This is a genomic window from Bradyrhizobium sp. Kon69, from assembly GCF_055807515.1.
This window is the reverse complement of the sequence record NZ_JBVVOS010000017.1, coordinates 1-56,004: the sequence shown is the minus strand read 5'-3', so window position 1 is coordinate 56,004 and position 56,004 is coordinate 1. Positions and strand designations below refer to the sequence as shown.

Here is a 56,004-nt window from a genome sequence, read left to right as displayed (position 1 = left end):
GAGAGACCCCTCACCCGTCTCGCCGCTGTTGCGGCGAGCCACCCTCTCCCACAAGGGGAGAGGGTAAGAGAGAGCTACCACATCGTCGCGGCGGCGCGCTCCGGCCAGGCGCGGTCGTATTCCGCACCGCCGACCTTGTTCTCGCTCATCTCGGCGAGGATCTGGCCGGGCGTCGGCAGCGTCTTGGGGTCGATGCGCTTGTCGGGATTCCAGAGATCGGAGCGGACGATGGCGCGGGCGCACTGGAAGTAGATCTCGTCGACATTCATCACCATGACGCTGCGCGGCGCCTTGCCGTCGACCTTGAACGAGGCCAGCAGTTCGGGATCGATGGAAAGATGCGCCCGGCCATTGGCGCGGACCGCATTGCCCGAGCCGGGGATCAGGAACATCAGCGATACCCTGGGATCGCGCACGATGTTACGCAAGGAATCGACCCGGTTGTTGCCGCGGCGGTCCGGCAGCATCAGCGTCTTCGGGTCATGAATGCGGACGAAGCCGGAGAGATCGCCGCGCGGCGAGCAGTCGATCCCCTCGGGTCCGATGGTGGCGAGCGCGGCGAACGGGGCCTTTTCGATGAAGACGCGATAGAGCGGGGTGACGTGGTCGGCGACTTTCACGGTCGAGGCGTCGTTGGTGACGCCGTAGATGGCCTCCAGCTGCTCGACCGTTTCGATCACCGACATTCCAGTCTCCTTCTTGCGCCGGCTATTCGTGCCAGCCCTGATTCTTGATCACGCGCAGAAGCTGGCGGCCGTGATACTCCGCACTGCCCGCGTTGAGGATGGTGACATCGGCCTGCGCCGATGCGTCTTCGACGCTACGCGCCAGCCGTTCGACGATATTGCCGTCACTGTGCCGGGCGCGGGCGGCGATCCGCTGCGCCAGCACATCCGGCGGCGCAGTGATCACGACCACCACGACGTTTGCATAGGTCTGGCGTAGCGCGCCGATCACCGTGCGCGAAACGTTGGCCACGACGGCGCGTCCGGCACGAATATCGTCGTTGAGGTCGAGCGGCAGCGCGTAGCAATGCCCATGCGCCTCCCAATGCACGGCGAATTCGCCATGCTCGCGCGCGCGACGGAATTCGTCAGGGCTCACCGCGACATTGTCTTCGTCGGCGGAGGATTCGCGGGTCACGACACGGCGCGGAAAGACGATGTCGTGGTCCTCGATGCATGCTGCCCGCGCCAGCCGCAGCAGCGTGTCCTTGCCGGCACCGCTGGGACCGACCACGAGCACGAGCCGCCCGGGCCCGATCGCGCCCGCCGTCTGTCCCGCCGAGGTGACGGTCTCGCTCATGCGACACGGCTCCCTTCGCGCCAGACGCTGCGGACCGCAGGGACGCTGCCCGCAACATGCACGCGGATCAGATCGGCACGCTTGCCGACCGCGATTTCGCCGCGGTCGGACAGGCCGACGGCCTCCGCAGGCGCCTTCGTCACCGTGCGGATCGCCGCCGCAAGACTGATGGCGGGCACATGCTCGGGCAAATGCAGCGCAGCCATCAAAAGGCTCGAGGGAATGTAATCCGACGACAGGATATCCAGCAGGCCTTCGCGGGCGAGATCGACGGCGGCGATGTTGCCTGAATGCGAGCCGCCGCGCACGACGTTCGGCGCGCCCATCAGGATGTCGATGCCGGCCTCGTGCAGGCCGCGCGCGGCCTCCAGCGTCGTCGGGAACTCCGCCACCGAAACGCCATCGCGCACGGCGTCCACGACGTTCTCCTCGGTGGTATCGTCATGGCTCGCCAGCGGGATCTTGTACTGATGTGCCAGCGCCACGATCTCGCGCATGTTGGTCGCGGCGTAGGCCTTCTGATATTCGAAGCGCTTCGCGAACAGCTGGTCGAGCTCGGCGTCGGTCTTGCCGCCGCCCTTGCCGCGGTAATAGTCGCGCAGCTTGCCTTCGTCGCGGAACTGGCGCTGGCCGGGGGTGTGGTCCATCAGCGACATCAGCCGCACGTCGGGACGGTCGATCAGCTCCCTGGCCTCCTCGACCACGCTCGGCATCGGGATTTCACAGCGCAGATGCAGGAAGTGATCGGCGCGCAGCAGGTCGGCGTCGCGCGCGGTCGTGATCGCGGCGGCGAGCGTGCCGGCGCGGCCGTCGACTTCCTCGGCGCCGTCCTCGCGCCAGACCCGGAGCGAGTCGAACACCGTGGTGATGCCTGAGGTCGCGAGCTGGCCGTCGTAGGAGACGACGGCGGCGACCGGATTCCAGAACACTTTTGGCCGCGGCACGTAATGCGCCTCGAGGTGATCGGTGTGGAGCTCGATCAAGCCGGGCATGATCAGATCGCCGCCGGCATCCTCTGCCCCCGTGGGCGCCCTGCCCTCGCCGATCTCGGCAATGCGCCCATCGGCGAGGGCAATCCAGCCCTGCTCGATCACGCGCTCCGCCAGCACGATCCTGGCGTTGGCGATCACGATGTCCTTCTTGGCGTTCATGTCCATTTCCTTCAGGCCGCGGCGGCGAAGCTGGTGACGTCGACGATGCGGTCGGCAATCTGATGACGGATTTCGTCGTCATGGACAATGGCGACCATGGCGACGCCCTGGCGCTTCTTTTCGGCGACCAGCTCGACCACGACGGCGCGGTTGGCGGCGTCGAGCGAGGCGGTGGGCTCGTCGAGCAGCAGGATCGGCAGATCCGAGATGAAGCCGCGCGCGATGTTGACGCGCTGCTGCTCGCCGCCGGAGAAGGTCGCGGGCGGCAGCTGCCAGAGTCGCTGGGGGATATTGAGCCGATGCAGCAATTCGCCGGCACGGGCTTGCGCCTCCGCGCGCGCCAGGCCGTTGACGATCAGCGGCTCGGCGACCACGTCGACGGTGGCGACGCGCGGCACCGCGCGAAGGAACTGGCTAACATAGCCGATGGTCGCGCGGCGGATGTTGAGGACCTGCCGCGGCTCGGCGGTGGCAAGATCGACCAGCGCGCCGCGATGGCGGATGCCGATGCGGCCGGAATCGCAGCGGTAGTTGCCGAAGATCATCTTCAGGATCGAGGATTTTCCGGCGCCGGATGGCCCCGACAGCACGACGCATTCGCCGGGATCGACGTGAAAGGTCACGCCGCTGACGACTGGCAATTCGATGCCGCCCTGCAGGTGCATCGTAAAGGTCTTGTTGGCGTTGGCGACGTCAATCATGGCGGTCATTGAAAAACTCTTCCTGGAAGGCTCATGGCGGCAGAATCGAGGAGACGAGGAGCTGGGTGTAGGGCTCGCGGGGATCGTCGAGCACCTGGTCGGTGAGGCCGGTCTCGATGACGCGGCCGCCTTTCATCACCATCACGCGGTGCGACAGCAGGCGCGCGACCGCGAGATCATGGGTGACGATGACGACCGCGAGGTGCAGCTCGGCGACCAGGCTGCGCACGAGGTCGAGCAGACGGGCCTGAACGGAAACATCGAGGCCGCCGGTCGGCTCGTCCATGAACACCAGCCGCGGCTCGGTGACGAGATTGCGGGCGATCTGGAGACGCTGGCGCATGCCGCCGGAATAGGTCCGCGGCGCATCGTCGATGCGTGCGATGTCGATCTCGACGCGGGTCAGCCAGTCCGACGCGGTATCGCGGATGCGGCCGTAATGATTCCACCCCACCGCCATCAGCCGCTCGCCGACATTGGCGCCGGCTGAGACCGCCATGCGCAACCCTTGCGCGGGGTCCTGGTGGACAAAGCCCCAATCGGTGCGGAACAGGAATCGCCGCTCGGCCTCGCCCAGCGTAGCGAGATCGCGGATGACGCCGTCGCGCATCCGATAGGAGACGTGCCCGCCGCTGGCGGCGAGCTGACCGGACAGGAGCTGCAACAGCGTCGATTTGCCCGAGCCGGATTCCCCCACGATCGCCAGCACCTCGCCGGGATAGAGCGAGAACGAGACATCGCGGCACGCGGCGATGCGGCCATAGGATTTGCTGAGCGACTCGGCAACGAGCAGCGGCTGGTCGTTCTCGAGCATGTCTTGATCAGCCATTCGATGCCTCCTGCGCCTTGTCCTTGTACGGCGCGGCGCTGAGGCTGCCGTGATGGCCGGCGGCTTGGCGGCCCTCGCAATAATCGGTGTCGGAGCAGACGAACATGCGTCCGCCCTTGTCGTCGGTGACGATCTCGTCGAGATAGGAATTTTCCGCGGCGCATAGCGCGCAGGGCGCGTTGAAGCGATACGGCTCGAAGGGATGGTCCTCGAAGTCGAGCGACACGACTTGCGTATAGGGCGGGATCGCGTAGATGCGCTTTTCGCGGCCGGCGCCGAACAATTGCAGCGCCGGGCAATTGTCCATCTTGGGATTATCGAATTTCGGCGTCGGCGATGGGTCCATCACGTAGCGCGCATTGACCTTCACCGGGTAGGCGTAAGCCGTCGCGATGTGGCCGAAGCGGGCGATGTCCTCGTAGAGCTTGACGTGCATCAGGCCATATTCGGCGAGCGCATGCATGCGCCGTGTCTCGGTCTCGCGCGGCTCGAGGAAGCGCAAAGGCTCGGGGATCGGCACCTGATAGACCAGCACCTGATTTTCGTGCAGCGACGTCTCGGGAATGCGGTGACGGGTCTGGATCACGGTCGCATCTTCAGTCGCGGTCGTCGTGGCGACGCCGGCGGTCTTGGCGAAGAATTTGCGGATCGAGATCGCGTTGGTGGTGTCGTCGGAGCCCTGGTCGATCACCTTCAGCACGTCCTCGGGCCCGAGGATCGCGGCGGTGACCTGGACGCCGCCGGTGCCCCAGCCATAGGGCATCGGCATTTCACGGCTGGCGAACGGCACCTGATAGCCGGGAATCGCAATCGCCTTGAGGATCGCGCGGCGGATCATCCGTTTGGTCTGTTCGTCGAGATAGGCGAAATTGTAGGCGGGCGCGTTCATTCCGCGGCCTCCTTCATGGCGTCAGGCGCATTGGCTTCAGTGAATTCCTTGCGCAGCTTGCGCAACAGGCCGAGCTCGGACTGGAAGTCGACATAATGCGGCAGCTTCAGATGCTCGACGAAGCCGGTCGCCTGGACGTTGTCCGAATGCGACATCACGAATTCTTCGTCTTGCGCAGGGGCGAGTGTCTCTTCGCCGAGCTCGCGCGCACGCAACGCGCGGTCGACCAGCGCCATCGACATGGTCTTGCGCTCGCTCTGGCCGAAGGCGAGGCCATAACCGCGCGTGAAGCACGGCGCTTCGGTCGCGGAGCCCTTGAACTGGTTGACCATCTGACACTCGGTGAGCTCGATCGAGCCGAGCGGCACGGCGAAGCCGACGTCTTCCGCCGAAAATTCGACATCGACCTCGCCGAAGCGGATCTCGCCGGCGAAGGGATGGTTGCGTCCGTAGCCGCGCTGGGTGGAATAGCCCATCGCCAGCAGAAAACCTTCGTCGCCACGCGCGAGGTTCTGCAGACGCAGATCGCGGTCCGCGGGAAAATTCAGCGGCTCGCGGGTGAGATCGCCGACGCTCGCGCCCTCTTCCGCTTGCGGCGAGGGCTCGATCAGGCCGTCGCGGCCGAGGATATCCGTCACCCGCGGCGTTGGCACCGTGGATGCTTCGGCCGTCGCAGGCTGCTCCGGCACAAAGCCTTCGGCGAGCGAGGGATCGAGCAGGCGGTGGGTATAGTCGAAGGTCGGGCCGAGAATCTGGCCGCCGGGAATGTCCTTGAAGGTCGAGGACACCCGCCGCTGCACCCGCATCGCTCCGGTCTCGACCGGCTCGCTGGCGCCGAAGCGCGGCAGCGTGGCACGGAAGGCACGGACCAGGAAGATCGCCTCGATCAGATCGCCGCGCGCCTGCTTGATGGCGAGCGCCGCGAGCTCGCGGTCATAGAGCGAGCCTTCGCTCATGACGCGGTCCACGGCGAGGCCGAGCTGCTCCGAGATCTGGTCGAGGGAAATTTCCGGCACGCTTTGGTCGCCGCGCCGCGCACTGGCGAGCAGGCGGTGGGCGTTCTCGATGGCGCGTTCGCCGCCTTTGACTGCGACATACATGCTTAGCTTCCCTTGCTCACGACACGCGTGGTGCGCGGGATCGCAACCACGGCATCGTCGGCGACCAGCACCACATCGACGCCGCGCGGAAACAGCGCTTCGTTGACGCGCAGGCGATCGAACAGGTCGTACGGCTTGATCGACGCCTGGAGCGTGGCGACGCCGTCGATGCCGGGACCGCGCAGCTCGAAGCCGCGTCCTCCGTCCAGGCTCTCGACCTGAAGGATCAATGTGGTCGACCGATCCGGATATTCGCTGGTGCCGAGCGCGAAACGCTCGAGCGAAGGCAGCGCCCCGCCGTCGCTGATCAGCGCGAAGCTTGCGATGGAAGAATCCGGCACCACCGGCGCGCCGGTATGGAATTTCAGCCATTTCACGACGTCGGACCTCTCAGACATGCGCGCATCGAGCCAGAGCGGCGTGTCGTGGTCGAACAGCGTCAACGCGATCGCGGCCGTGCCGCGCATCATCGTGTGAGGCGCCCCTGATGTCGGCACGATGCGCCGGACCGAGCCCGGCCGCGCCATCGCGTCCATCACCGAGCGAAAGGTCGATTGCGCCGACAGCACCTTGTCGGCGAACCCCGGCGGCAGTTCCGCAATCGTGGTCATGATCTCACCCCTCACCGCGCACCATGGTGTAGAAATCAACCTTCGTCGCGGCGGTCTCGGCCGCCGCCTGCTTGCGCCTGACCATCAGTTGCTCACGCAACGGCGCGATAATGTCCCGCTCCACCGCGGCGCCGAAATCGCTGGACTGCACCAGCGCATCGCACAGCGCGATCAGCCGCGCCTTCTCGCCGTCGCGACCGAGCGTGTAACCGAAACCGACCTCGCCGCTCGCAAGCCGCACCGCGGCGCGCGACACCGTCGCTTCGCCGAGATTGAACGGCGCGCCGTCGCCGCCGACCCGGCCGCGCAGCATGACGAGGCCGTTTTCCGGTGCGCGCAGATCCTGATGCGCCGGCAAAGCGAGTGCGCGGAGGCGAGCGGCGATCTCGCCCGCCTCCGCGTGCGCCAGCACGGCCATTGCGGCCTTGCGCTGGGCTTGCTGATTGTTGTGCTGGGTCACCAGATCCACCGACTTTTCTGCAGAACTTGCCGAATCCAAGTTGTCTATGATACTAGACAACTTGATACCGGAGCGCCATGACTGTTTCGTGACAAAGGCGTGATTTCTGGAGTAGCTTCCAAGCCACATGAGCATGCAGGACACAGCCTCCTCCGGCGTCGCGTTGTGGCGCCTCGTTGCCGACGGCATCGAGCGCGGCATCGCCGACGGCCGCTTTGCGGCCGGCGACAAGCTGCCGGGCGAGGTGGAGATCGCCGAAACCTATCGCGTGAACCGCCACACCGTGCGACGCGCGCTGGCCGCCCTTGCCGAGCGCGGCATCGTGCGGGCCGAGCGCGGCAGCGGAACCTATGTCGAGGCGCAGAAGCTCGCTTATCCACTGCGCTCGCGGACCCGCTTCTCCGAGATCGTCGGCGCCGACGGCCGCGAACCGCATGGCCGGTTGATCGAGGCGTCCGATGATGTCGCGACCCGCGAACTCGCGCGGGAACTTGGATTGAAGACCGGCGCACCATTGGTCCGCATCGAGGCGATGCGCCTCGCCGACCGCACGCCGATCTGCGTCTCCACGACCTGGCTGTCGGCGCAGCTGTTCCCGGGTGCGGGCGACGTCTTTGCCGCGACCCGCTCGATGACGAAATTGCTCGAGCATTACGGCGTCCGCGATTATCGCCGCGGCGCGACGCGGATCACCGCCGGCATCGTCGACGCAACCGACGCCGCACGGCTCGATCTGGCGCTGGGACGGCCGATCCTGGTGGTCGACGCCACCGACCACGATCTCGACGGCAAGCCGCTGGTCACCAAGCATTCGCGATTTGCCGCAGAGCGGGTGGAATTTCTGGTGGAGAACGGGTGAGCGGGTTGTTCTCCCCCTCTCCCCTTGCGGGAGAGGGTGGCTCGCCGCGATAGCGGCGAGACGGGTGAGGGGTATGTCTCCGCACGCAGTGATCTGAATCTGCAGATGCAGACCCCTCATCCGGCGCTTCGCGCCACCTTCTCCCACAAGGGGAGAAGGAAGAAAGTTACGCCACTGCCCTTCGGCCGATGATCGCAAAACGCAATTTGCCCGAGACGAAATCGATCGCGGCGACCGCGACCAGGATCATCAGGATCAGGAACGAGACCTTCTGCCATTCCAGCACGCGGATCTGCTCGGCAAGCTGGAGGCCGATGCCGCCGGCGCCGACGATGCCGATGATGGTGGCCGAGCGCGTATTCGACTCGATGAAATAGAGCACCTGCCCGGCGATCACGGGCAGGACCTGCGGCAGCAGGCCGAAGCGAATCTCGTGCAGCGCACTGCCGCCGGAGGCGCGGATGCCTTCGACTTGCTTCTGGTCGGCGCCCTCGATCGCCTCCGAGAACAGTTTTCCAAACGCGCCGAAATCGGACACGGCAATGGCGAGCACGCCGGCAAACGGGCCAAGCCCGACCACGTTGATCCACACCAGCGCCCAGATCAGCGTGTCGACGCCGCGGATCGAATCCAGAAAGCGGCGGATCGGAAAGCGCAGGAGCTTCGACGGCACGACGTTACGCGCGGCAAGAAGACTGACCGGCAGCGCGAACAGTGCGGCCAGCGTCGTGCCGAGTAGCGCGATCGACAGCGTCTCGCCCAGCGCCTTCAGATAGATCGGCAGTGACGAGCCGGGATCCGGCGGGATCATCATCAGGCTGATCCAGCCGAGCTGGCTGAGGCCGGCGACGAAGCGCGAGGGCGAGAAATCGAGATCGACCAGGCCATAAATCAGGATCGCGAGCGCCGCGACGATCATCGCCGGCATGGCGAGCCGGGCCGAGGCCGGCCGGTCGAACACATCAGGGTAGCGCGCGCGAAGCGCCGCGGTGTCGGTCTCCTCCGGTCCCGTCACGTCCGCGCCTCCTTGCCGAACAGACGGCCGCGCAGCCAGCCGGTGCTGATGTCGATGATGAAGACCGTGACGATGATGGTGAGCAGGATCGCGCTGACGTCGGAGTAATAGAACTTGCGGATGGCGACGACGAGCTCCTGGCCGATGCCGCCGGCGCCGACGAAGCCCATCACGGAGGCCTCCCGGACATTGATCTCGAAGCGCAGCAGCGCGTAGCTGGCATAACCCGCGGTGACCTGCGGCAGGATAGCGAAGCGCATGCAAGCGAGCCAGCTCGCGCCGGTCGAGCGGACACCTTCGACCGGCTTCATGTCGGCATTCTCGACGATCTCGGAGAACAGCTTGCCGAGCGCGCCGGTGGAGTGAATCGCAATCGCCAGCACACCCGCCATCGGTCCGAGCCCGAGGCGATCACGAAGATCAGCGCAAACACGATGCCGGGCACCGTGCGGGCGAATTCAAGCAGGCGCCGCACCCCGAACCGCAGCCAGGGCGCGGGCGAGGTGTTTTCGGCCGCGAAGAAGTTCAGGCAGAACGCAAAAGTCGCGCCGATCAGCGTGCCGACATAGGAGATCAGCAGCGTCTCGCCCAGCATCTTCAGCCATTTCTGCCAGCCCCAGAGCCATTCGCCGATATCGGTCCAGACCCGCTGTCCGCTGTCGAGTGTGAGGATGCGGTCGAAATAGCTGATGAAGTTGCCGTAGTGGGTGAACAGCGTGCGCAGATTCACTTCGGCGCCGATCGCCGCCAGAAGCAGCGCAGCGACGAAGATCACGGCTCCAAACAGGAGTCGGAGCCGCTTGCGCGCGACCGCCTGGCGATAGGCGGCGTTGAGCACGGCGAGCTGCTGCTCCGGGAGGATCGAAACCGCGACGGTCATCTGATCAGGAAAGGTGGTCGATTAAAGAGAAAGAGCCGGGTCCATCGACCCGGCTCCAGTGGCATCGTCCCGAAACTCAGGACGCCTTCTTCTTACGCAGCGCATCGACGAACTTGATCAGCTCGATCGTGCCATCCCAATCCTTGGTGGTCGCGGGATGAAAACCCTTCTTCTGGCCGTCCTGGAGGCGATCGAACGCAGCCTTGTCCTTGGCCGGCGCGTCGAAGAACGCCTTCGCGATCGCGGCCTTGGCCTCTTCCGGCAGGTCGGAATTGTAGGCATAGGGACCATTGATGATCGGCGCCGACTTGTGGATGATGCGGAAATCGTCCTTCTTCATCGCGGAGCCGTCGGCATTCTTCAGCATGCCCTTGGTCAGCATCTGCGCCAATGTCGAATCGTCGTCGCTGGTCCACTGGTTGGCGGCGACGTCGACCGTGCCTTGCGCCAGCGCCAGGATTGCGTTCTCATGGCTGCCGGTGAAGACAACCTTGCTGAAATAGGTGTCGGCGTCCGCGATGCCCATCTTGTCGAGCTCGAACCGCGGCACGTTGTTGCCGGAGGTCGAGTTCGGGTCGACCAAGCCGAGGTTCTTGCCCTTGAGCTGATCGATGCTCTTGTAGGCGCTGTTCGCCTTGACGAAGAACACCGAGTAGTAGCCGGTAGAGCCGTCGGAATTGATGTCGTTGGCGAAGGCGTCGGTCTTGACACCGGTCAGGCGGGCGCGGGCGAACGAGGCAGAACCATAGCTCGCGATATGAATGTTGCCGGCACGCTGGCCTTCGATCACGGCCGCGTAGTCGTTGGCGATGCGCAGCGTGACCTTCACGCCCAATTCCTTGGAGAGATAGTTCATGAACGGCGCCCAGCGCTCGGTGACGCCCGAGGCGTTTTCCGCCGGAATGACCGCGAAGGTCAGTTCGGGATATTTGGCTTTCCAGTCCTCGGCGGAAGCTGAAGCCGTGAACGCGAGCGCGGCGGCGCCGGCAAGAATCAATCTGCGAGTGATCATGATAGCCTCTTCATGGGTTGAGGTCGGTTGACGCAAAACTGGTGAGTCCTGATGCGGCGCCGCTCAGGCGGCGGCCGCCGTTCCAAGCGCCGGAATGCCTTGTCGCACCGGTGCAGGCGTGCCGCCCATGACATCGGCGGCTTCGAGATCGTAGAGCTCGCGCGCAACGTGCTCGGTCAACTCGGCCGGCGCGCCGTCGAACACCACGCGCCCCTGCGCCATACCGATCAGGCGGTCGCAATAGCTGCGCGCCAGGTCGAGCGAATGCAGATTGCAGAGCACGGTGATGCCGAAATGCTTGTTGATGCGCAAAAGCGCATCCATCACGATCTTGGTGTTGCGGGGATCGAGCGAGGCGATCGGCTCGTCGGCGAGGATGATGTCGGGTTGCTGCACCAGCGCGCGGGCGATCGCGACACGCTGCTGCTGGCCGCCGGAGAGCTGGTCGGCGCGCTGGGCTGCGAGCGGGGCGATGTCGAACTGCTCAAGCGCGGACATCGCCAGCGCCTTGTCCTGCTCGGGCCAGGTCTGCGACAGCGAGCGCCAGGCCGGCATCGTCGCGAGCCGGCCCATCAGGACATTGGTGAGAACATCGAGCCGGCCGACCAGGTTGAACTGCTGGAAGATCATCGCCGAGCGCGCCCGCCACTGCCGCAGCTCCTTGCCGCGCAGCGCCGTGACGTCGAGGCCGTCGAACAGGATGCGACCCTGTGAAGGGATCGCGAGACGGTTGATGGTCCGCAGCAGGGTCGACTTGCCGGCGCCGGACCGTCCGATCACGCCGACGAAGCCGCCGGGAGAGACTTGAAACGAAGCGTCGTCCACCGCGGCTTTCACGCCGAAGCGACACGTCAGACCTTCAACCACCAGCATGCAGGGCTCCAGAGTAGCTGGGACCCACCGCTAACGCCGGCGCTTGACACTTGTGTGACACGGACGTTGCGGTGCGGCGATCCTACACACCTCATCCCCTGTCATCACATCGTCATGACATTGTCATCAAGCCGCTCGAAGAGAAACGCCAGCCCTCTCGTTCGGATGCAACATGGCCGCCAAAGCTCTTTCGGTCCAGCCGACCATCGATCCCTCGGCGAAGCTGCACGACACCAGGCTTGGGGCCTATACGGAGGTCGGCGCCCGCACGATGCTGCACGAAGTAACGATGGGCGATTACTCCTATGTCGTGAACGACGCCCAGATCACCTACACCACCATCGGAAAATTCTGCTCGATCGCGGCGATGACACGGATCAATCCGGGCAATCACCCGATGCACCGCGCCACGCAGGCGCACTTCACCTATCGGTCGAGCGCCTATTTCGATGGCGAGAGCGACGACACGGAATTCTTCGACTGGCGGCGCCAGCATCACGTCCATATCGGCCACGACGTCTGGATCGGCCATGGCGCGATCGTGCTACCGGGTCGCAACATCGGCACCGGTGCGGTGATCGCGGCCGGCGCCATCGTCACCAAGGACGTTCCGGCCTACACCATCGTCGCCGGCAATCCGGCGCGCATCGTACGCCGGCGGTTCTCGGAAGAGGTTGCGGGACGGCTTGCGAGGCTCGCCTGGTGGGACTGGGATCACGACAAATTGCGTGCAGCAATGCCCGATTTCCGCAAGCTCGGGATTGAAGATTTTCTCTCGACATATGAAGCACGAGGAAGTTCTCTCAACAGTCCTGTTGGCAGCAAACCAAGCGCGGTCGCGTGACAGACATTCTTCTTGAGGGCGGCCGGACCCTGATCGGCTCCGAGTTCGTCGAGACGTCCCTTGCCCTGTCCGGACAAGACATCGTCGAGGTCGACGCGTCTCGCGGCCGGACGCGGCTTGCGATCGATGCGCGCGATCTGCTGGTCCTGCCGGGCATCGTCGATCTGCATGGCGATGCCTTCGAGCGGCAGATGATGCCGCGCGCCGGGGTCGACTTTCCGATTGACGTGGCGCTCGCCGACAGCGACCGCCAGGCCATCAGCAACGGTATCACCACGGTGTTTCACGCCACGACCTGTTCGTGGGAACCGGGCCTGCGCAGCGCCGACAATGCGCGCGGTCTGATGGAGGCGATCGAACGGCAGCGCCCGCAGTTTGCCGCCGACACGCGCTTTCACCTGCGCCATGAGACTTACAATCTCGACGCCGAAACCGAGATCAGCCAGTGGCTCAGCGAGGGCCGTGTCGACCTGTTCGCCTTCAACGACCACATGGACGGCACGGTTGGAGACATGGCCAAGCCGCGCAAGCGCAACCGCATGGTGGAGCGCACCGGCCTGTCGAGCGAGGAATTCGACCGGCTGGTCGGGCGTGTGCTCTCCCGCGCCGGAGAAGTGCCGGCTTCGGTGTCGCGGCTCGCCGCGGCGGCGCGCGCCGCCGACGTGCGGATGCTCTCGCACGACGATGCGACGCCGGTGATGCGCGAGGGCTTTCGCGCCATGGGCGTGGCGATCGCAGAGTTTCCGATCAACGAGGAGACGGCGCGGGCGGCGGCAAGCCACGGTGACGCCATCGTTTACGGCGCGCCGAACGTCGTGCGCGGCGGCAGCCACACCGGCTGGACCAAGGCATCCGACATGATCGCCAAGGGGCTCTGCTCGGTGCTGGCCTCGGATTACTACTATCCCGCGCAGCTGCTCGCTGCGTTCCGCCTCGCCGCCGATGGCGTGCTGCCGCTGACCGAAGCCTGGAACCTGGTCTCCGCCGCGCCGGCGCGCGCGACCGGCCTGGCCGATCGCGGCGTGCTCGCGGAAGGCCGGCGCGCGGACATTCTGCTGGTCGACGACAACGTGCCGCTGCGGCCGCGGCTGATCGCCGTGATATCGGGCGGCAAGCTCGTGCATCTCACCGACGCGACGCGGTTGCTTGGCATGGCAGCTACCCCGCGCGAAGCTGTCGTCGCGGCATAAACCCGCTATGCTCGGACGATGACAAGTTTCCCCCGCTACGCGATCTATTTTTCCGCAGGCCGCGACAGCGCCCTCTCCCGCTTCGGCGCGGAGTTGCTCGGTTACGATGCCTATATCGGCAACGAGCTGCCCTTTCCCGCCGACGCATCGCATCTCGCGCCGGACTGGCGCGACATCACCGCCGATCCCCGCAAATACGGTTTTCACGGCACACTGAAGGCGCCGATGGCGCTTGCGCCGGGCAGGACGGAGGCGGAGCTCTTGGCCGCCTGCGCGGCCTTCGCCGGCGAGGCGCGGACGATCCCGGTGATCCGCCCGGTCGTCGATGCCATCAGCGGCTTCATCGCGGTCATTCCGGCTGAGCCGGTCGATGCGCTCCAGGAGCTCGCCGCCGATTGCGTCCGCGCGTTCGACGGCTTTCGCACCGCCCTGACGGCCGAAGATCGCGCGCGACGCAGGCCCGAGAAGCTCAGCGAGCGGCAGCGCGACTATCTCGATCGCTGGGGCTACCCTTACGTGATGGAGGAATTCCGCTTCCACATGACGCTGACGGGTCGGCTGGACGCGGAGCGTCGCGGGCCGATTCTGGAGATGCTGCGCGCGCGGTTTGCTGCGCTCGGGCTTGAGACGCTGGCGATCGATCGCATTGCGTTGTTCAAGCAGGACGATGCGGGAGCAAGGTTTCGCATTGTGGGCGAGTGGGCGCTGGCGAGGTAGGCGACACCGCTGCACCATTCCCGGTGTCGTCCTGGCGAAAGCCAGGACCCATTACCCCAGGGAGCCGTCGTGGTACGAGCCCGTAGCCCGGAGTATCCGCCAAACGACATCCTGGGGTAATGGGTCCTGGATCTGCGCTCCGCTTCGCTGCGCTTGTCCAGGACGACGGCGGAGTTAAATAGCAACCGCCGAGCAGCGTTGCCCTACTTCCCCCACCGCAACGCCAGCGCATCGCGCTCCTTCGCCAACTCCAGCAGCCCTGCCCGCGTCGCCGGATGCAACGGTTGCAACGGATGCCGCACCGTGTCCGACTTGATCACGCCGCCGGCCTGCATCATCGCCTTGCAGGCGATCAAGCCGCATTGGCGGTTTTCGTAATTGATCAGCGGCAGCCAGCGTTCGTAGGCGGCTTTGGCCTCTTCACGCTTGCCCGCGAAATAGGGATCGACGATCTGGCGGATGCCGTCGGGATAGCCGCCGCCGGTCATCGCGCCGGTGGCGCCTGCATCGAGATCGGCGAGCAGCGTGATCGCTTCCTCGCCGTCCCAGGGACCCTCGATATCGCTGCCGCCGGCCTCGATCAGGCTGCGCAGCTTTGCAGCCGCGCCCGGCACCTCGATCTTGAAATAGCGGATGTTGGAGAAGTCGCGCGCCAGCCGCGCGAGCAGCTCGACCGACAGCGGCGTGCCGGCGACAGGCGCGTCCTGGATCATGATCGGAATCTTGATTGCGCCCGACAGCACCTTGAAGAATTCGACGACGCCTTTCTCGGGCACGCGGAAGGTTGCGCCGTGATAGGGCGGCATGACCATGACCATGGCGGCACCGGCCGCCTCGGCCTGCTGGCTGCGCGCGGCGCAGACGGCCGAGCTGAAATGCGTGGTCGTGACGATCACGGGAACGCGGCCCGCGACATGCTCCAGCACCGCATGCATCACGGTCTCGCGCTCGGCATCGGTGAGCACGAACTGCTCGGAAAAATTGGCGAGAATGCACAGGCCGTTCGAGCCTGCGTCGATCATGAAATCGATGCAGCGGCGCTGGCCGTCGAGGTCGAGCTCGCCGCGCTCGTCGAAGATGGTGGGCGCGACCGGGAACACGCCGCGATAAGGGCGCTGGGCCTTGTGTTGGGGCGTGACCGACATCGAACTCTCCATCCCTGATATCTCTTACACCTGCCGCGACGCTCGCGCAGCGTCACAGATGTACCCGCCGCGTGCATCGGCGGCAATGCCGATCGCGCGACGGTGGGACGGAAGATTGTCGAAGTTATGCGGTCCTCACCGCGCCCAAAAAGCCCTCGACCGCGACGCGGAGACGATCGGCATCGGCCGACATTTTCGTCACGGATACCGACAGGACCGAACCGGCATTGCCCGTCTCCTGGTTGAGCCTGGCGACGCTGCCGATGGTGTCGGTGACCTCGCGGGTTCCCTGCGCGGCCTGCTGGAAGTTGCGGGATATCTCGGTGGTGGCCGCGCGTTGCTGTTCGACCGCGGCCGCAATCGCCGTCATCTTCTCGTCGATGCCGCTGATCGCGCCGCCGATCGCGCGGATGGCAGTGACCGCCTGGCCGGTCGCGCCCTGGATCTCCGCGACCTGGCGGGAGATCTCTTCCGTCGCCGTCGCCGTCTGCGAGGCGAGGCTCTTGACCTCGCCGGCGACCACGGCGAAGCCGCGGCCGGCCTCGCCCGCGCGCGCAGCTTCGATGGTGGCGTTCAACGCCAGCAGATTGGTCTGTCCTGCGATGGCGTTGATCATCTTCACGACCTCACCGATGCGGCCAGCGGTCTGATCGAGGATCTCGACCGTCGCATTGGTCTGCGCTGCCTGCGACACGGCTTCACGGGCCTCGCGGGCGCTGGCTTGCACCTGCGCGGAGATCTCGCCGACGGACGCGGAGAGTTCTTCGGTCGCGGCTGCGATGGTCTCGAGATTGTTGGTGGCCTGCTCGGCGGAGGACGAGACCGCCGCGGTCTGGCTGCTCGATTCCGACACCAGCGAGCGCACGTCGGTCGCGGTGGCATCGAGCTCCTTCGTCGACGCCGCAACGCTGTGAATGACGGCTTGCACGGTGTCGTCGAAACTGCGGCAGGCCGCATCGACGGTGCCGGAGCGGGCGAGCTGCAGCGCCTGCTGCGATTCGCGTTCCCGGCCCAGGCGTTCCGCGGTCGCCGCGCTCTCGCGCAGGCTTTCGAGCGCGGCCGCCATGGTGCCGAACTCGTCGGGATATCTGGATTGCGGGACCGGCGTCGCGTAGTCGCGGGCGCTGATCTTGGCGATGGCATCCAGAATGGCGCGCACCGGGCGCATCAGGCGGTTGCGCACCACGTACACGCCGGCCAGGGTCACGGCCAGCGCGAGCAGGAACGCGAGCGACTGTACGACGAGATTGGTGAGCGCCTTAGCCTGCACCGTTTCGGCCCGGACGATCGACTGGTCGAGCGCCTTGTTCGCTACGGCGACAATGGACGCGAACGGTGCCTGACACAGCGTATTCCATTCCGAGGCGGGCATCGCGGGCTTGCCGCTGCCGTCGAAATTCTTCGTGAGGTCCCCGATCTGCTTGAGGGCCCCGTCGGTCTTGGCCTTCGCGTCCGTCGCTGCCGTCACCAGCTCCGCCGCCACGTCCGGCGCAGCCAGCAAGTCGGCCATGCCCGCCCAGCCGGAGGTGATCGTGCCATCCCATTGCGCCACTGACCGCTTCTGAGCGTCGTCGAGCGGCTTGCTGCCGTTGACGTTGGAGCGAAGGGACGAACAATGGATTCCATAACGGTCGCGCACCTGCCAGGCGAAGCGCCGGACCTGGATCATGCGGGCGATGAAGGGGTCGTTCATCCAGGCACGGTTCGACACCGCGGTGGAGGCGAGATTGGCCGTTTCGATCACCTTGGTGACGGCATCATACCAGGAATTGGTCCGCTCGATCTTGCGCTCGGCGCGGGGGCGCTTGGCTTCGTCGTAGAACAGCTGGAATTGCGGCGTGGCGGCGCTCCAGCCCTGCTTCAATGTGCCAGCGAGTTCGTCGCGGCGGGCGAAGTCAACGGTGGCAAGCGCGGCGCCGATGGCGTCATAGCCGCCCTGCTCGGCCTTCTCCGCCGCCTCTAGTTTTGCTCGCGGATCATCCTCGCCGAGGATCGCGCTCTGCGCATCGCCGCGGTTGTTGCGCAGCGCCAGCACGCCATGGAAGATCGCCTTGTCGGCGGCGGCAAGCCGCGCGGTCTCGAGGCTGTCGCTATAGCGGCCGAACGCTCCGACCATCTGGATCGCCGTGGAGGCCAGCGCACCCGCGGCCAGCAGGGCCATCAAGGTCAGGAGGAGCGAACTTACCGATTTCTTAAACATTGCCATGGTGTCGGGGGCCTGGGTCGGGGGCCTATTCTTTCGAGCGCCACCTTGCCCGCGACATGCCAATGTTCCGTTAAGGTTTTAATCGAATTGCCGTGAGTTGCCCGGCTCGACAAGCCTTCCTGCAGCCCGGATCTCACGCAACCTTGGTGAAATCCGGCGGGCGGCGCTCCGCAAACGCCGTGAAGGCCTCGCGCGCCTCGGCGGTGCGCAGGCGCAGTCCGAACTGCTCGCCTTCGGCATTCATCTGCGCGACCAGCGCCTCGCCATTGCGCATCAGCTTCTTGGTGGCGGTGAGCGCGCCGGCCGGCTGACGGGCAAGACGCTGCGCCAGCGCGAGCGCTTCGGCATCGAGCTTGTCGAGCGGCACTACGCGGTTGGCGAGCCCCCATTCCAGGGCGGACTTGGCCGGCACCGTCTCGCCCAGCGCGAACATCTCGTAGGCCCGCGCGTAGCCGATGCGCGCCGGCATCAGCAGGCTGGAGGCGGCTTCCGGCACCAGCGCCAGGCTGACGAAGGGCGTCGACAATTGCGCGTTGTCGGCAAGTACGACGAGGTCGCAATGCAGCAGCATCGTGGTGCCGACGCCGACGGCGCGGCCCTGCACCGCGGCAACCAAGGGCCGAGTGCAGCGCGCCAGCGACTGGATGAAGCGCACGACGTTGCGGCTTCCTTCCGACTTGCCCGCTGCGACCGCGGCGAATTCGCCGACGTCGTTGCCGGCTGTGAACATATCGCCTTCACCGCGGATCAGGATCACACGGGCCGACGCATCCGACTCGGCGGATTCGATGGCATCGGCGAGCTTGCCGTACATCGCATCCGTCAGCGCGTTCTTCTTGTCGGGGCGCGCCAGCGTGAGCGTGAGAATTCCGCCGTTGTTCTCGATCCGGACTTGGTCAGTCATTCGTTCGCTCCTCTTGGGAATTTGTCCTGAATGCTCATCAGCCAGCGCGCGACGATGTCGATCTCCGCGCTGGTGAATCCCTCCGTCAATGCCGCATTGACCTTTGCTGCGCTGGCCTTCGCCTGCGCCAGCGCCGTTCGCCCCTTCGGCGTCAGCCAGACGCGCCAGGCGCGACCATCCTCGTGATCCGCGCGCCGCTCGACCAGTTTAGCCGCCGCCGTACGGTCGACCAGCCCCGAGATGCCGGCCGGCCCCAGATCGAGCGCCGCGCCCGCCTCACCCATCAGCACGCCGTCCTGCTTGCCGAGGATAAACAGGAGTCCTGCCTGCGCCGGCGTCACCTCGTTCGAAGGCTGCGCCGCCATCCAGCGCTGCAAGCGCCGCTGTGCAACGCTCAACAGGTAGATCAGCCGATGATGCCCCGCGCCGGCTTTTTTATTTCGCATACGAAATAGATAATTGAAGCGGATCAGATTGTCAAAGGACGGCGGCGAGGCCGATGACCCTGCCCGTCGATCGCAATTTATCGCGTCCGTCCCGCTTGACGGCCGTTCCTTTTTATGTTCCCTATTCGTTCTATTCAATCATAGATTGTCCCGGAGACCTTTCGTGATGAACAGTATGCGTGGCGAGAACCAGCCGACCCAGCTCGTAATTCATAATGACGATGATACGCCGGACCAATTCGTGATGGATTTGCTTCGGCAGGTTTTCGGCAAATCAGACCGTGAAGCGACCGCGCTCATCACCCAGATCGAGCAGAAGGAAAAAGCGGTTTGCGGACCTTACCCGCAATCGGTCGCCGAAGCCCTTTTCAAATCTGCGCAACAATCCATCAGCTTGGCCGGCCACCAACTGCAGGTCACGCTAGAGGCGGTCAAGACTCCCTGTGAACTCTGTGGCAAGCCGGAGGGACAGACGGACGTGCGTATCGGCGACCGAACGGTCTGGCTGTGCAGCGACTGCATGCGTGCGGCGGATGAACCCTCGAACGAACAAGAGGAAGATTTCGACTTTGCTTGCGACGTTCTCGATTGGCACCTTGCCAGCACCGCGCGCAGCAAACTCGTGACCACGATCCGCCAATTTCCCGGCCACATGCGGGTCGATCTTCAAGCCGCGGTCGACCGGCTCTTCGGCAAGGCCATCCGGCTGGTGGGACTGAACGAGGAGCAGCGCTACGAAACGCTGTCGATTCCACGGCTGCTCAAGGAGGGCCGCTATGCGATTGCGATCGCCCCGCTGCAATATTCCGACGTCGACGTAGGCGAGAAGAGCCCGGTCAAGTGTCTGGATAACGGACTATGGCTGTGTGAGCAGGATCATCTCCGCTATGCGGTTTTGCTCTGCGCACACCGCGAATACAGTCGCGAGCCCGGAATTCGGATCGAGATCCTGGTGCCTTCAGGTTCCGCAGGCGCGGCTCTCGTCCAGCAATGCTTCAATGAATTGGAAGAAGCCGTACAGGCTGCGCGGACCTATCGCGGCAAGATCCTGTCGCTCGATGCCGACTCTGACTATCGCGGTCGCTCGCGCGGCATCACGGTGCATCGCTTGCCGCAGGTCGCGCGCGACGAGGTGATTCTGCCGGAGCAGACCCTGCGGCTGCTCGATCGCAACGTTCTGACCTTCGTCAACACCCGAGACCAATTGCGCCGGCTGGGTCAATCGACACGCAAAGGCATCTTGCTGTACGGGCCGCCGGGCACCGGCAAGACCCACACGATCCGCTATCTCGCAACGCATTTGCCCGGGCATACGACGCTGATCATCACGGCCGAGCAGATCGGTCTGCTCGGCGCCTATATGAGCCTGGCACGGCTGCTCCAGCCGTCGATGGTGGTGATCGAGGATGTCGATCTCATCGCCCGCGACCGCGATGACATGGGGCCGTGTGAGGAATCCATGCTGAACAAGCTGCTCAACGAGATGGACGGGCTGAAGGAAGATGCCGACATCCTGTTCGTCCTGACCACGAACCGGCCGGAGGACCTCGAAGGAGCTCTCGCGGGTCGCCCCGGCCGCATCGATCAAGCCATCGAAGTGCCGCTGCCCGACGAGACCGGCCGCGGCAAGCTGGTCCGTCTCTACGGCAGGGGATTGCCGCTCGAGGGGGCGGTGATCGCGGAGGCTGCCCGACGCAGCGAGGGCACGAGTTGCGCCTTTATCAAGGAGCTGATGCGGCGGCTGGCGCAAGGAAGCATCGCACGGGACGGCGGCAACACCGTGATCTCCGCCGATATCGACGAAGCCCTTGACGACATGCTGTTCTCCGGCGGCCGGCTCAACGCGCAGCTGCTCGGCGGCGCGCAGGCAATGGCCGCCGGGTGACGCTTCCTCCGACATGGCGCGCCTGTTACGGCGCGCAGGTGAAGCTCGACGCCTCTGTCAGCGGCCCGCTCTTGTAGTGCGGCCAGGCCGGCCAGCGGCACAGCGGCAGCGCGCGAAGCGTCGCAAACGACGGCGCTTCGACCTTCTGCTCGGTAACTTCCAGATCGCCGGGCGCCGTGCCCTTTTCGACCCAGTCGACCAGCGCGCTCAGCATGTCGACATTGGCCGGCGCGCCGGAGCCGACATGGTCGACCCCGGGCGCGGTGTAGAGCCGCGCGAATTCAGCCGTCTCGGCCTTGCCGAGCTTGCGTTCGACGCTCTCGAAATAGCGGATGCCGGCATAGGGGCTCTGCGCATAGTCCGCCATGTGTTCGAGCATGATCAGCCGCCCGCCGCGAGCGCGGAAGCGGCTGAGGTCGGGGTCGGTCGAATCCATCAGGCTGGAGACCTCGAGCAGCCGCGCCTTGTGCTGTTCGGGCTTATACGTCGTCACGTCGAGCTTGGGATCGCGCGCGAACACATATTGGATGCCGCCGGCGCCGTAGATCCAGGCGATGCCGTTATTGGGCGCGGGCGGCTGCGCGGGAGGCGCCGCGCCGAGCCACCACGCGACCCAGCCGCCGGTCGGGCCGACCGCCGGCGTGTCCTCGCCCGACACGCCCCAGCCCGGATAGTCGTCAAGGCCGTTGGCGAGCGGGAACGGGAATTTGTAGGTCGCATGCAGGGTGTCGATCGCCTTAATTTGTGCGTCGGTGAGGCACTGATCGCCCGTCTTGCCGCTCGCGCAACGCAGCGTCTCCGCCTTGAAGACCGCCTTGCAGGACACGGGGTCTTGCACCAGCGCGTCATCGGAGCCATCGGCCTTGTCGCAAGCCGCCCGCACGGCATCGCCCACGAGCTTCACCTGCGCCGGGTTGATCCAGCCATCGCCCATGGTCACGAGACCCGAGCGCGTGCCGGCATGCTGCAGGCCGACCCAGTTGATGACGGGCACGCGGGCAAAGATACCGTCGAAATCGTCGGGATAGCGTTGCGCCATGGTGAGGCCTTCGCGGCCGCCCTCGGACGACCCCATGAAGTACATCTTCTCAGGTCTCTTGCCGTAGGCGCGCTGCATCAGCGCGACGGCGGCATCGCGCACCTTCTTGTAGGCGCGATGGGCGAAATTCTCGAAGGCTTCGTCGTTGAGCGCGAACAGCTGCGGCGGCTCGCCCGGCTTGGACTCATGACCGGAATCGGTGCCGTAGGTGACGAAGCCGCGCGCGAGCGGCGACGGCTTGTCGAAGGGATAGGCCGGCGGCAGCGTCAGGCCCGTGATCAGCACGCCGTTGAATCCGCCCCCGCCATATTGCAGCGAGCGGCCGTTCCATTCGACGGGCAGATTGACCTGAAATCTGATCGGCGGCGCCTTGGGATCGGTGGGATCGATATGGCCGAGCACCTTGCAGAAGCCGGGATTGGCGGGCGTGACGCGCCCCGACGGCGTCGGGCCGCGCTCGGCGACGGCAAGCTGCGACGGCGCCAGCAACGTCGCCGAATCGATCTTCACGGCGTCAGTGCTGCCGACCAAGCCCTTGCAGACGGCGTCCGCATCCTCAGGCAATGTCACTGCTAAAGCGGAATTCGCGCCAAGCGCGCCCGCTGCGCCCACCAGCAACGCGCACAGCTTCACATGGATTTGCGCCATCGTTTCCCCCTGAGTTTCTGTTCGTTCTGTCAGCAGGCCGCATTCAAGGCGCCCTGCAGCCGGCCGTCAATGCAGTGCTAGTGCTCAAACACCAGCCGCGCGCCGACGGTGCCCTCGAGGCTGCGGATCTGCTGCAGCAGCGCGCCTGAATCCTGGCCGCCAAGGTCGGCGTCGAGCACGACGTAACCGAGGTCGCCGGAGGTCTCCAGATACTGCGCGGCGATGTTGATGTCGCGCTGGAGGAAGACCTCGTTCAGCCGGCGCAGCATGCCGGGCACGTTGCGATGGACGTGGCTGAAGCGCGCGCCGGAGGGACGCAGATGCAACTGCACCTCCGGAAAATTCACGGCCCCCGTGGTCGAGCCGGTGATGAAAAAATCGACCAGCTTGCGCGCCACCTCGCCGCCGATGCGCTCCTGCGCCTCTTCGGTCGAGCCGCCGATATGCGGCGTGAGGATGACGTTGCCGAGGCCCTGCACCGGGCTCTTGAAGCGATCGGAATTCGAGGACGGCTCGACCGGAAACACGTCGATCGCGGCACCCGCGAGATGGCCGTCGCGCAGAGCTCCCGCCAGCGCGTCGAGATCGACGACGGTGCCGCGGCTGTTGTTGATCAGGAGGGAGCCGGGTTTCATCGCCCGCAACTCCTTCTCGCCGATCATCCCGGCGGTCTCCGGCGTCTCCGGCACATGCAGGCTGACGACGTCGCTCTGCGCCAGCAGCTCTTCCAGCTTCTCGACCGGCTCGGTGTTGCCGTGGCGGAGCTTGTCGGTGCGATCGAAATAGATCACGCGCATGCCGATCGCCTCGGCCAGCGTCGAGAGCTGCGAGCCGATATTGCCGTAGCCGATGATGCCGAGGGTGCGGCCGCGCACCTCGCGGCTGCCGGTCGCCGACTTGTCCCAGCCGCCCTCATGGGCCGACACCGAGCGCGGGAAGATGCGGCGCAGCAGCATCACGATCTCGCCGATCACGAGCTCGGCGACGCTGCGCGTGTTGGAGAACGGCGCGTTGAACACCGGAATGCCGCGCTTGCGTGCCGCCAGCAGATCGACCTGGTTGGTACCGACGCTGAAGCAGCCGACGGCGAGAAGCTGGTCGGCCGCCTCCAGCACTTCATCAGTGATCTGGGTGCGCGAGCGGATGCCGAGCAGCGACACGCCCTTGAGCGCCCGCCGCAAATCCTCGCCGTCCAGCGCCTTGGTCAGGCGCTCGACATTGGTGAAACCCGCCGTTCTGAACAGGTCCACGGCGCTGTCGTTGACGCCTTCAAGCAGCAGCGCCTTCGCGCTCCGCTCAGGGCTTTGGCCTGGGACTGACATGAAATCTCCGTGGGTCACACCTTCGCCGCAGCTCATAGACCGCGGAGGATGCGCAGCACAATAGGGTTCGGATACGGGGAGAAGATGGCGGGGCGATCGTCAGATCACGTAAAACCCGTGCGTGCCGTCAAGACGCAATTGTTCGACCAGGCCATATTCCCAGTCGAGATAGGCCTGCATCGCGCGCTCGTCGACGCCGGTGCCTTCATAGGGGCGGCGGTAACGGTGGGCGGGGTCGGGCCGGGGCAGGACGTGCGGCGGACCGATTTCGAGCGCGCCGTCATAGCCACCTTCCTGCACATAGACCTCCCAGCCCATCTGCGCGAGCCAGGACGCCGTCATGTCGGCGCGGACGCCCTTGTCGTCGGTCAGCACCATGCGCGCGCCGCGCACCGGCGCCGCCATGTCCGTCTCCTGCACGAGCTGGCCGCCGGGATAGTGGCGAAAGCCGGTGAGATGGCCGGCGGCATATTCCTCGGCGTCACGCACGTCGAAGCGATAGAGCGTGCGATCGGTCTGCGCGACAAGCGCAGACATCTCGCTCGCGTCGATGTGGCGCACACCGGCGCGATAGGCGACGTCGCGCGCATTAGCCGGGCCGCCTTCGAACGATCCGATCGCGCCACGCCGGTCGGCACCGTGGCCGAGCGTATGCCGCGCCAGCGTCCAGCCGATGGTGCCGTTGCGCAGCGCCCGGACCTTGTTCGGGACGCCGGCATTGATCAGCGATTGGGTGCCGATGATCGAGCGTGTGCGGCCGGCGCAATTCACGATGATGGTGGTGTCGGCATCGGGTGCCGCCTGCCCTGCGCGCAGCACCAGCTCCGCGCCGGGCACGCTGACCGAGCCCGGAATGTTCATGGTGGCGTATTCGTCGAAGCGGCGAACGTCGAGGATGGCGATGTTGGCCTTGTCCGCGATGAGTTTTGCCACCTCGTCGGCACTGAACGACGGCGTGTGCCGGCGCGACTCGACCAGCTCGCCAAAGGCTTTGGAGTAGGAGTTGACGTCCTCGAAGATTTGATAGCCGGCGTCGCGCCAGGCCTTCAGCCCGCCATCGAGCGCGCGGACATTGGTATAGCCGAGCGCGGCCAGCCGCTCGGCGCCGGCAGTGGCGAGGCCCTCGCCGTCGTCATAGAGCACGATCGGCACATTCTTGCGCGGCAGCCTGACCTCGGCTTCGATCGCGATCCGGTCCGCGGCCATGTTCGCCGCGAAGAGCGGATGTCCCGTCGCAAAACCAGCCTCGTGCCTGAGATCGAGCAGCGCGATCTCCTCGCGGAGCAGCAGCGCGCGGCGGATGTCGGCGGGGCTAACGGTCGGGAGCGTCATGGCATAAACTCTAAGAAGTGGCCAAGAGCTTTTGAACCATTGTTGCGGCATTGGCTAGCCATGCCGCGCACAATCAAATTCGACAGCCCTTGTCAGACACATCATGGTCGAGGAGGAAGATCCTGCGCGCGAACGCCTCTCGACCCGGTCGCGAGTTCATCACGTCGGCGTCACCTCAATCACATTCGTATGTAGCGACCACCTTCGCGAAGTCGAGCCGATCGAGAGCATCGCGGTCGATCCAGAAATGAAGCGTGCATCCGATGTTGGCGTGCCAGTCAAGAAACGCGAGATCACCTTGCATCTGGAGCAATAATATATCCTCCAAGTGCTGCTCCGTCGCATCTTGCGGGCCGCTGCCATATCCCAGCATCTGATGCAGGGCGGTGTTGAAGTGGCGATATTGACCGTCTCTTAGGGTCGGGGTCTTCCAATGATTTCGACGCGCGAAATTCTTCAAATAGCTGAGAGGAACTTCGTCGGACACTTCGACGTTCTGCTCCGCCATGCATCGGATCGTATGATTGATGGCATTGCCGAGGTCCGACGCGATTGTGGACGAATACGTATAGACGTATTGTCGGATACTCTCGTAGGTGCGCACGACGTCGATCCACCAAGCCCGAAAGATCGCTCTTGTGTCCGCATCCACGTTATCCATCGGCGTCAGCGCCCGACAGCGCTCGAGCCATCCGATTGCGCCAGCCCGAAGGCGCTTCAATTCCGCGACTCCCTCGTCGTTGAGCGGCTTGTAGGAGTATCCGGGTGTCAGGTCGCGAACGACGTGCGACAGCACAGACCGAACCACGTGATTGATCAGGAGCCAATTGAAAGGCCAATGATCGTCCTTCTCGTATTCGGACGCCATTCTGAATTGCAGAAAATCAGGTCCTTGCGGCTCACCGCGACCCAATGCCTTGCATAATTCTGCGATCATGAGTTCGCCTCCGACGGCGTCCTCGTGGAAATAGAAGTCCCGGAATACCTGGAAAGAAAGTGGATACTTGAATTCGATCTTGGAATGAAAATCGAGCGCCGGATCGAGCCATTTGACCTGGGCGTCACCACCGGTTCCCACCAGCGGCATTAGATCGGACGGTGGCGCGCGGTCGGGATATGCGTCACCCGCAGCAGTACCGTAGAGAATGCGGCAAGGCGGACGTCCTTCGCCCACGAACACGGAGCTGCAGAAGAAATAGAGAGTGCCTCGTTTCGGCAGCGGCGACCAACCGGAGCCCGGGACTTCGGCCAGGTCGATCTGAGCGACGAAGGTGAGCGCGACGGTCTCCAAGGTTTTGTTCGCCCTGACTTCCGCCGTCGGCCACTCCAATTCTGGGGGCAGCCTGGGAAGTCCGCCGAAGAAACTTCGCGCCCTATGCGTGAGCGGCACGGGCAGGTCACTGCGTCTCACCAGTACGGCAGGCAGCGCCGTCTCTTCGATCTCGTCGCGTTCAGACAACGCCATCAGATAACCACCACTCTAGGATGCACCTCGCCAATCGAACCATTTTGCGAAAGCTCCGACAAGTGCTTCTTACCCGCGGCGCCCAATGTGATTCGTTGTCGCTGCTATTCGGCGCTCGCCGAACGGCAGTCGACGCGATCACTCGCCGGGCACGAGCCGTCCGAGCTGCGGCTGCGCCGGGCGCCGCAGCCTGCGGCGCGACAGGTAGAGCGAAATGCCCGTGACCGCGAACAGCGGCATCAGCGCAGCCGCGACCATGAACGCGAGCTTGCCGGGCCAACCCAGAATCGCGCCGCGGTGGATGTCGAGCACGTTCGCGATGATCTTCTCGCCGAACGTCTTGTCGGCGTAACGTTCCGCGGAGACCAGTTGACCGGTGACGGCGTCGATGCGGAATTCGTCGCGGGTGGTATCGAGCGTGGAGTCTTTCCCCCATGAGCGGATCCGGATCGTCGTCCCCGAACCGGCCGGCAGCGTCAACAGAGCCTTGGAGAAGCGGCTGCCCTCTTCGTGCAGGAAAGCCGCCCATGCGCGATCAAAGCCGATCGGCTGTGCCGTCTCGCCGGCGCCGGCGACACGCGACGCCTTTGCAGGCATCTTCGGCTGCATCTTCGCCGCGGCGGCCTGCGGGCGCGACAGCAACCAGACGACGCCGTCCTTGTACCAGTCGAACGAGTACCAGAGCCCGGTGAGGGTCATCACCAGATAGACCGGCAGGACCCAGGTGCCGATCACCGCGTGCAGCGAGCGATGGAGGCCGCGTCCGCTGAGGCCGAGATTGGGCTTAAGCCACATCTTCACGCTGCCTGCACGCCGCGGCCAGCGCAGCACGAGGCCCGAGATGAGCATCACGATCAAGCCGAGCGCGGCCACGCCCGTGATCTGACGCCCCCAGCCCTTGGCGTCGCCGGGAACCAACAGCCAGCGATGCAGCTTGCGCACGGTCGCGAAAAACTCTTCGCCGCGCGGTGCGCCCAACGCGCGCGCGTCATAGGGATCGACATAGAGCGAGGACGGCCGCGCGCCTCGTTCGTCGCGGGCGAATCGCACATGCACCGCGGCGGACGGATCACTTGCCAGCGTCACGGCGGAGACCTTGCCGACATCCTGCGCCGCAGTCAGGCGCGCAACCAGTTCGTCCGGCATCAGCGCCGGTGCCTGGCGCGGCGCGACCTGCATGATGCCGGCGTTGAGATGATCGACGATCTCATCCTCAAAACTCATGATCGCGCCGGTCAACGCGATCACGGCAAGCAACAGCGCGAGCATGAGGCCGGCGATGGAATGGATCTGGTGGAGGGCGGCCTTGATGTGACGCCCCAGCAGCGCGGCCATCGTTAGAACTTCACCGTCGCCGACAGCGAGAAGCGTCGGGCATCGCCAATGGCGACATTCAAGGCGTTGCCGGTACTGGAAGTATAGTAGAGCTTGTCGAACACGTTCTTGACGTTGAACTGATAGGTCACCGGCAGATTGTCGATTTTCGTGTCGTAGGTCGCAAAGACGTCTGCGACGGTGTAGGCCGGCAGGAAGAACGTGTTGAGGGAGTCGCCCGGCCGGTCGCCGGCATAGTGCGCGCCGCCGCCGAGCCGCAGACGTCCGGGCAGCGCATCGCCGAAATCGTAGACGAGATAGAGCGAAGCCGTGTTCATGGCGGCGTTGAACAACTTGGCGTTGCCGACGACGGGGTCGTTGACCAAACGTGCATCGGTATACCCGTAGCTGCCGATCAGGCTCCATTGATCAGTCAGTTTGCCGGTCACGTCCAATTCGACGCCGCGCGACTTGGCCGCGCCGGAGGCGCGCGCCGCCGACTTGCCTCCACCGATGTCATCCAGCACCAGGACATTCTTCTTCTGGATGTCGTAGACGGCCAAGGTGCCCGACAGCCGCTTGTTGACATCGAACTTCAGACCGGTCTCCCATTGCGTTCCTTCTTCGGGCGCGATGGTGGAGTCGACGACAAAGCCGGAGGTGAAGGCTGCGATGACCGATGTTGGCTTCAACGACTGCGTATAGCTCACGTAGTAGGAGAGCTGCTCGTTCAGCTTGACGACGACGCCGCCGAGCGGCAGCACCTTGTCGCCTGACAAATTGGTGTTCGTGACGAAGACGGGCCGGCCTTTTCCGGCGAGCTGCTCGTATTCCATCCAGCGCACGCCTCCGACCACGGACAGCCAGTTGGTCAGATGGAAGGTGTCCTGAGCGAAGAAGCCGCGGGTGCCGAGCTGGTCGGTCTGTTCGCTGTCCGTTGGCGAAACAGCCGTGCCCGGCGAGATCAGTCCGTAGACCGGATTGTAGAAATTGAAGTTGGCGGTCGCCTGGCGGATCAGGTCGCGGCGATCGATGGTGCGATACAGCGCTTCGCCGCCGAACAGGATCTCGTTGCGGAAGCCGCCCACCCAGACATCACCCTGGAGATAGGAGGTGCCGTAACTGGCGTTGCTTAGCGAGTTCTGGGTGCCATCGTTGCTGCGTTTCTCGACGCCGGTTTTAGCGTCGACGCTGGTGATGCGGAGCTGGTTGGCGCTATAGGTCTCGGTGTTGTAGCTGTAGGCCGCCGTGACCTTCCAATTGTCGTCGAGCTTCTGCTCGATCGAGGCCTGCACCAGGTCGGAGGTGCCCCACATGTTGTTGAAGGGCTCGTCGAGCCGGCGCGTCTTCGGGATCGCCAGCGGAGCGCCGTTGACGAACGCGGTGCCGCGGTCGAACGGAGTGATGAATTCGCGGTGCTCGTAGGTGAGCTGGACCGTCGTGGTGTCGCCGTACCAGGCGAGCGACGGGTTCACCAGCATTTCCCTGTGGCGCCCGAAGTTGCGCCAATAGTCCTCGCTGACGCCGTAGCCGATGAAACGATAGGCGAGACCGCCGTCGCCGATCGGACCGGTGATGTCGAGCGTGCCGTCGGCGCCATTGCGATTGTTCGCGAAGGTCGAGCCGAGCAGCGTGACCGAACCGTGCTGGTAGAGCTCCGGACGCTTGCTGATGGTGTTGACGATGCCGCCGGGATCCATGATGCCGTAAAGTAGCGATGCCGGCCCCTTCAGCACCTCGACGCTTTCGACCGCGGCGTTCAGGCTGCGCCCCTGCACCAGCGGCATGCCGTTGCGCATGATCGAGCCGTCGCGGTTGTCGCCGAAGCCACGGCGGATCACGGCATCCTGGGTGCCGGCGAGCGTGTTGGTCTGGGTGATCCCGCTGATGTTGACCAGTGCATCGTCGATATTACGCGGAAGCTGGTCCTTCAACACCTGTGCGGGAACGACGTTGACAGACTGCGAGGTGTCGAGCGGCGAGGCGCCGCTGCGCAACGTGGTCGCGCTCGGCATCGCGCGGTAGCCGAGCTTTGCGGCTTGTTGCGCGGCGGCATCAGCCGCGGCGCGTTCCGATGGCGTCGGAGCCGCGGGGGTGGTGGCATTGCGGCTGCGCTGACGCGCGGCCGCTTGCGTCCGGCGTTGAGATGTTTCCGATGCGCGCGCCGTTTTCGGCCGCGGCGCCGGCGCCTCCACCGTCACCGGCGGCAGCGCCGATTGCGCCTGCGCGCTCGTCGTGCGGGAGGGACATTCAGCGAGCAGCACGGCCGCTCCGATGAGAAGAGCCGCGCGGCTGTCGCCGGCAGGCGTTCGACGACCGCTGACGCGCTGGCCGTCCAGGTAAGCACGCACTTTCGATTCACTTCCAAGTCAGACGCAGAAGCTGGCGCGTCTAACAGCCGCTGTTCGTGAAGAGAACCGCAAGCGGACTTGAATCGCTCTAGTGTTGAATGGTTCTAGATTCCGATCGCGCTATTCGGCAATCCTCGATTGATTGCGCAGCGAGCGCGACACGCAGCGCGCAAATTCGCGGCAACCTGTCGCGGTTCTGCGCGATCTCACGCGATGGCTGGGGCCGTCAGCTCGTCGAGCTTCCGCTTGAGCGCGGTGCCGTCGGACAATGCCCGGAGCGGCGGCCGCACGCGCAGCCAGCTCGCATCGCCGGTCTGTGCCGCGAGAATGGCTTTCAACGTCGTGAGGAAGGATGGTGATTTCACCACGATGTCCACGGCAGCCTGCATGCGTGCTTCGACATCCTTGCCGTCGATCATCGCCTTGACCAGCTCCGGCGCGATGTTGGCCATGCCGCAGATGGTGCCGGCACCGCCGGCGGCGATCGCGCGGGCGATGTCAACCTCGTTGCCGACGGTGATGGCGAGCTCGGGGGCCGCGGCACGGAACGCCTGGAACTGCTTGAAGTCGCCGCTGGAATCTTTCAAGCCCGCAACGACCTTGCCGTAGCGCTTGCGCAAATTCGCGGCGACGCTCGTCGGGATCGCGACACCCGAGATCTGCGGGATATGATAGAGGTAGGCACGCAGGCGATCGTCGGCGACGCCGTCAAGGATCGCTGCAAACGCATCCTCGATGCCTTCAGGGCTGACGCTGCGATCGAAGTAAGGCGGCAGATACAGCGCGTGACGCAGGCCGAGACCGAGCACGGCGCGCGTCAGCGCGATGCTGTCGCTGATCGCGGGGAAGCCGCCGCCGATTCCAATGCGGTCCGGCGCGACGCCGGCCTTGAGCACGGCTTCGATGGTCGCGACCCGTTCGGCGACATTAAACGAGGTGCCCTCGCCGGTGGTGCCGAACAGCACGACACCGTCGACGCCCTTATCGAAGAGTTGCTTGGCGTGGGCGGCGAGCTTTGCGGAGTCCACGCTGCCGTCCGTCGCCAGCGGCGTCGCCGACGCCACCCAGAACCCGCGAATTGCCTCGGTCATGACACCAGCCTTGTTTTTGCTTTACTTTCCGCCTTGTACCTTACATACAACAAACGCGCAAACCCTTTCCGCCGTCATGGCGGACATAACACGCAGCCAGATTCCGAGGAGGTCTCGCATGAACATGGTGACCCCCATCGAGCGGCCCGACCAACTGCTCGGCGCCCTGCGCGACAGGCTCGGCGCGGCTGCCGTGCTTGTCGGCACCGACGTGCCCGCGCGCAATTGCAACGACTGGAGCGCGAGCCTGCCGCAAACGCCGCTGGCGGTGATCCGCCCGGTCGACGCCCAAGGCGTTGCCGATGCGATCGCGACCTGTCGGCAGGCGCGTCTGCCGTTCGTGCCGCAAGGCGGATTGACCGGGCTGTGCCGCGGCGCATCGCCAGAAGCAGGCTGGGTCGCGATCTCGCTGGAGCGCATGAGCGGCATCGAGGAGATCGATCATGCCTCGATGACGATGACGGTGAAAGCAGGTACGCCGCTTCAGACGATCCAGATGGCGGCCGACGAGGCCGGGTTCTTCTTTCCGCTCGACCTCGGCTCGCGCGGCTCCTGCGCGATCGGCGGCAACCTCTCGACCAATGCCGGCGGCAACCGCGTGATCCGCTACGGCATGACGCGCGAGCTGGTGCTCGGGCTCGAAGTCGTGCTGCCCGACGGCACCATCATCACCAGCCTCAACAAGCTGATGAAGAACAATGCCGGCTATGATCTGAAGCATCTGTTCATCGGCTCGGAAGGCACGCTCGGCATCATCACCCGCGTGGTGCTGCGGCTGTTTCCAAAGCCGCGCTCGACCATGGCCGCGCTCTGCGCGCTCGAGGACTATGCCGCGGTGATTGCGCTGCTCGGCGCCGCGCGAAGCGGGCTCGGCCCGCTGCTGTCGGCATTCGAGGTGATGTGGCCGGATTACTGGGACGTCATCACGACTCGCGCCGGCGTCAAGCCGCCGGTCGCCGCGGGCCACGGCCTCTATGTGCTGGTGGAAGCGCAGGGCACCGACGAGAGCCTCGACGCGCCGCGCTTCCAAAGCTGGCTCGAAGAGCTGATGGAGCGCGGGCTGCTCGCCGACGCTGCCGTGGCGCAATCGCTGGCGCAGACGCAAAGCTTCTGGCGCGTGCGCGACATCTGCGCCGAGTTCGGTCAGGTGCTGGGGCCGCACATCTCCTACGACATCGGGCTTGCGGTAGCGCGGATGGACGAGTTCGTCACGCGCTGCAAGGCGGCGCTCGCGGATGGCATCGAGGGATGCGAGAGCGTCTATTACGGCCATATCGGCGACGGCAATCTGCATCTCGTCTCCTGGGTGACCGGCCTTGCCGTCGAGCAGCAGCCGAAGGAGGAGATGGATGCGATCATCTACGGCCTCGTACGCGAGTTGGGCGGCAGCGTCTCCGCCGAGCACGGCATCGGCACGCTGAAGAAGAAGTGGCTTGGTCATGCCCGCAGCGAGGCCGAGATCGCGCTGATGCGGACGCTGAAGGCCGCGCTCGATCCCGATCATCTGCTCAACCCCGGCAAGGTGATCTGAGAGAGCCGATGCGATCGCTGAAGCTCGATGCACCGAAATCGCTGTCGCAGCGGGTGATGCAGCGGCTGCGCCAGGCCATCATCGACGGCGAGTTCGCGCTCGGCGCCGCCATCTCGGAGGAGATGGTGGCAAACTCCTTCGGCGTCAGCCGCACGCCGGTGCGCGAGGCGATGGGTCAGTTGCAGGCGCAGGGCCTCGTGGTGATCCGCCCGCAGGTCGGCAGTTTTGTCTTCACGCCAAGCGCCGAAGACATCACCGCGCTCTGCACGTTCCGAATCGCGCTGGAGCCCAAGGCCGCCGAGCTCGCCTTCCACCATGATCGCGCCGGTGCGACCGCGACGATGAGCGAGGCGATCGCGGCAATGGAGCCGGCGATTGCGGCCAGGGACAATATCGCCTACGGGCGCGCCGATGCCGCTTTCCACGAGGCGCTGTTCGCCCACTGCGGCAACCACTATCTCGCCGAATCCTATCAGCTCGCATCCAGCCGCGTCGCAGCACTGCGCACCAATTTGACTTCGCCGATCGACGTGCGCACGCGCACGTCCTTCGACGAGCATCGCAAGCTGCTCGATCTGTTCGCCCGCGGCGAGTTCGCCGCCTTCGCGACGCTGATGACCACGCACGTCACCAATTCGGGCGTGGTCTACGCAAAAGCGCTGCAGGTGGATTGAGCGCTCCTACCGCGCGCTTTTCGTGCCGGGCCTGTCCAGAAAATCCAGCGCGGTGTTGATCTGTTCGAGCTGGTGCTCGATCCTGTCGCGGTCCTCGACCGTGGGCGCCTTCTCGAGCTGCTCAACCAGCTTCTGCTTTCGAAGCAGCAAGTTCTCTATGACTGTACTCACGGCTCCCCCATCCGCCCGAGGCGAACATCGAGGCAATATTAGACCCCGGAGGCGAGCGCGCGCCAGCCGGGCCCGGCGCAAACCCTGCATCAGAATGTTCGCGAGGGCAGTTGGTTCCTGCGCGTGATCCGAGAAGGCATACACAGCTGATGGCGGCGCTCGCGAACGGTTAACGCGGTCGCACGCCCGGGCTGCCGGCCGCGGAACCGGATCTTTCACGGGCCTGTCGGTTGTATTCGCCGCCCCGGAGTCCTATGCGTATGCACCATGGACATCCAGATCATCGCCGCCGAAAAGCCCCTGATGGCGCAGGCACGCCCGCACAAGCCGGCGCCGTTCCTCCCGATGAGCCGCGCCGAGATGGACGCGCTCGGCTGGGACGCCTGCGACATCGTGCTGGTGACGGGCGATGCCTATGTCGACCATCCCAGCTTCGGCATGGCCATCATCGGCCGCCTGCTGGAGGCGCAGGGTTTTCGCGTCGGCATCATCTCGCAGCCGGACTGGCATTCGGCCGAGCCGTTCAAGGCGCTGGGCAAGCCAAAAGTGTTCTTCGGCGTCACCGGCGGCAACATGGATTCGATGGTGAACCGCTACACCGCGGACCGCCGCATACGCAGCGACGATGCCTATACCGCGGGCGGCGAAGGCGGCAAGCGGCCGGACCGCTGCACGGTCGTCTATGCGCAGCGTTGCCGCGAAGCGTTCAAGGGCGTCCCGGTCGTGCTCGGCGGCATCGAGGCGTCGCTGCGCCGGATCGCGCATTACGATTACTGGTCCGACAAGGTGCGCCGCTCGGTGCTGGCCGACGCCAAGGCGGACCTCTTGCTCTACGGCAATGCCGAGCGCGCCGTCGTCGAAGTGGCGAACCGTCTGGCCGCCGGCGAGGCGCCGCGCGAGCTCGACGACATCAGGGGCGTCGCGCTGTTCCGCCGCGTGCCTGAGGACTATAACGAACTGCACGCCGACGATATCGACTCCGCCGACGAAGGCGCTTCGCGCACCAAAGGTTTGACCGTGATCCGGCTGCCGGCGCTGGAGCAGGTCGAGCAGGACAAGGAAGCCTATGCGCGCGCGTCACGCGTGCTGCACCGGGAGAGCAATCCCGGCAATGCGCGGCCGCTGGTGCAGCGCCACGGCGACCGCGACCTCTGGCTCAACCCGCCGCCGATCCCGCTGACCAGCGAGGAGATGGACGCGGTCTACGATCTTCCCTACGCGCGCGCCCCGCATCCGTCTTACGGTGATGCCAAGATTCCGGCGTGGGACATGATCAAATTCTCGGTGACGATCATGCGCGGCTGTTTTGGCGGCTGCACCTTCTGCTCGATCACCGAGCACGAGGGCCGCATCATCCAGAACCGCTCCGAGGGCTCGATCCTGCGCGAGATCGAGAAGATCCGCGACAAGACGCCGGGCTTCACCGGCGTGATCTCCGACATCGGCGGTCCCACCGCCAACATGTACCGGATGGCGTGCAAGGACCCGAAGGTCGAGGCGGCGTGCCGGCGGCCGTCCTGCGTCTTCCCGGAGATCTGCCCGAACCTCAACACCTCGCATGACGATCTGATCCGGCTCTATCGCAAGGTGCGCGAGACCAAGGGCATCAAGAAGGTGATGGTCGCCTCCGGCGTGCGCTACGACCTCGCGGTCGAGAGCCCCGAATACATCAAGGAGCTCGTCACCCATCACGTCGGCGGCTATTTGAAGATCGCGCCCGAACATACCGAGCGCGGCCCGCTCGACAAGATGATGAAGCCCGGCATCGGCGCCTACAACCAGTTCAAGCGGATGTTCGATGCCGCGGCCGAACAGGCCGGCAAGAAATACTATCTGATCCCGTATTTCATCGCGGCACATCCGGGCACGACCGACGAGGACATGATGAACCTCGCGCTGTGGCTGAAGAAGAACCGCTACCGCGCGGATCAAGTGCAGACCTTCCTGCCCTCGCCGATGGCGACCGCGACCGCGATGTACCACACCGGCGTCAACCCGCTGCGCGGCGTGCGGCGCGGCGGCAGCGACAAGGTCGAGGCGATCAAGGGCCTGCGGCAGCGCCGGCTGCACAAGGCGTTCCTGCGCTACCACGACCCCGACAATTGGCCGGTGCTGCGCGAGGCCCTGAAAGAGATGGGTCGCGCCGATCTGATCGGCTCGCGCCCCGACCAGCTGGTCCCCGCGCACCAGCCACCCGGCACCGGCAAGGCCGCCGGCACGCGGCGGCCGGTTCGTCCCGGCGAAAAGACGCAGCGGTTCACGACCAAGAATCTGCGGGTGATGAAGTAGCGGGCGAGCCGGATCAGGTCCGGTTCAGCCTCGCACTGTCGTGCGTCCAAACAAAAACACTCAAAACAACCCCATGCACAGTAGCCGGCATAAGCGGGATCAATGGCTTAGGCGGTTGACGAATCCGTTGAATCCGCCGGGTGAGACAACGGAAAACGAAAATTAGCTTTTAACGAAATATTGACTCGTCGGGCAAAACAGGCGCAAGATGCCATTGTCGCGGCACGCGTGGCAGGGCGAGCCCCAACCGCTACTCCGTATCGATATCCTCGAGCTTCACACCGCGTCCCGCGCAGGCTCGAAGCGATCGGTCTCCCGACTGAATCCATTCAACACAGCAGGCATCGGTGCGCACCCTGATGCGCTGGGGAACGTAGTCGTAAAGCCGATCGCGGGGTAGGCGGTGTCCGCTCTGTCCGCGAAACCGGATATGGCCAGTCCGACTTTGTGAGTCAGCTACGGGCCAAAAGGCGACATTCAAGAGCGAAGCCGTTGACCCTCAGCGTGTGCGTGTCTCTCCCGCGATGGTGTTCCACTCTTCTGTAATCGTCACTCGAAGTACGCCAGGAGGGGCAGCGCCCACTTTTGCTGGGTCAAGATCAGCTAGGGGAGGACTACACACTTGATGAAGTAGTCGACGGCATTGCCGCTTACCTTGTCGGCGGGCTCCTGAACCTCAGGTGCGTGCGTTCGGACACAAGCTTTGAGATTGGTAATGATCTCGCGCAGCTTCTCGTTTTGCCCTATCTCTGCCGAAGCCGACCAAGGCACGATTGCAAGCAACAGCGTTACCGCAATTCTCATTTGCGCATCTATTGATAGGAGAACCGCGCAAGTGAACTCCCACAATGGGGCCCAAATGCGGGTAAGCTCATCCGTCCGGTTTGGGCCACAAGCAGTCCATATGCATATCGAAGCAGCGGAAAGTACATGCGCTAGAGTTGCGCTTTTGCATCCCAGCCGCTTCGACCCAGGCGCGGCTCCGTTCTCGCGAACAGCCGTTGAATGTTCGCGCGATGGCGAACGATCACGTAGAGGGCGCCTGCGATCACCAGCAATCGATAGGGCAACGGGTGCTCCAGAGCGCAGACGAGGACGATTGCGGTCAACGCCGCGAGGATCGAGCCAAGAGAAACAATCCGAACCATAGCCAGCACAATGCCAAAGACCGCTGCGGCCCCCAATCCGACCGGCCATGACATCGCCAACAAGACGCCGAGCCCGGCCGCAGCAGATTTGCCGCCCGTAAAGTTCAGCCAGATCGACCGGCCATGCCCCAACAAAACGGCAATTCCGGCCAAGCAAACAGCCCATGGCACCCAGGTTTGCAACTCAAGCGCTCTCGGCGGTGTCGAGGATAACTCTGCCGAGAGCCAGGGAGAGAACGAGCGGGCAACGATGATGGCCGCCGCGCCCTTCAGCACATCGACGATGAGCACCACCAGCGCAGGCCATTTTCCGAGGGTCCGCAAGACATTCGTGGCGCCGGTGGATTTGGAGCCATGCTTTCGAATATCGATGCCCCTGAGGAGCTTCCCCGCCAGATAGCCCGTGGGCATCGAGCCAAGTAGGTAGGCGATCACCAATCCAACCGCGCCGGCAATCCAGAAGGCCATGGGTTTGATTTCCAGTTTCGGGCAATCAATATTTTATCGCCGACTTCGTTTGACCGCTATGGGTCACAAGCGATCCTGCACCGGCTGCGCGCGGCAGGTCGCGTATGGGCCAACAGCGGAAATCGTACGGATCCGTTAGTTCATTAGACAAGCTTAGAAAGCACGATTTCGTTCAGCCTGACCGCGGCGAAGCTGTCGGGAAAATGCAAGCCCGCCGGCGCATCCCGCAAGGCCTCCTATGGCAAAGACGGAAATCCATCATCCGAAGTACAAGTTGCCGGCAGGTCCGGTCGACGATAGCCCGAGCCAGATTAGCATACCAACCGCGAGACCACCGACACCGAACGCCCAATGATCAACAGCCCGAATAGTATTCAGGAATGGATATGCGCAGGCTCCCATGACCAAGCTTACAGGAACGGTAATAGCGAAACTGAAAAGTAGCGCGAGCACAAAGGTGGTGGCCCCGCCCACCACGACGCCCGGCAGGTCCGCAACTTTTGTGCGCCCTTGGGCGACCTCGTATATCCCGAACGCCAAATTGGCGAGCGTGAACAAGGAAGCGAACGATGCAGCGCCGACCGCTGACGCTGACCACGCAGCAAGCATCATTGCTCGCATCCAACTCGTCATGGTCGAACCTCGCAGCGAAGGCTTTACATCATTTGGCTGCTCTACTTTAGGGCGTCGATCTTTACGGATTATTGCTGAGGTCGAGATAGACCAATCAAGGAAAAATGTCCGTTCTGGTCACAAGTGGTCCTGCACCGGCTGCGCCCGGCAGGTCAGGAACGGGCCAAGAGGGGACTAACCAGTCTGGGCGCGAACATACGTCTCCGCCTGTTCGAGCAGGTGATCGAGCGAGCTAACGGCCGTATCGAGCACCAGGTGTTCTCGATCCCACGGTTCATAGTCTCGGTTCACTACCTCAGCCCACGTTGGCAGCTTGAGGCCGCTGATGTCTGAGGTGCGCGTTTCCACTCGTTGTCGATGCAAGATCGGGTCGCTGCAAACCACTTCGATCTCAACGACGCATGCCACCTTCTGAGCGGCGATCTGTCGCCATCTGACACGGCTTGCCAGGACTGGATTAACGCAGTCTATAACAACGATACGACCAAGCTCGAGATTTTCAGCCGCGAGTGCGGTGGCTACCACATAGCCCATCGCGCCGACCGTATGACCTGCGGTTCGTAGCGTCTGCTCAACGGCATCGATACGAAGGTACGTGGCCGCGAGACGTCTGGTCAGCTCCCGAGAAACTGTTGTCTTGCCCGTGCCGGGAAGGCCGCCAAAGACTATCAGCACAGGTGGACGGCTTGTCATGCGACATCATCGGCCGGCATTCGGAAGTCCGCAATGGGTCACAAGCGGTCCTGCACCGGCTGCTCCCGGCAGGCCAGCTATGGGCCAAGAGGAGACTAACCAGTCTGGGCGCGAACATACGTCTCCGCCTGTTCGAGCAGGTGATCGAGCGAGCTAACGGCCGTATCGAGCACCAGGTGTTCTCGATCCCACGGTTCATAGTCTCGGTTCACTACCTCAGCCCACGTTGGCAGCTTGAGGCCGCTGATGTCTGAGGTGCGCGTTTCCACTCGTTGTCGATGCAAGATCGGGTCGCTGCAAACCACTTCGATCTCAACGACGCATGCCACCTTCTGAGCGGCGATCTGTCGCCATCTGACACGGCTTGCCAGGACTGGATTAACGCAGTCTATAACAACGATACGACCAAGCTCGAGATTTTCAGCCGCGAGTGCGGTGGCTACCACATAGCCCATCGCGCCGACCGTATGACCTGCGGTTCGTAGCGTCTGCTCAACGGCATCGATACGAAGGTACGTGGCCGCGAGACGTCTGGTCAGCTCCCGAGAAACTGTTGTCTTGCCCGTGCCGGGAAGGCCGCCAAAGACTATCAGCACAGGTGGACGGCTTGTCATGCGACATCATCGGCCGGCATTCGGAAGTCCGCAATGGTCACCGGCGGTCCTTCCACCGGCTACGTGCGGCAAGTCAGCTAGCGGACAAGATGCGACATCCGGGGGCGATGAGCTTCCAGTATGAACTGGCACAACAAGTTCTGGATCATGCCGGGGCTTTGGAATGCACAATGATAAGTCCTTCGATGGCGGAACCACGGAACTCGTAGCTCAGACGCCCGGTTCCGGGGCAACATGGTTCCTCAATTAACAAATGACCAGAGCGCTCCTCAAGCAGATCGGCCACGTGTGTCTGGCGCGCTACAGCAAATTCAGTGAGTTGGGTTAGCGTTTGGCACACGTTATTTAAACCTGAGAGACTCGAAATGAAAAAGTTCCTTCTCGCTACTGTCGCTTTCGCTGCCCTAGCGGGTACAGCATCTGCGGCTGATATGGCCGCGCGTCCTTACACCAAAGCCCCACCGATCGAGGCCTCGCCGATTTACAACTGGACCGGCTTTTACATCGGCGGTCACGTCGGCGGCGCATTCGGTGGCAGCAACAACATTCTGGCCCCCGGCTTCACCGGCACCAGCAGCAACGACGGTGTGTTCATGGGCGGCGTGCAGGTCGGTTACGACCATCAGTTCTCGCCGAACTGGGTGCTGGGCATTGAAGCGAACTACAGCTTCCTCGACACCAATGACAATGCCTTCGTCAACCGTGGGCTCGGTTCGGTCACCGGTCGCCTCGGCTACACCTGGGGTCCGGCGCTGCTGTACGTCAAAGGCGGTTATGCCTGGGCTGACTCCCGCCTTACGAACGGTTTCGGCGGCGGCACCTTCACCAACAACGGTGGTGGTCGCGATGGCTACACCGTAGGCGCGGGTCTCGAATACATGTTCGCCCAGAACTGGTCGGGCAAGGTCGAATACCAGTACTACGACTTTGGCACGCGGAACGCTCTCTTCACCAGCGCCGGTGGTGTTGTTACCGCCGTTGGCTTCCGCAATGACGAGCACACCATCAAGGCCGGCCTGAACTACCGGTTTAATTGGGGTGCCGCGTCGGCTTCTCGTTACTGACGGCTTACATAATATCCTTAAGGGCCAGCCATACGGGCTGGCCCTTTCGGCTAAGCCGGAATAGCTGGCGCGAGTTGGCGCCTTGCATTGTTTGCCAAGCTCTCCAGAAACTACTTGAGGTCAGCTGCGGGTCACAAGCCGCCGTCGCTGCGGCTTAAGTGATACGGATCGCGCTCGGCTCGACCATCCCGCAAGATCGACCAAAATGGCTGCGTCTTGCAGTTCTCTTCAGGCGGCTAGGGTGAAATGCTACTGAACCTCGGCAGTGGCCAACATACCTGAGACGGCATAACTTCTGGCGAAACGATACGCGATACCGGTAGCCAGTAACATGAATGACAGTCAAAGGCGTAAGCCCGCGCGCGAAGCTCGACACGCTCGTGGTCTATGATCGCGCTGAGAGCTATTTCGAAGATCACGCCCGCGACGATTTTCTCTAGGAGTTCTTTGAAGCGTCGCCGCGCGCGATCCTCGCGCTCTCCTGGCGCTCGACCAACGAAAGAAGCTCGAGCTGGCTCGCTAAGGCTAGATAGGCGTTGCAAACACTATAAAGGACATTGGCAAGACGCGTCGATTGTTCGTTGCTCGCGCGTTCTCGGTATTCTTCGGCTAACTCCCGGTAACCCTCGGCTTTGAGCATCCACCCACCTAAAAGAAATCTGAACGGCGGGCGGCGTTCTTCGTTCCAAGAGGGGCGACTCGTCTGGAGTCCGCTTTGGGTCACAAGCGGCCCTCGACAGATTGCGCGCGGCAAGTCAGCGAGGGGCCAGAAGCCGGCTCGTTCGTCGACCGCAGCCGGTCACGACCACCAAGGCATGCTCAATTCTTCATTGCTCTTGCCGCCTGTTCCAAACTGGCCGGAACGATCACGCGATGAAACGGTGCTATCGTCGCAAGATAGATGCGCCCCAGTCGGTTATGGCAATGCACCACGGTGCCCGCGACCAGCTCGCGCCCATTTGCTGCATCGGCGCGAAGTTGTATGGTGACGCGGAAGTCGAGATGCCGGTCATCCGCGCCCACGACCAACTCCGTCGCAGTCTTTGACAGCACAGGGAAGAAGCCGATAACCGGCCCACGCGCCGCCGCGGCAAGACCGACGGCGCGCGACGATTTGACAGCGACGGTCGCCATCACCACGTCGCGGACACGCGTGAGCGCACGAATCCACCACGCCTGTCGCTCGAGCGCGGCGCGTGCCATTACCTCTACATCATCGCTGGCGCCCGCCGGCAGTTGAATTGCAAAGGCGTCCAAAAGGTCCGCGCCCGCGTAAAGCGGCGCAAGCACGCTGCTGCTGGGCATGGGTACGGCGCGCGCTTTTGTCATGGGATCAGGTACCGCATGCTGGAGAGGGGCGTAGCGCAGCTGGCGTTTCAGACGATCTTGCCGCCGCAGTCCTTTTACATCCGCGCGCTCTGCATCGCAACAATCCTGCGGCGCACCTGTCTCAGTTGGGTGAAAAGGGGCGCTTGCAGTGTTGCCTGCTTCGGTCCGCTTCCCCCTCGAGGAACGGCACTTACGCGTGCACGCCTGCCCATGTTGCCATTTTTCCTCGATCCGAGGTGTCGTAAACTGTTCCCATCATCCATATGTTGCCTCCATGAAAAAGATCGGATTCCTCTCCTTCGGGCACTGGACGCCCTCGCCGCAATCGCAGACCCGCTCGGCCGCGGACACGCTGCTGCAATCGATCGAGCTTGCGGTTGCGGCGGAAGAGCTCGGCGCTGACGGCGCCTATTTTCGCGTGCACCATTTCGCGCGGCAGCTCGCCTCGCCCTTTCCGCTGCTCGCCGCCGTCGGCGCCAGGACCAGCAAGATCGAGATCGGTACGGCCGTAATCGACATGCGCTACGAGAATCCGCTCTACATGGCGGAGGACGCAGGCTCTGCCGATCTCATCGCCGGCGGGCGCCTCCAGCTCGGCATCAGCCGCGGCTCGCCCGAGCAGGTGATCGACGGCTGGCGCTATTTCGGTTTCCAACCGGCCGACGGCGAGAGCGACGCCGACATGGGCCGGCGTCATGCCGAGGTCTTTCTCGACATCTTGCGCGGCGAAGGTTTTGCAAAACCCAACCCGCAGCCGATGTTCCCAAATCCGCCGGGCCTGTTGCGGCTCGAGCCCCATGCGGAAGGTCTGCGCGAACGGATCTGGTGGGGTGCCGGCTCGAACGCGACGGCGGTCTGGGCCGCCAAGCACGGCATGAATCTGCAGAGCTCGACCCTGAAGAACGACGAGACCGGCGAAGCCTTCCATGTGCAGCAGGCCGCGCAGATCCGTACCTATCGCGCAGCCTGGAAAGAGGCCGGCCACCCGCGCGAGCCTCGCGTGTCCGTCAGCCGCAGCATCTTCGCGCTGATCGACGATCGCGACCGGGCCTATTTCGGCGGCGAGCGCGGCAGCGAGGACCAGGTCGGCTTCATCGACCCGCGCACCCGAGCGATCTTCGGCCGCTCCTATGCGGCGGAGCCGGATGTGCTGATCGAGCAGCTCCGGGCGGACGAGGCGATCGCCGAGGCCGACACGTTGCTGTTGACGATCCCGAACCAGCTCGGTGTCGACTATTGCGCGCACGCCATCGAGGCGATCCTCACGCATGTGGCGCCGGCGCTTGGGTGGCGCTGAGGTGAACCGTCGGCTTGGCGAAGCGCGCTTTCAAAACAAAGCGGCGCTGGCAGCCTGTCCGTAGATCATTGCGGCCACGAGAGAGAGCAGCAAGCCCGCGCCCGAGAAGATCACGAGAACTTTCAGAGTTTCGACATCAACGTTGGTTCTCGTCGCGCGGGATATCGCCTTTGCCAGTGCAGCCATCATCGCCAGCTCCGAACAGGCCGCGCGGAGGCGCGACCTTTTCCATCTAGCGTGATTGCGCGCGTTTGCGTGTGAAGCAGATTACAGGTGATCTCGCGTGCTGCACCTCACACGCCGGCCGAGCGTGCCTGGATCTTACCGTTGATAGCGCACCACGCTCGTGCCGGCGTAGCAGCGCGTGACGTCGCCCTCGCGTATGACGGGCGGCCGTTCGTCATGCATCTTGCGCGGGAACCAGCCGACTTGCTGCCATCTTTGCGATGCAGGCTCGCGGCGGTACCATTCTCAACTGATTCTCGTCTGACGAGGTACGGATGCCGCGGCCGGTCATCGGCGCGGTTCTCTCAGGCGGAAACGATCTTGGTGCCGAGGATGATTCGGCGTCGTCGGGGGGAGGACAATTTGCGGGAACGCGAACGCGAACGTAAGTTCGGCTAGCGTCGGCCGAAATGCATCATCATGCGGCTTTTCACGATCCCGTTCTGGTCGCGTTATCGATTCTGATCGCGGCACTCGCCTCCTATACGGCATTGGACCTGGCGACCCGAATGCGAGCTGCTTCGGGAAGGGCCCGCCGATCCTGGCTGGTAGCCGCTGCGATCGCCATGGGCGGCGGCATCTGGTCCATGCATTTCGTCGGTATGCTGGCCTTCAGCCTGCCTGGAATCGAGATCTCGTACGATCCATTCCTGACTCTCCTCTCGCTTGTCATTCCGATCGTCGTCGCCGCTGCCGCCTTTGCCGTCGTCGGACGACGCCCACGTGCGCTGCTCGCCTCCGGCTTCGCGATGGGACTTGGTATCTCCGGCATGCACTATACCGGGATGGCCGCGATGCGAATGGCGGCCCTCATGGAGTACGATCCCCGATGGGTTGTGCTCTCGATCCTGATCGCGATCAGCGCCTCGGTCGTGGCGCTCTGGCTCGCCTTTCGCAACACCAACGCGGTCCAGCGGCTGTTCGCAGGCCTGGTGATGGGCCTTGCGGTCTCCGGCATGCACTACGCCGCGATGGAAGGCGCCATGTTCCTGCCGACGAACACCATGGCCCGGCAGGCAGGACATCTCGGCGTCGGTCAGGCGCCGCTCGCGTTCCTGCTCGCCGGCATCACCATTGTGATCCTGAGCATCGGAATCGCGGCTGCCGTCTATGACAGGGCTTCCGCGGAGCGCGCTCAACGCGAGGCCGACGCCCTGAGGCGCAGCGAAGAACGCTTTCGGCTCCTTGTCGAAGGTATCGTCGACCACGCGATCTTCATGCTCGATCCGGACGGGCGCGTGGGCAACTGGAATCGCGGCGCGCACCGGCTGATGGGCTATGGCGATGACATCGTAGGGTCGAGCTACACGATCTTTCATGCCGAGGAAGATTGCGCGGCCGGGACCCCCGCGCACGCCCTTGTCGAAGCCGAGCGGGAGGGGAAGTCGGCAATCGAAGGCTGGCGTGTCCGCAAGGACGGCAGCCGCTTCTGGGCGGAAGCAACGATCGTTGCGGTACGGAACGAGAGCGGCGCGATCGCCGGCTTTGCGAAGATCGTGCGCGACGTCAGCGAAAGGCGACGGGCCCAGGATGCGCTGGATCGGGCGCGCGAAGCACTGATGATGTCGCAGAAGATGGAAACCATCGGCCAGCTTACCGGCGGCGTGGCCCACGACTTCAACAACCTGCTCGCAGCCGTTATCGGCAGCCTCGAACTTCTGAAGAGGCGCCTGCCGCCGGGCGATGCGAAGGTCCAGCGCCTGGTGGACAACGCGATGCTGGGCGCGCAGCGGGGCGCGTCCCTGACCCAGCGTATGCTCGCGTTTGCGCGTAAACAGGATCTCAGGCCGGCGGTCGTCGATATCCGCGAATTGGTGCACGGCATGGCCTCATTGCTGAAATTCGAGCCTGGAATTCGTGTCGAGACGCTGTTTCCGATGGACCTGCCGAAGGTGAGGGTCGACGCGAACCAGCTCGAACTGGCTGTCCTCAACCTGGCGGTCAACGCCCGTGATGCGATGCCGGGCGGCGGCCTGATTACCATTGCCGCTCGTGAAGAGCGGGGCGATGGCAGCCTTCGGGCGAGCGACTACGTTGCGCTCTCGGTGAGCGACACCGGCTGCGGCATGGATGACGAGACACTCAGGCACGCCCAGGAGCCGTTCTTTACGACCAAGGGCGTCGGCAAAGGCACCGGGCTCGGCCTGTCCATGGTCCACGGACTTGCCGAGCAGTCCGGCGGCAAGCTCGCTCTGAGGAGCCTTCCCGGAGAGGGCACGACCGCCGAAATCTGGCTGCCGATGGCCGGGGAGACCGCGGTGCCAGACCCGCGCGCGGAAGCTCCGGCGCCCGTACCGCGGTCCAGCCGACAGCTTTCCGTGCTTGTCGTCGACGACGACCTCCTGGTGCTCGAGAACACGGCAGCGATGTTGGACGATCTTGGGCACATCGTGGTCGAGGCGCGCTCGGGCGACGAGGCACTCGCTTTGCTCCGCCGCACCCGTACCGTCGACCTGGTCGTGACCGACTATGCCATGCCTGGGATGACTGGACTGCAGCTGGCCAGCGCTGTCGCCGCGGAGCGCCCCGGGACGGTCATCCTCCTGAGCACGGGATACGCAGAGATTCCCAGCGACGAACGATCCAGCCTGCCGCGTTTATCAAAGCCATTCGACCAGGCTGCGCTGGCGAAGGCCGTCGAGGCGGCAATGCGCGAAGACGAGCCAACCGGATCCATCGTCGCCTTTCGGCCGAAGAGCGCATGAATGCCGCGCTCGGTGTGGTCGCGGTTCGGAGGTTCAAGGCAATGGTCCGTCAAATCCCGCCGGGAAGCTCAACGCCCGCTTCCGTCAGGTCACGGAGGAATTTGCGCACCAGGAGCATGTTGGTTCTCTGCAGCTCGTGATTATTGCCGAATTTGAACTGGTTGGCTTCGGTTACGATCAGTCCCTGGTCGGTCTCGCGGAAAATGCCTTGCTTCTTCAAGCGATCGGCGCGCCGCCGGACGGTTTCGATCGGCAGACCGAAAAAGCGGGACAGGGCGGCACGGGAAACGCCCTGCTTGATCTTATCCGGCTCAACCGCCTGGATACTGCCAAATTGCCGGTCCAATTCGGGGTTCTTCATGATCTTGAGAACGTTGGCGTTCAAGACCGCATGAATGATCATCAAGTCCAGCGGATCGAAATCGTAGTGGCGGAACATTTCGCTGGCTGCGCACAGCATGTAGGCCAACGAGTGGCGAGAGACGGTTCGGATCAAATCCGCAGCGATGTCCTCGCCTTCAGTCGTACCAACCATGGCCAGTGCCCGCTTCTACGGATGTCCGGTTCGACGCCCACAAGCCGGTTCTATGTATCCGTGGCGCACCGCGCGCGAGGCAGGACCGGTCTGCTGTTTCCCCCAATATGGGTATGGTCGCGGTTTCATCGGGTCAATAGCTGGCTTGTCGGCAACATCATTTTCACCGATACGGGGTTGAGTTGCCGGACGCGCAATTGGCGCGTGCCAATTGTGGTCTTGGGCCAAATGACATTTATCATCGAAGCTATTAAAGACGACTGCCGCACCGTGGATTTCCGTGACAGCGCGATCGTTGCGGTGATCCTGGCCCGCAAACACGCGGTGAATGGTTATGTGGTTTCGATCACGGCTCCGAACGGGCAGCTTTTTTCAGCCGATCAGTTCAACCGTTTGCTGACGAGCAGCGGACTCGGTTCGGATCCGGCGGCGCAGGAAGTTGGGCGGCGCTAAAGCGGGCGTGCGCGCCATCGTATCGATCTTGTGACGGAGTATCATCAGTGTGCGCGGATCCGCCTCCCGCGCGCGACATTGCACGCCGTTCTTCACGCCGTCGTCGAGAGCCAGATTGCGGATCGCGAACTGCCGGTCCGAGCCGCGGCGCAACGGCTGATGTCAGAGGGGCTCGATCGTCACGAAGCCATCCATGCGATTCGCTCGGTGCTGGTCGGATATCTGAATGACCGGATGCGCGGACTGAGGTCGGGCGGCGGCGACCTCGATACGCGGTCCGAGCAGGATCTGAACGAGGCTTGTTTCGCCGAGTTTGAAGCCTTGACCGCGGAAGGATGGCTTCGGTCCGCGTGACCAGGCGACAGTCGGTACCGAAATGGCGCGCCCGGAACGATTCGAACGTCCGACCCTCAGATTCGTAGTCTGATGCTCTATCCAGCTGAGCTACGGGCGCGTTTTTCGCTGACAGTGCGGGCGTGGCCCGCAGGCAGCCCCCGGCGACGCCGGAGGGGTGCGAAAGAGCGCTCTGACTAACCGCTCTTGCCCCGATTGGCAAGGTCCGGATTGGGGAGATTTTGCTAGGAAATGAGAGTTTCCGCACTCGGCCGCCGGCCGACTATTGGTTTGAGCATGATCTTTTCGGAAAACCGCTTCGCACTTTTCCGGCTCATGCTCTATGCCCGCGCCCGCTCGTTGCGGACGGAGAGCAGTTCCACGGGGCGGTCGGGGATGACGATCCGGAAGGTGGCGCCGATGGTGCCTTCGACCAGATGGATGTCGCCGCCATGGGCGCGGACCAGCTCGGCGGCGATGGCAAGGCCGAGGCCGCTGCCGCCGGGGCGGCCGGAGGTCTGGAACGCCTCGAACAGGTGATCGCGGGTCCTCTGGGGCACGCCGGGGCCGGTATCGGAGACCTCGAGGATGGCGACCGCGCCCTCGCGTTTTCCCGTGATCCGGATCTGCTGCGCGCCGCCCTCGGCCGACGCATGGCTTTCCAGCGCCTGGGCGGCGTTGCGGACGAGGTTGAGCAGCACACGAAACAGCTGGTCGGGATCGGCGTCGACCGCGAGCCCGCGCTCGATTGCGGCGACCCAGGAGATCGAAGCGTCGGAGGCAAGGCCGGCGGTCTCGCGCACCTCCAGCACCACCGGCTCGATCATGATCATGCGCCGGTCGGGCGCAGCTTCCTGGGCGCGGCCGTAGGACAATGTGGACTGGCAGAAGGCGATGGCGCGCTCGAGCGAGCGCACGAGCTTTGGCGCAAAGCGCTGCACCCGCGGATCCGGCACGCTGGCGAGCTGGTCCGACAGGAGTTGCGCCGAGGCCAGCAGATTGCGCAGGTCGTGGTTGATCTTGGACACCGCGAGGCCGAGGGCGGCGAGCCGGCTCTTCTGATGCAGCATCGACATCAGGTCGCGCTGCATGTCCGACAATTCGCGCTCGGCAACGCCGATCTCGTCGCTGCGCTGGCTCGGCACGATGATCCCCGCCGAACTCTCGGGATTTTCGTGGAAGCCGACCAGGCTCGCGGTCAGCCGCCGCATCGGGCGCACGAACAGATAATGCATGGCGAGATAGACGAGGCCCGCGGTCAGCACCGCGATGACCAGCGCGACCACCACGACGTTGCGGGAGAAGCGGTACATCGACTGCCGCAGCGGCAGCTCGTCGGTGACGATCTCCATGAACTGGGCGTTGCCGACGCCCGGCCCGACGATCCGGATGGCCTGGTTGCCGGTCTCCAGCATCATCCGGAACGAGCCGGTGATCGCCTCCCACGCCGTCATGTCGCGCAGGTCGATGTCGTGCTCGATGGCGGCGGGCAGATTGTCGCTGGCGAGCAGACGGCGCTGCTGGCCCATCTTGATGGCGACGGCGCGGGCATTGATGCTCTTCAGGATCTCGCGCGAGAGCGAATCAGGGACCATGCCGAGCGGCGCGGCATCGAGCACCAGCGCCGCCGTGTTGGCCGCCGCGACGCGGTCGTTGAGCCGGTTGACCCAGAAATTGGCAATGGCGGGCACGTAGAGCAGGATGGCCGCGATCATCACCAGGGGAACGGTGAGCAGCAGCAGCTTGCCGGACAGCCCAAGCCCGCGCGTCCCCCGCGGCAGCGCCGCCGGCGGGTCGCGCTGATCCCCATCCTGGATCGGCTGGAGGTCTGTCGCTGCCACGAAATTCGCCCTCGCTGCCTTTGCCGGATGAAAGATGTCGCCGGGTGAAGGGTCTTGGCGCGTATCAAGATGCGGCCCGCCCCCAGCGCGGTCAAATTACAGATCGTCAATCTGCCAAGGTCGGATGTAAGCGCAGATTTGGCGAGTCGCCACCTCAAGGGTTAAAAACCCCGCACAAACAGCGATATTCGCCGGAATTGAGCGCTTGTGCGGCGTTGACGAAAAGAAGGCGCTCGCTTATAAGCCGGCCAATTGTCCGCGATGACCCGGTGTGACCGCCGGGAGCGGCTCTCTTGGGGCCGAAAAAGGCCCGTTTTGGGCAGCATCTTCCGGACTTTATCATCAATTCTACAGGCAAATTGCCCGGTCAGCGGAGAAAAACCCGTGAAGCGGACTTATCAACCCAGCAAACTGGTGCGCAAGCGCCGTCACGGCTTCCGTGCCCGTCTCGCCACGGCCGGCGGCCGCAAGGTGCTCGCCGCCCGCCGCGCCCGCGGCCGCAAGCGTCTGAGCGCCTGAGCCGGACCCCCTTTTTGGGATTTCATCATGGATCGGCTGAGGCAGCGGGCGGATTTCCTCGCCGTTGCCAATGGCGCGCGGGTGAATAGTCCCGCGTTCGTCCTGCAAAGCCTTGACCGCCGAAGCCTTGACCGTGAGGACAGCGGCCCGATCCGGATCGGCTTCACCGTCACCAAAAAGAACGGCAACGCCCCCCAGCGCAATCGCATCCGGCGCAGGCTTCGCGAACTGGTGAAGCGGCTCGATCCGATGTCGATGCAGCCCCATCATGATTATGTGCTGGTCGGCCGAAGGGACGCGCTCTCGCGCGGCTTCGCCACCATGCTCGACGATCTGCGCATGGCGTTCGCGAAGCCCACGCGGCATACGCACAAGGGACGCGGCCCAAAAACCGACTCAAGAACCGACGGCTCAAAGCCCGGCCCCGCTCCTGCGACCAGCCGCAAACCGGATTGATGACGAGAGAATGATGACCGACAACCGCAATACCATCCTCGCCGTCATCCTGTCGGGCTTCGTGCTGATCGCCTGGCAATATTTCTACAACATGCCGGCGATGGAGAAGCAACGCGCCCTGCAACAGACGCAGGCCGAGCTGCATAAGTCCACGCCGCAGCCGACGGCTTCCGGGACGCCGAGCGCCACGCCGCAGCCCGGCAGCGCAGGCGCGCCCTCCGCTCCCCAGATCGCCAATCAACCGGCCCAGCCGACCGTCAGCCGTGAGGCGGCGATTGCCGCCTCTCCGCGCGTCAAGATCGATACGCCCCGCTTGACCGGCAGCATTGCCTTGAAGGGCGCGCGCATCGACGATCTTGCGCTGGTGCAGTTTCGCGAAACGGTCGACCCGAAGTCACCGCCGATCATTCTCTATTCGCCGTCGGGCACCGCAGAGCCCTATTACGCCGAATTTGGCTGGGTGGCCGGAACAGCTGGCACAAAGGTGCCCGACCGGACCACCGATTGGCAGCAGGAGGGCACCAACAGCCTGACGCCGTCCACGCCGGTCATGCTGAAATACGACAATGGCGAAGGCCTCACCTTCCGCCGCACCATCACGATCGACGACCACTACCTCTTCAGCATCAAGGACGAGGTGACCAATGTCGGCAACGCGCCGGTCAAACTCTTTCCCTTCGCACTGATCTCGCGCCACGGCACGCCGCAGGTCTCGGGCTACTACATCCTGCATGAAGGCCTGATCGGTTACCTGGGCGAGCAGGGTTTGCAGGAGAAGGCCTATAAGGCTGTCGGCGAAGCACCCGCGATCGGCAACGGCGGACACGGGTTCGAATTCAACAACGTCACCAATGCCTGGCTCGGTATTACCGACAAATATTGGGCGTCTGCGCTCCTTCCCGACACGTCGGCAACGCTCAAGGCCCGTTTCGTCGCCGAACCCGGCACCCAGATCCGATACCAGACCGACTATCTGCAAAGCGAGCAGACGGTCCCGATCGGTGGCACGACGACAACGAACGCGCGGCTGTTCGCGGGCGCCAAGGAAGCCGGCGTGGTCGGCATCAACTTCCCGCTCGCCGGCCATGGCGGCTACAACAAGGAGCTCGGCCTCAACCATTTCGACCTGTTGATCGACTGGGGCTGGTTCTACTTCATCACCAAGCCGATGTTCCTCGGCCTCGACTTCTTCTACCGCTTCTTCGGCAATTTCGGCATCTCGATCCTGCTCGTGACCGTGATCGTGAAGCTGTTGTTCTTCCCCTTGGCGAACAAGTCCTACGCCTCGATGGCGAAGATGAAGTCGGTCCAGCCGCAGCTTCAGGCTCTGAAGGAGCGCTTCCCCGACGACAAGGTGAAGCAGCAGCAGGAGATGATGGAGATCTACCGCAAGGAGAAGATCAATCCGGTCGCCGGCTGTCTTCCGGTTGTGATCCAGATTCCGGTGTTCTTCTCGCTCTACAAGGTGCTGTTCGTCACCATCGAGATGCGGCACGCGCCGTTCTTCGGCTGGATCAAGGATCTGTCCGCGCCTGACCCGACCAATCTGTTCACCTTGTTCGGGCTGATCCCGTTCGATCCGACCACGCTGCCGCTGTTCGGCCATTACCTCGCGCTCGGCATCTGGCCGATCATCATGGGCATCACGATGTGGTTCCAGATGAAGCTGAATCCGACGCCGCCGGATCCGACGCAGCAGATGATCTTCAACTGGATGCCGCTGATCTTCACCTTCATGCTGGCGGGCTTCCCGGCGGGCCTCGTGATCTACTGGGCCTGGAACAACACGCTCTCGGTGCTGCAGCAGAGCTTCATCATGCGCCGCAACGGCGTGAAGGTGGAGCTGTTCGACAATCTCAAGGCGACGTTCGCAAAGAAGGCGACGTAGCGGTCGTCATTGCCGGGCGCAAATGCCTCCACATCGTCATGCCCGGGCTTGTCCCGGGCATCCACGTTTTGGAGGATACTGTGTGGATAGACGTGGATGGCCGGGACAAGCCCGGCCATGACGAGAGGTGAGGCCTTCGCATGACCGACGACAAAGATGCGAAGCTGATCGAGGTCGGGCGGAAGCTGTTCACGCGCGACTGGCAGTTCATCTGGGCTTCGCCCTCGACTGAAACGCTGCCGCCGATGGCGGGGCTGGAGATCGCCTTTGCCGGCCGCTCCAATGTCGGCAAGTCCAGCCTGATCAACGCGCTGACCGGCCGCAACGCGCTCGCGCGCACCTCGCATACGCCGGGCCGCACCCAGGAGCTGATCTTCTTCGAGGTCCCCGGCAAAGGCGAGCTGCGCCTCGTCGACATGCCCGGCTACGGCTATGCCAAGGCGCCGAAGAGTCAGGTCGCGTCCTGGACCGAGCTGATCCACAAATTCCTGCTCGGACGCGCCAGCCTCGCGCGCGTCTACGTGCTGGTCGACGCGCGGCACGGCCTCAAGGACGTCGATCTCGAAGTCCTGAAGACTCTCGATCGCTCCGCGGTCAGCTACCAGCTCGTGCTGACCAAGGCCGACCAGATCAAGGCCGCCGAGCTCCAATCGCGCATCGTCGAGACCGAGGCCGCGCTCGCCAAGCGTCCGGCCGCGTTCCCGAACGTGCTCGCGACCTCGTCGCGCAGCGTAACCGGCATGGCCGAGCTGCGCGCCGCGATCGCAAAGCTGCTGGAAGAGCGAACCTCGTAATGGCGGCACTTCGCCTGCTGATCGGGCTTGCCGGTGTGATGGGCGCCGCCGGCGTCGCGCTGGCCGCGGCTTCCGCGCATGGCGGCGATGCGAGCCGGCTCGCCGCCGCAAGCGCCATGCTGCTGTTTCACGCAACTGCCATACTTGCGGCCGTCGCCCTGCTCGGCCGCGGCCTTCTGCACGACGGAATTGGCATCATCGCCGCGTCCGGCTTCGCAGCTGGCGCGGCGCTGTTCGCGGGCGATCTGACCTTGCGGCAATATGCCGGCCATTCGCTGTTTCCCTACGCGGCGCCGACCGGTGGATCGGTGATGATCTTGAGCTGGCTGGCGGTGACGCTCGCGGCGGTGGTGGTGAAGCGCAGTCCGTAGCCCGGATGGAGCGAAGCGCAATCCGGGACCGCGCTCGCCGCACCAACCCGGATTACGCTGCGCTCCATCCGGGCTACGCGGCGGCATGCCAGCCACACTTTGCGCCCCGCCCGCCAATCGGATAGAACGCGGCCGAGTATCCCGCCAGCGAGATCCGCCTCATGACCGAAATCTCCCCGCTCGACCAGGCCCGCATCCTGTCCGAAGCGCTGCCGCACATGCAGCAGTATGACGAGGAAACCATCGTCATCAAGTATGGCGGCCATGCCATGGGCGACGAGGAGACCGCGAAGAATTTTGCCCGCGATATCGTGCTGCTCGAGCAGACCGCGATCAATCCGGTTGTGGTGCATGGCGGCGGCCCGCAGATCGCGACCATGCTCAAGCGCCTCGGCATCGTCTCCGAATTCGCAGCCGGCCTGCGCATCACCGATGCCGCCACCATCGAGATCGTCGAGATGGTGCTCGCCGGCTCCGTCAACAAGCAGATCGTCGGCTACATCAACGAGGCCGGCGGCAAGGCGGTGGGGCTATCAGGCAAGGACGCCAACATGGTGAAGGCGTCGAAGACGACGCGCACCATCATGGATCCGGACTCGCACATCGAGAAGGCGGTCGATCTCGGCTTTGTCGGCGATCCCGAGAAAGTCGATCTCACGCTGCTCAACCAGCTGATCGGCTACGAGCTGATCCCCGTGCTGGCGCCGCTCGCGACCTCGAAAGAGGGCCAGACGCTGAACGTCAACGCCGACACTTTCGCCGGCGCCGTGGCCGGCGCGCTGAAGGCGAAGCGACTGCTGCTGCTCACCGACGTGCCGGGCGTGCTCGACAAGTCCAAGAAACTGATCCCGCAGCTCTCGGTCAAGGACGCACGAAAGCTGATCGCCGACGGCACCATCTCCGGCGGCATGATCCCGAAGGTCGAGACCTGCATCTACGCGCTCGAACAGGGCGTCGAGGGTGTCGTCATCATCGACGGCAAGATGCAGCACGCGGTGTTGCTCGAGCTCTTCACCAACACCGGCACGGGAACGCTGATCCACAAGTGATGAAGAGCGGGCCAAAGAAAGCCGTCATGGCCGGGCTTGTCCCGGCCATCCACGATCTTTTATCCCGCGCCAAGAACGTGGATGCCCGGGACAAGCCCGGGCATGACGAGTTGAGGACTCGGCGACACCGTCGCTCAGGCTTCACACGTTTCCTGATGACGCTCCCTGCCGCGGCCATCTCGTTCGTGTTCTCCTCCGCACCGGCTTTCGCCGACCTGAAAATCTGCAATCGCATGTCCTATGTCGTCGAGGCCGCGATCGGTATCGACGACAAGGCGGCGACCGCGACGCGCGGCTGGTTCAGGATCGACCCCGCCACCTGCCGCGTGGTGGTGCAAGGCACGCTCTCCGCCGACCGCATCCTGCTCAACGCCCGCGCGCTCGGCGTCTACGGCGCATCCCCGATCCCGCAGAACGGCAGCGACACGCTGTGCGTCGCGCAGGACAATTTCGTCATCGCGGCCGCGCGACAGTGCCGCAGCGGCCAGACCCAGGCCGCTTTCACCCAGATCACGCCGACGCAAGGCGCGGACGGCAATTTCGTCGCCTATCTCGCCGAGGACTCCGAGTATGACGACGAGCAGGCCCGCCTCGCCGGCATCCAGCGGCTCTTGGTGATCGCAGGTTACGACGCCGCGCCGATCGACGGCGTCGATGGACCGAAGACGCAGGGCGCGCTGGCCGCTTTCCTGAAGAGCCGCGGATTGTCGTCCGACATCCTGTCGTCGCCGAACTTCTTCAAGACCATGGTCGATGCGGTGCAGACGCCGTCTGCGACCGGCCTCACCTGGTGCAACGACACCGCGCACAAGGTGATGGCGGCGGTCGCCACCGACGACGGCAAGGCGGTGACGAGCCGCGGCTGGTATCGCATCGACCCCAAGACCTGCCTGCACCCTGATGTCAGCGGTCAGCCGAAGCAGATCTTCAGCTTCGCGGAAGCCATCGACGCCGACAACCGAATCGTCAAGCTGAAGGACAAGCCGCTGAACTGGGGCGGCGACAAGCAGCTTTGCACGCGCGAGACCAAGTTCGAAACCAACGAGCAGACCGACTGCGGCGCGCGCGGTTTTGCGGCGACGGGCTTTGGCGCGGTGGACATGTCGAGCGGCGGCAAGACGCTGCGCTTTGCGATGCCGTGACGGGTGGTGTTGTGATCGTACCGGTGCCATGCACTCCGCTGTCGTCCTGGCGAAAGCCAGGACCTATTACCCCAGGATTGGGTTTGGCGAAGACCAGCGTGCCCCAATGGTCGGTCACGGCGTATGGGTCCCCTGAGTTCACAAACGAAGTGCAACACTTCCATCTGGAGGTGTTGCCATGGGGCGGACTTACAAACA

52 protein-coding genes, 1 tRNA gene and 1 pseudogene are annotated in these 56,004 nt (G+C 64.2%); 20 read left to right on the top strand and 34 right to left on the bottom strand.

Annotated elements, in window-relative coordinates; translation table 11 throughout:
* Positions 1-74: 74 nt before the first annotated feature.
* The 9 genes from AC0L3U_RS22460 to phnG are packed head-to-tail and all read right to left on the bottom strand — an operon-like array spanning position 75 to position 7,055.
* Positions 75-686, bottom strand: a complete 612-nt coding sequence (locus AC0L3U_RS22460; RefSeq protein ID WP_473264408.1) for a pyridoxamine 5'-phosphate oxidase family protein — start codon at positions 684-686, stop codon at positions 75-77.
* Positions 687-708: 22 nt separating this feature from the next.
* Positions 709-1,305 carry a phosphonate metabolism protein/1,5-bisphosphokinase (PRPP-forming) PhnN gene (gene phnN, locus AC0L3U_RS22455; RefSeq protein WP_473363238.1) on the bottom strand — a complete coding sequence of 199 codons (597 nt, stop codon included), beginning with the start codon at positions 1,303-1,305 and terminating at the stop codon, positions 709-711.
* Complete coding sequence (locus AC0L3U_RS22450; RefSeq protein WP_473363237.1) at positions 1,302-2,456, bottom strand: alpha-D-ribose 1-methylphosphonate 5-triphosphate diphosphatase; 1,155 nt, start codon at positions 2,454-2,456, stop codon at positions 1,302-1,304. The genes phnN and AC0L3U_RS22450 overlap by 4 nt, the downstream gene beginning before the upstream one ends.
* An 11-nt stretch (positions 2,457-2,467) precedes the next feature.
* Positions 2,468-3,166, bottom strand: coding sequence for a phosphonate C-P lyase system protein PhnL (gene phnL / locus AC0L3U_RS22445; protein WP_473363236.1), 699 nt, complete (start codon positions 3,164-3,166; stop codon positions 2,468-2,470).
* Between the two features lie 22 nt (positions 3,167-3,188).
* On the bottom strand, positions 3,189-3,986 hold the full coding sequence (phnK, locus tag AC0L3U_RS22440) for a phosphonate C-P lyase system protein PhnK (protein WP_473363235.1): 798 nt from the start codon (positions 3,984-3,986) through the stop codon (positions 3,189-3,191).
* Entirely contained in the window at positions 3,979-4,875 is an 897-nt protein-coding gene (locus tag AC0L3U_RS22435) for an alpha-D-ribose 1-methylphosphonate 5-phosphate C-P-lyase PhnJ (protein WP_473295202.1), read from the bottom strand. Before AC0L3U_RS22435 ends, phnK begins: the two co-directional genes overlap by 8 nt.
* A complete protein-coding gene (locus AC0L3U_RS22430; RefSeq protein WP_473363234.1) occupies positions 4,872-5,975 on the bottom strand; it encodes a carbon-phosphorus lyase complex subunit in 1,104 nt (367 codons plus the stop codon). The genes AC0L3U_RS22435 and AC0L3U_RS22430 overlap by 4 nt, the downstream gene beginning before the upstream one ends.
* Before the next feature lie 2 nt (positions 5,976-5,977).
* Complete coding sequence (gene phnH / locus AC0L3U_RS22425) at positions 5,978-6,586, bottom strand: phosphonate C-P lyase system protein PhnH (protein ID WP_473363233.1); 609 nt, start codon at positions 6,584-6,586, stop codon at positions 5,978-5,980.
* 4 nt (positions 6,587-6,590) lie between these two features.
* The gene (phnG, locus tag AC0L3U_RS22420; protein WP_473363339.1) at positions 6,591-7,055 is read right to left on the bottom strand and encodes a phosphonate C-P lyase system protein PhnG; all 465 of its coding nucleotides are present in this window, start codon (positions 7,053-7,055) and stop codon (positions 6,591-6,593) included.
* A gap of 118 nt (positions 7,056-7,173) precedes the next feature.
* Between phnG and phnF the strand changes: the two genes are divergently transcribed.
* Positions 7,174-7,905 carry a phosphonate metabolism transcriptional regulator PhnF gene (gene phnF / locus AC0L3U_RS22415; RefSeq protein ID WP_473363232.1) on the top strand — a complete coding sequence of 244 codons (732 nt, stop codon included), beginning with the start codon at positions 7,174-7,176 and terminating at the stop codon, positions 7,903-7,905.
* Between the two features lie 166 nt (positions 7,906-8,071).
* On the opposite strand, the gene phnE (AC0L3U_RS22410) is transcribed toward phnF, so the two are convergent.
* From phnE (AC0L3U_RS22410) to phnC, 4 genes and pseudogenes are all read right to left on the bottom strand, one after another.
* Positions 8,072-8,833 (bottom strand): phosphonate ABC transporter, permease protein PhnE, encoded by a 762-nt coding sequence (phnE, locus tag AC0L3U_RS22410; protein WP_473363338.1) that lies wholly within the window; start codon positions 8,831-8,833, stop codon positions 8,072-8,074.
* Between the two features lie 83 nt (positions 8,834-8,916).
* Positions 8,917-9,800: pseudogene (gene phnE, locus AC0L3U_RS22405) on the bottom strand (phosphonate ABC transporter, permease protein PhnE).
* A 76-nt stretch (positions 9,801-9,876) separates the two neighbouring features.
* Positions 9,877-10,812 (bottom strand): phosphonate ABC transporter substrate-binding protein, encoded by a 936-nt coding sequence (gene phnD, locus AC0L3U_RS22400; RefSeq protein WP_473363231.1) that lies wholly within the window; start codon positions 10,810-10,812, stop codon positions 9,877-9,879.
* 63 nt (positions 10,813-10,875) lie between these two features.
* Positions 10,876-11,685 carry a phosphonate ABC transporter ATP-binding protein gene (gene phnC / locus AC0L3U_RS22395; RefSeq protein ID WP_473363230.1) on the bottom strand — a complete coding sequence of 270 codons (810 nt, stop codon included), beginning with the start codon at positions 11,683-11,685 and terminating at the stop codon, positions 10,876-10,878.
* A gap of 172 nt (positions 11,686-11,857) precedes the next feature.
* On the opposite strand from phnC, the gene AC0L3U_RS22390 reads away from it, so the two are divergent.
* The 3 genes from AC0L3U_RS22390 to AC0L3U_RS22380 are packed head-to-tail and all read left to right on the top strand — an operon-like array spanning position 11,858 to position 14,436.
* Entirely contained in the window at positions 11,858-12,529 is a 672-nt protein-coding gene (locus tag AC0L3U_RS22390) for a transferase hexapeptide repeat family protein (protein WP_473363229.1), read from the top strand.
* Complete coding sequence (locus AC0L3U_RS22385; RefSeq protein WP_473363228.1) at positions 12,526-13,719, top strand: alpha-D-ribose 1-methylphosphonate 5-triphosphate diphosphatase; 1,194 nt, start codon at positions 12,526-12,528, stop codon at positions 13,717-13,719. The genes AC0L3U_RS22390 and AC0L3U_RS22385 overlap by 4 nt, the downstream gene beginning before the upstream one ends.
* Before the next feature lie 18 nt (positions 13,720-13,737).
* Positions 13,738-14,436, top strand: a complete 699-nt coding sequence (locus AC0L3U_RS22380; RefSeq protein ID WP_473363227.1) for a DUF1045 domain-containing protein — start codon at positions 13,738-13,740, stop codon at positions 14,434-14,436.
* A gap of 203 nt (positions 14,437-14,639) precedes the next feature.
* On the opposite strand, the gene AC0L3U_RS22375 is transcribed toward AC0L3U_RS22380, so the two are convergent.
* The 4 genes from AC0L3U_RS22375 to AC0L3U_RS22360 all read right to left on the bottom strand — a co-directional run bounded on the left by AC0L3U_RS22375 (position 14,640) and on the right by AC0L3U_RS22360 (position 19,137).
* A complete protein-coding gene (locus AC0L3U_RS22375) occupies positions 14,640-15,581 on the bottom strand; it encodes a dihydrodipicolinate synthase family protein (RefSeq protein ID WP_473363226.1) in 942 nt (313 codons plus the stop codon).
* A gap of 124 nt (positions 15,582-15,705) precedes the next feature.
* A complete protein-coding gene (locus tag AC0L3U_RS22370; protein WP_473363225.1) occupies positions 15,706-17,787 on the bottom strand; it encodes a methyl-accepting chemotaxis protein in 2,082 nt (693 codons plus the stop codon).
* A 133-nt stretch (positions 17,788-17,920) separates the two neighbouring features.
* Positions 17,921-18,691, bottom strand: coding sequence for an enoyl-CoA hydratase (locus AC0L3U_RS22365; protein ID WP_027514295.1), 771 nt, complete (start codon positions 18,689-18,691; stop codon positions 17,921-17,923).
* Positions 18,688-19,137 carry a MarR family winged helix-turn-helix transcriptional regulator gene (locus AC0L3U_RS22360; RefSeq protein ID WP_473363224.1) on the bottom strand — a complete coding sequence of 150 codons (450 nt, stop codon included), beginning with the start codon at positions 19,135-19,137 and terminating at the stop codon, positions 18,688-18,690. Before AC0L3U_RS22360 ends, AC0L3U_RS22365 begins: the two co-directional genes overlap by 4 nt.
* Before the next feature lie 166 nt (positions 19,138-19,303).
* On the opposite strand from AC0L3U_RS22360, the gene AC0L3U_RS22355 reads away from it, so the two are divergent.
* Positions 19,304-21,022 (top strand): ATP-dependent Clp protease adaptor ClpS, encoded by a 1,719-nt coding sequence (locus AC0L3U_RS22355; RefSeq protein WP_473363337.1) that lies wholly within the window; start codon positions 19,304-19,306, stop codon positions 21,020-21,022.
* A gap of 25 nt (positions 21,023-21,047) precedes the next feature.
* On the opposite strand, the gene AC0L3U_RS22350 is transcribed toward AC0L3U_RS22355, so the two are convergent.
* The 7 genes from AC0L3U_RS22350 to AC0L3U_RS22320 all read right to left on the bottom strand — a co-directional run bounded on the left by AC0L3U_RS22350 (position 21,048) and on the right by AC0L3U_RS22320 (position 31,584).
* Positions 21,048-22,709, bottom strand: coding sequence for a tannase/feruloyl esterase family alpha/beta hydrolase (locus AC0L3U_RS22350; protein WP_473363223.1), 1,662 nt, complete (start codon positions 22,707-22,709; stop codon positions 21,048-21,050).
* A gap of 77 nt (positions 22,710-22,786) precedes the next feature.
* Positions 22,787-24,031, bottom strand: coding sequence for a phosphoglycerate dehydrogenase (gene serA / locus AC0L3U_RS22345; protein WP_473363222.1), 1,245 nt, complete (start codon positions 24,029-24,031; stop codon positions 22,787-22,789).
* A gap of 99 nt (positions 24,032-24,130) precedes the next feature.
* Positions 24,131-25,363 (bottom strand): rhodanese-like domain-containing protein, encoded by a 1,233-nt coding sequence (locus AC0L3U_RS22340; RefSeq protein ID WP_473363221.1) that lies wholly within the window; start codon positions 25,361-25,363, stop codon positions 24,131-24,133.
* Between the two features lie 175 nt (positions 25,364-25,538).
* Entirely contained in the window at positions 25,539-26,828 is a 1,290-nt protein-coding gene (locus AC0L3U_RS22335) for a DUF1963 domain-containing protein (protein WP_473363220.1), read from the bottom strand.
* Positions 26,829-26,966: 138 nt separating this feature from the next.
* Positions 26,967-28,163 (bottom strand): PepSY-associated TM helix domain-containing protein, encoded by a 1,197-nt coding sequence (locus tag AC0L3U_RS22330; protein ID WP_473363219.1) that lies wholly within the window; start codon positions 28,161-28,163, stop codon positions 26,967-26,969.
* A gap of 2 nt (positions 28,164-28,165) precedes the next feature.
* Positions 28,166-30,493: a TonB-dependent siderophore receptor gene (locus tag AC0L3U_RS22325; protein ID WP_473363218.1), complete on the bottom strand. Its 2,328-nt coding sequence runs from the start codon at positions 30,491-30,493 to the stop codon at positions 28,166-28,168.
* A gap of 206 nt (positions 30,494-30,699) precedes the next feature.
* On the bottom strand, positions 30,700-31,584 hold the full coding sequence (locus AC0L3U_RS22320; protein ID WP_473363217.1) for a dihydrodipicolinate synthase family protein: 885 nt from the start codon (positions 31,582-31,584) through the stop codon (positions 30,700-30,702).
* Positions 31,585-31,702: 118 nt separating this feature from the next.
* On the opposite strand from AC0L3U_RS22320, the gene AC0L3U_RS22315 reads away from it, so the two are divergent.
* The gene (locus AC0L3U_RS22315; RefSeq protein ID WP_473363216.1) at positions 31,703-33,115 is read left to right on the top strand and encodes an FAD-binding oxidoreductase; all 1,413 of its coding nucleotides are present in this window, start codon (positions 31,703-31,705) and stop codon (positions 33,113-33,115) included.
* 8 nt (positions 33,116-33,123) lie between these two features.
* Positions 33,124-33,789 (top strand): GntR family transcriptional regulator, encoded by a 666-nt coding sequence (locus AC0L3U_RS22310; protein ID WP_473363215.1) that lies wholly within the window; start codon positions 33,124-33,126, stop codon positions 33,787-33,789.
* Positions 33,790-33,795: 6 nt separating this feature from the next.
* Here AC0L3U_RS22310 and AC0L3U_RS22305 read toward each other — a convergent pair whose 3' ends face one another.
* The gene (locus tag AC0L3U_RS22305) at positions 33,796-33,960 is read right to left on the bottom strand and encodes a hypothetical protein (RefSeq protein WP_473363214.1); all 165 of its coding nucleotides are present in this window, start codon (positions 33,958-33,960) and stop codon (positions 33,796-33,798) included.
* 267 nt (positions 33,961-34,227) lie between these two features.
* Here AC0L3U_RS22305 and AC0L3U_RS22300 point away from each other — a divergent pair, with 267 nt between their 5' ends.
* Positions 34,228-36,249 (top strand): YgiQ family radical SAM protein, encoded by a 2,022-nt coding sequence (locus tag AC0L3U_RS22300; protein ID WP_456767336.1) that lies wholly within the window; start codon positions 34,228-34,230, stop codon positions 36,247-36,249.
* A 935-nt stretch (positions 36,250-37,184) separates the two neighbouring features.
* Here AC0L3U_RS22300 and plsY read toward each other — a convergent pair.
* The 4 genes from plsY to AC0L3U_RS22280 all read right to left on the bottom strand — a co-directional run bounded on the left by plsY (position 37,185) and on the right by AC0L3U_RS22280 (position 39,805).
* Positions 37,185-37,865 carry a glycerol-3-phosphate 1-O-acyltransferase PlsY gene (gene plsY / locus AC0L3U_RS22295; protein WP_473363213.1) on the bottom strand — a complete coding sequence of 227 codons (681 nt, stop codon included), beginning with the start codon at positions 37,863-37,865 and terminating at the stop codon, positions 37,185-37,187.
* A gap of 258 nt (positions 37,866-38,123) precedes the next feature.
* Complete coding sequence (locus AC0L3U_RS22290; RefSeq protein WP_473363212.1) at positions 38,124-38,477, bottom strand: hypothetical protein; 354 nt, start codon at positions 38,475-38,477, stop codon at positions 38,124-38,126.
* Positions 38,478-38,672: 195 nt separating this feature from the next.
* Entirely contained in the window at positions 38,673-39,191 is a 519-nt protein-coding gene (locus AC0L3U_RS22285) for a P-loop nucleotide/nucleoside kinase family protein (protein ID WP_473363211.1), read from the bottom strand.
* A 95-nt stretch (positions 39,192-39,286) separates the two neighbouring features.
* Positions 39,287-39,805: a P-loop nucleotide/nucleoside kinase family protein gene (locus tag AC0L3U_RS22280; protein WP_473363211.1), complete on the bottom strand. Its 519-nt coding sequence runs from the start codon at positions 39,803-39,805 to the stop codon at positions 39,287-39,289.
* A 365-nt stretch (positions 39,806-40,170) separates the two neighbouring features.
* Between AC0L3U_RS22280 and AC0L3U_RS22275 the strand changes: the two genes are divergently transcribed.
* Positions 40,171-40,869 carry an outer membrane protein gene (locus AC0L3U_RS22275; protein WP_456767332.1) on the top strand — a complete coding sequence of 233 codons (699 nt, stop codon included), beginning with the start codon at positions 40,171-40,173 and terminating at the stop codon, positions 40,867-40,869.
* Positions 40,870-41,688: 819 nt separating this feature from the next.
* Here AC0L3U_RS22275 and AC0L3U_RS22270 read toward each other — a convergent pair.
* Complete coding sequence (locus tag AC0L3U_RS22270; protein WP_473363210.1) at positions 41,689-42,198, bottom strand: DUF2867 domain-containing protein; 510 nt, start codon at positions 42,196-42,198, stop codon at positions 41,689-41,691.
* Between the two features lie 274 nt (positions 42,199-42,472).
* On the opposite strand from AC0L3U_RS22270, the gene AC0L3U_RS22265 reads away from it, so the two are divergent.
* A complete protein-coding gene (locus tag AC0L3U_RS22265; protein ID WP_473345515.1) occupies positions 42,473-43,495 on the top strand; it encodes an LLM class flavin-dependent oxidoreductase in 1,023 nt (340 codons plus the stop codon).
* Positions 43,496-43,525: 30 nt separating this feature from the next.
* On the opposite strand, the gene AC0L3U_RS22260 is transcribed toward AC0L3U_RS22265, so the two are convergent.
* Positions 43,526-43,684 (bottom strand): hypothetical protein, encoded by a 159-nt coding sequence (locus tag AC0L3U_RS22260; protein WP_247357684.1) that lies wholly within the window; start codon positions 43,682-43,684, stop codon positions 43,526-43,528.
* 446 nt (positions 43,685-44,130) lie between these two features.
* On the opposite strand from AC0L3U_RS22260, the gene AC0L3U_RS22255 reads away from it, so the two are divergent.
* Positions 44,131-46,425 (top strand): MHYT domain-containing protein, encoded by a 2,295-nt coding sequence (locus tag AC0L3U_RS22255; protein WP_473363209.1) that lies wholly within the window; start codon positions 44,131-44,133, stop codon positions 46,423-46,425.
* 49 nt (positions 46,426-46,474) lie between these two features.
* Here AC0L3U_RS22255 and AC0L3U_RS22250 read toward each other — a convergent pair whose 3' ends face one another.
* Positions 46,475-46,960: a hypothetical protein gene (locus AC0L3U_RS22250; RefSeq protein ID WP_007597670.1), complete on the bottom strand. Its 486-nt coding sequence runs from the start codon at positions 46,958-46,960 to the stop codon at positions 46,475-46,477.
* A gap of 228 nt (positions 46,961-47,188) precedes the next feature.
* Between AC0L3U_RS22250 and AC0L3U_RS22245 the strand changes: the two genes are divergently transcribed.
* Positions 47,189-47,413, top strand: coding sequence for a hypothetical protein (locus tag AC0L3U_RS22245; protein ID WP_473363208.1), 225 nt, complete (start codon positions 47,189-47,191; stop codon positions 47,411-47,413).
* A 78-nt stretch (positions 47,414-47,491) separates the two neighbouring features.
* Positions 47,492-47,767 (top strand): hypothetical protein, encoded by a 276-nt coding sequence (locus tag AC0L3U_RS22240; RefSeq protein WP_473363207.1) that lies wholly within the window; start codon positions 47,492-47,494, stop codon positions 47,765-47,767.
* A gap of 23 nt (positions 47,768-47,790) precedes the next feature.
* Here the strand turns inward: AC0L3U_RS22240 and AC0L3U_RS22235 are convergent.
* Positions 47,791-47,867, bottom strand: a tRNA-Arg gene (locus AC0L3U_RS22235).
* Positions 47,868-48,087: 220 nt separating this feature from the next.
* Entirely contained in the window at positions 48,088-49,587 is a 1,500-nt protein-coding gene (locus AC0L3U_RS22230; RefSeq protein WP_473363206.1) for an ATP-binding protein, read from the bottom strand.
* Positions 49,588-49,971: 384 nt separating this feature from the next.
* Between AC0L3U_RS22230 and rpmH the strand changes: the two genes are divergently transcribed.
* The 7 genes from rpmH to AC0L3U_RS22195 all read left to right on the top strand — a co-directional run bounded on the left by rpmH (position 49,972) and on the right by AC0L3U_RS22195 (position 55,806).
* Positions 49,972-50,106, top strand: a complete 135-nt coding sequence (gene rpmH / locus AC0L3U_RS22225) for a 50S ribosomal protein L34 (protein ID WP_008542748.1) — start codon at positions 49,972-49,974, stop codon at positions 50,104-50,106.
* 27 nt (positions 50,107-50,133) lie between these two features.
* Positions 50,134-50,562 carry a ribonuclease P protein component gene (rnpA, locus tag AC0L3U_RS22220; protein WP_456767325.1) on the top strand — a complete coding sequence of 143 codons (429 nt, stop codon included), beginning with the start codon at positions 50,134-50,136 and terminating at the stop codon, positions 50,560-50,562.
* A gap of 13 nt (positions 50,563-50,575) precedes the next feature.
* On the top strand, positions 50,576-52,450 hold the full coding sequence (gene yidC, locus AC0L3U_RS22215) for a membrane protein insertase YidC (protein ID WP_473363205.1): 1,875 nt from the start codon (positions 50,576-50,578) through the stop codon (positions 52,448-52,450).
* A 140-nt stretch (positions 52,451-52,590) separates the two neighbouring features.
* Positions 52,591-53,244, top strand: coding sequence for a ribosome biogenesis GTP-binding protein YihA/YsxC (yihA, locus tag AC0L3U_RS22210; protein ID WP_473363204.1), 654 nt, complete (start codon positions 52,591-52,593; stop codon positions 53,242-53,244).
* Positions 53,244-53,615: a DUF423 domain-containing protein gene (locus AC0L3U_RS22205; protein ID WP_473363203.1), complete on the top strand. Its 372-nt coding sequence runs from the start codon at positions 53,244-53,246 to the stop codon at positions 53,613-53,615. Before yihA ends, AC0L3U_RS22205 begins: the two co-directional genes overlap by 1 nt.
* Positions 53,616-53,776: 161 nt before the next feature.
* The gene (gene argB, locus AC0L3U_RS22200; protein WP_007597683.1) at positions 53,777-54,664 is read left to right on the top strand and encodes an acetylglutamate kinase; all 888 of its coding nucleotides are present in this window, start codon (positions 53,777-53,779) and stop codon (positions 54,662-54,664) included.
* Between the two features lie 155 nt (positions 54,665-54,819).
* A complete protein-coding gene (locus AC0L3U_RS22195; RefSeq protein ID WP_473363336.1) occupies positions 54,820-55,806 on the top strand; it encodes a DUF1036 domain-containing protein in 987 nt (328 codons plus the stop codon).
* Positions 55,807-56,004: the final 198 nt, after the last annotated feature.

What these genes read in the sequence shown, in the direction of transcription:
- phnK (WP_473363235.1), bottom strand. Translation starts at nt 3,986, where the DNA reads ATGGCTGATCAAGACATGCTCGAGAACGACCAGCCGCTGCTCGTTGCC.
- AC0L3U_RS22360 (WP_473363224.1), bottom strand. Translation starts at nt 19,137, where the DNA reads ATGCGAAATAAAAAAGCCGGCGCGGGGCATCATCGGCTGATCTACCTG.
- AC0L3U_RS22430 (WP_473363234.1), bottom strand. Translation starts at nt 5,975, where the DNA reads ATGTATGTCGCAGTCAAAGGCGGCGAACGCGCCATCGAGAACGCCCAC.
- AC0L3U_RS22250 (WP_007597670.1), bottom strand. Translation starts at nt 46,960, where the DNA reads ATGGTTGGTACGACTGAAGGCGAGGACATCGCTGCGGATTTGATCCGA.
- yihA (WP_473363204.1), top strand. Translation starts at nt 52,591, where the DNA reads ATGACCGACGACAAAGATGCGAAGCTGATCGAGGTCGGGCGGAAGCTG.
- argB (WP_007597683.1), top strand. Translation starts at nt 53,777, where the DNA reads ATGACCGAAATCTCCCCGCTCGACCAGGCCCGCATCCTGTCCGAAGCG.
- AC0L3U_RS22260 (WP_247357684.1), bottom strand. Translation starts at nt 43,684, where the DNA reads ATGATGGCTGCACTGGCAAAGGCGATATCCCGCGCGACGAGAACCAAC.
- rnpA (WP_456767325.1), top strand. Translation starts at nt 50,134, where the DNA reads ATGGATCGGCTGAGGCAGCGGGCGGATTTCCTCGCCGTTGCCAATGGC.
- AC0L3U_RS22330 (WP_473363219.1), bottom strand. Translation starts at nt 28,163, where the DNA reads ATGGCCGCGCTGCTGGGGCGTCACATCAAGGCCGCCCTCCACCAGATC.
- AC0L3U_RS22370 (WP_473363225.1), bottom strand. Translation starts at nt 17,787, where the DNA reads ATGGCAATGTTTAAGAAATCGGTAAGTTCGCTCCTCCTGACCTTGATG.
- AC0L3U_RS22460 (WP_473264408.1), bottom strand. Translation starts at nt 686, where the DNA reads ATGTCGGTGATCGAAACGGTCGAGCAGCTGGAGGCCATCTACGGCGTC.
- phnD (WP_473363231.1), bottom strand. Translation starts at nt 10,812, where the DNA reads ATGATCACTCGCAGATTGATTCTTGCCGGCGCCGCCGCGCTCGCGTTC.
- AC0L3U_RS22275 (WP_456767332.1), top strand. Translation starts at nt 40,171, where the DNA reads ATGAAAAAGTTCCTTCTCGCTACTGTCGCTTTCGCTGCCCTAGCGGGT.
- AC0L3U_RS22310 (WP_473363215.1), top strand. Translation starts at nt 33,124, where the DNA reads ATGCGATCGCTGAAGCTCGATGCACCGAAATCGCTGTCGCAGCGGGTG.
- AC0L3U_RS22300 (WP_456767336.1), top strand. Translation starts at nt 34,228, where the DNA reads ATGGACATCCAGATCATCGCCGCCGAAAAGCCCCTGATGGCGCAGGCA.
- AC0L3U_RS22380 (WP_473363227.1), top strand. Translation starts at nt 13,738, where the DNA reads ATGACAAGTTTCCCCCGCTACGCGATCTATTTTTCCGCAGGCCGCGAC.
- yidC (WP_473363205.1), top strand. Translation starts at nt 50,576, where the DNA reads ATGACCGACAACCGCAATACCATCCTCGCCGTCATCCTGTCGGGCTTC.
- AC0L3U_RS22390 (WP_473363229.1), top strand. Translation starts at nt 11,858, where the DNA reads ATGGCCGCCAAAGCTCTTTCGGTCCAGCCGACCATCGATCCCTCGGCG.
- AC0L3U_RS22350 (WP_473363223.1), bottom strand. Translation starts at nt 22,709, where the DNA reads ATGGCGCAAATCCATGTGAAGCTGTGCGCGTTGCTGGTGGGCGCAGCG.
- phnF (WP_473363232.1), top strand. Translation starts at nt 7,174, where the DNA reads ATGAGCATGCAGGACACAGCCTCCTCCGGCGTCGCGTTGTGGCGCCTC.
- AC0L3U_RS22340 (WP_473363221.1), bottom strand. Translation starts at nt 25,363, where the DNA reads ATGACGCTCCCGACCGTTAGCCCCGCCGACATCCGCCGCGCGCTGCTG.
- serA (WP_473363222.1), bottom strand. Translation starts at nt 24,031, where the DNA reads ATGTCAGTCCCAGGCCAAAGCCCTGAGCGGAGCGCGAAGGCGCTGCTG.
- phnE (WP_473363338.1), bottom strand. Translation starts at nt 8,833, where the DNA reads ATGCCGGCGATGATCGTCGCGGCGCTCGCGATCCTGATTTATGGCCTG.
- phnN (WP_473363238.1), bottom strand. Translation starts at nt 1,305, where the DNA reads ATGAGCGAGACCGTCACCTCGGCGGGACAGACGGCGGGCGCGATCGGG.
- AC0L3U_RS22450 (WP_473363237.1), bottom strand. Translation starts at nt 2,456, where the DNA reads ATGAACGCCAAGAAGGACATCGTGATCGCCAACGCCAGGATCGTGCTG.
- phnL (WP_473363236.1), bottom strand. Translation starts at nt 3,166, where the DNA reads ATGACCGCCATGATTGACGTCGCCAACGCCAACAAGACCTTTACGATG.
- AC0L3U_RS22290 (WP_473363212.1), bottom strand. Translation starts at nt 38,477, where the DNA reads ATGATGCTTGCTGCGTGGTCAGCGTCAGCGGTCGGCGCTGCATCGTTC.
- AC0L3U_RS22315 (WP_473363216.1), top strand. Translation starts at nt 31,703, where the DNA reads ATGAACATGGTGACCCCCATCGAGCGGCCCGACCAACTGCTCGGCGCC.
- AC0L3U_RS22355 (WP_473363337.1), top strand. Translation starts at nt 19,304, where the DNA reads ATGAACAGTATGCGTGGCGAGAACCAGCCGACCCAGCTCGTAATTCAT.
- AC0L3U_RS22245 (WP_473363208.1), top strand. Translation starts at nt 47,189, where the DNA reads ATGACATTTATCATCGAAGCTATTAAAGACGACTGCCGCACCGTGGAT.
- AC0L3U_RS22365 (WP_027514295.1), bottom strand. Translation starts at nt 18,691, where the DNA reads ATGACTGACCAAGTCCGGATCGAGAACAACGGCGGAATTCTCACGCTC.
- AC0L3U_RS22255 (WP_473363209.1), top strand. Translation starts at nt 44,131, where the DNA reads ATGCATCATCATGCGGCTTTTCACGATCCCGTTCTGGTCGCGTTATCG.
- AC0L3U_RS22270 (WP_473363210.1), bottom strand. Translation starts at nt 42,198, where the DNA reads ATGACAAAAGCGCGCGCCGTACCCATGCCCAGCAGCAGCGTGCTTGCG.
- AC0L3U_RS22280 (WP_473363211.1), bottom strand. Translation starts at nt 39,805, where the DNA reads ATGACAAGCCGTCCACCTGTGCTGATAGTCTTTGGCGGCCTTCCCGGC.
- AC0L3U_RS22435 (WP_473295202.1), bottom strand. Translation starts at nt 4,875, where the DNA reads ATGAACGCGCCCGCCTACAATTTCGCCTATCTCGACGAACAGACCAAA.
- AC0L3U_RS22205 (WP_473363203.1), top strand. Translation starts at nt 53,244, where the DNA reads ATGGCGGCACTTCGCCTGCTGATCGGGCTTGCCGGTGTGATGGGCGCC.
- AC0L3U_RS22265 (WP_473345515.1), top strand. Translation starts at nt 42,473, where the DNA reads ATGAAAAAGATCGGATTCCTCTCCTTCGGGCACTGGACGCCCTCGCCG.
- phnC (WP_473363230.1), bottom strand. Translation starts at nt 11,685, where the DNA reads ATGCTGGTGGTTGAAGGTCTGACGTGTCGCTTCGGCGTGAAAGCCGCG.
- AC0L3U_RS22285 (WP_473363211.1), bottom strand. Translation starts at nt 39,191, where the DNA reads ATGACAAGCCGTCCACCTGTGCTGATAGTCTTTGGCGGCCTTCCCGGC.
- AC0L3U_RS22375 (WP_473363226.1), bottom strand. Translation starts at nt 15,581, where the DNA reads ATGTCGGTCACGCCCCAACACAAGGCCCAGCGCCCTTATCGCGGCGTG.
- phnH (WP_473363233.1), bottom strand. Translation starts at nt 6,586, where the DNA reads ATGACCACGATTGCGGAACTGCCGCCGGGGTTCGCCGACAAGGTGCTG.
- AC0L3U_RS22195 (WP_473363336.1), top strand. Translation starts at nt 54,820, where the DNA reads ATGACGCTCCCTGCCGCGGCCATCTCGTTCGTGTTCTCCTCCGCACCG.
- plsY (WP_473363213.1), bottom strand. Translation starts at nt 37,865, where the DNA reads ATGGCCTTCTGGATTGCCGGCGCGGTTGGATTGGTGATCGCCTACCTA.
- AC0L3U_RS22335 (WP_473363220.1), bottom strand. Translation starts at nt 26,828, where the DNA reads ATGGCGTTGTCTGAACGCGACGAGATCGAAGAGACGGCGCTGCCTGCC.
- AC0L3U_RS22320 (WP_473363217.1), bottom strand. Translation starts at nt 31,584, where the DNA reads ATGACCGAGGCAATTCGCGGGTTCTGGGTGGCGTCGGCGACGCCGCTG.